Below are 56,310 nucleotides of genomic sequence, written 5' to 3'. Positions count from 1 at the left end.
CCTGGACACGCACCACGGCGAGGACGACATCGCGCTGCTGATGGCACGTGTCCAGGGCCTGCCCACCGAGTCGGTCGGCGACTGGACCCTGCCGCGCGAACCGCGCAGCGTGGGCCGGGCCCGGGAGTACGCGCGCGCCCAGCTGCTCAGCTGGGACATGGAGCCCCTCGTCGACACCACGGAGCTGCTCGTCAGCGAACTGGTCACGAACGCCCTGCGCTACGGCGAGGGCGAGATCCGGCTCCGCCTGCTGCTGGACCGCACCCTGGTCTGCGAGGTGTGGGACTCCGGCCTGGTCCAGCCGCGCCGCCGCCGGGCCCGCGACACGGACGAGGGCGGACGCGGCCTCCAGCTCGTCGGCCTCCTCAGCGCCGCCTGGGGCTCACGCCGTACACCCCGCGGCAAGACCGTCTGGTTCGAACTCCCGCTCCCGGACGGCGGGAACGGCCTGCCGGATCCGGCGGAGGCGCTGCTGAGCCTGTTCTGACCGCGATCGGGCACCCCCGGGCCGGCACACCCGCCGCGGAGGACACCTCACGGGACGCTCCCGCCTCCGAGGACACCCCTGGGGGCGCTCCCGACCTCCGGCAGCGGCCCGGGAAGACGGCACCCGCACACCGTCCGGGGCCTGCTCGCTGAGGACCGGGTCAGGCGGTGATCAGCCCGCCGACGAGCGTCGCCTGATCTTCGAGCCCAGCCAGACCAGGGGGTCGTACTTGCGGTCGACCGCCCGTTCCTTCAGCGGGATCAGGGCGTTGTCCGTGATCTTGATGCCCTCGGGGCAGACCTCCGTGCAGCACTTGGTGATGTTGCAGTAGCCCAGGCCGTGTTCGTCCTGGGCGGTGGACTTGCGGTCCAGGCCCGCCTCTTCCGCCGCGTCCAGCGGATGCATGTCCAGCTCCGCGACCCGCATGAGGAAGCGGGGGCCGGCGAACGCCTGCTTGTTCTCCTCGTGGTCGCGGACCACATGGCAGGTGTCCTGGCACAGGAAGCACTCGATGCACTTGCGGAACTCCTGTGGCCGGTCCACGTCCTCCTGCATCATGCGGTACTCGCCCGGGGCGAGCCCGGCCGGCGGCACGAAGGCCGGGACCTCCCGTGCCTTGCGGTAGTTGAAGCCGACGTCCGTGACGAGGTCCCGGATCACCGGGAAGGCGCGCAGCGGCGTGACCGTGATCGTGTCCTGTCGGCCGAACACCGACATGCGCGTCATGCACATCAGCCGCGGCCGGCCGTTGATCTCCGCCGAGCACGAACCGCACTTGCCGGCCTTGCAGTTCCAGCGCACGGCGAGATCGGGCGCCTGGGTGGCCTGGAGCCGGTGGATGATGTCGAGCACCACCTCGCCCTCGTTGACCTCGACCTCGAAGTCCTCCAGGCCGCCGCCGCTCACGTCCCCGCGCCACACCTTGAAGTGGGCCGCATAGCCGCTCATTCGTACAGCTCCTCTTCGGCGAGGTACTTGACCAGCTCCTCCTTGTCGAACAAGGCGAGCAGGTCGGCACGGACGGGTTCGGTGGTCTCGCGGGTGAGCGTGATCCGGCCGCGGGCCGGGTCCGTCGCCGCGGGTTCGCCCGCCGGGTCGGCGAGCGCGCACAGCAGGTTGATCCGCCGCCACTTGCGGTCCATCGACGGGTGGTCCTCGCGCGTGTGCCCGCCGCGCGACTCGGTGCGCTCCAGCGCGGCCCGCGCCACACACTCGCTGACCAGCAGCATGTTCCGCAGGTCCAGGGCGAGGTGCCAGCCCGGATTGAACTGCCGGTGCCCCTCGACCCCGGCCCGCCGCGCCCGCACCCGCAGCTCGGCCAGCTTCTCCAGGGCCTGCTTCATCTCCGTCTCGCGGCGGATGATGCCCACCAGGTCGTTCATGGTCTGCTGCAACTCCTGGTGCAGCGTGTACGGGTTCTCCGGCGGGCCCCCGGCCGGCTCGCCCGTCTCCGCCTCCGCCGAGAAGGGCCGCAGCGCCTCGGCCGCGGCGGCGTCGACCTGCTCGTCGTCGACGGCCGGGCGCGCCCCGGCCTGTCCCGCCGCGTACTCGGCCGCGTGCCAGCCCGCCCGGCGCCCGAACACCAGCAGGTCGGACAGCGAGTTGCCGCCGAGCCGGTTGGAGCCGTGCATGCCGCCGGCGACCTCACCGGCCGCGTACAGCCCGGGCACCCCGCGTGCCGCCGCCGTGTCGGACTCGACCGCGATCCCGCCCATCACGTAGTGGCAGGTGGGCCCGACCTCCATCGCCTCCGCCGTGATGTCGACGTCCGCCAGCTCCTTGAACTGGTGGTACATCGACGGCAGCCGCCGCTTGATCACCTCGGCGGGCATCCGCGTCGACACGTCGAGGAACACGCCCCCGTGCGGGGAGCCGCGCCCCTCCTTGACCTCGGAGTTGATCGCCCGGGCGACCTCGTCGCGGGGGAGCAGCTCGGGGGGACGCCGGTTGTGGTCCGGGTCGTCGTACCAGCGGTCGGCCTCCTCCTCCGACTCGGCGTACTTGTCCTTGAAGACGTCCGGGACGTAGTCGAACATGAACCGCTTGCCGTCGGAGTTGCGCAGCACCCCGCCGTCGCCGCGCACCGACTCGGTGACGAGGATGCCCTTCACCGACGGCGGCCAGACCATGCCGGTCGGGTGGAACTGCACGAACTCCATGTTGAGCAGCGGGGCGCCCGCGAGCAGGGCCAGCGCGTGGCCGTCGCCGGTGTACTCCCAGGAGTTCGACGTCACCTTGAAGGACTTGCCGATGCCGCCGGTCGCGATCACCACGGCCGGCGCCTCCAGCACGAAGAAGCGCCCCGACTCGCGCTCGTAGCCGAAGACACCGCCGACGCGTCCGTCCGCCTTCAGCACCCGTGTGACCGTGCACTCCTGGAAGACCTTCAGCCGGGACTCGTAGTCGCCGGTCTCCCGGAAGTCCTCCTGCTGGAGGGAGACGATCTTCTGCTGGAGGGTGCGGATCAGCTCCAGGCCCGTGCGGTCGCCGACGTGGGCCAGCCGCGGGTACTCGTGGCCGCCGAAGTTGCGCTGGGAGATCCGGCCGTCCTCGGTGCGGTCGAACAGCGCCCCCCAGGTCTCCAGCTCCCACACCCGCTGCGGCGCCTCCTGCGCGTGCAGCTCGGCCATCCGCCACTGGTTGAGGAACTTGCCGCCGCGCAGGGTGTCGCGGAAGTGGACCCGCCAGTTGTCGTTCTCGTTCGCGTTGGCCATCGCCGCCGCGATGCCGCCCTCGGCCATCACCGTGTGCGCCTTGCCGAACAGCGACTTGCAGATCACGGCCGTACGGGCGCCCCGCTCACGGGCCTCGATGGCGGCGCGCAGCCCGGCACCGCCCGCGCCCACCACGACGACGTCCCACTCCTGCCGGTCGACCACGGACATCAGAACGCCTCACTCATCAGAAGAATCGCGGATCGTCGAAGGCACCGGACGCGAGCAGGTAGACGTAGAGGTCGGCGAGCGCCACGCTCACCAGGGACGCCCAGGCGAGCTGCATGTGCCGGGCGTTGAGCTTCCCCGCCCACTGCCACATCCGGTAGCGCACGGGATGCCGGGAGAAGTGCTTGAGCTTGCCGCCGACGATGTGCCGGCAGGAGTGGCAGGAGAGGGTGTACGCCCAGATCAGCACGATGTTGACCAGGAACACCAGGGTGCCGAGGCCCATGTGGCCCCACGCGTAGTGCTCGTCGCGGAAGGCGAGCACGGTGTCGTAGGTGAGGATCCCCGCGACGGGGATCGCCGCGTAGAAGAAGTACCGGTGGACGTTCTGCAGGATCAGCGGGAAGCGGGTCTCGCCGGTGTACTTCTTGTGCGGCTCGGCCACCGCGCAGGCCGGCGGGGACGCCCAGAAGCCCTGGTAGTACGCCTTGCGGTAGTAGTAGCAGGTGAGCCGGAAGCCCAGCGGGAAGATCAGGATGATGATCGCGGGCGAGATGCCCCACCAGCTGCCGAACAGGTCCCCGTTGGGGCCGGCCCGCATCGGCTCGCAGTTCTCCGCCAGGCACGGGGAGTAGAAGGGCGAGACGTACGGCGCCGCGTAGTAGTCGGCGTTCGCGAAGGCCCGCCAGGTCGAGTAGACGATGAAGGCCAGCAGGCCGGCGGCCGTGCCGGCCGGGGCCAGCCACCAGCGGTCGGTGCGCAGGTGCGGGGCGGCGATCGCGGCGCGCGTACCCGCCCGTACGCCGCCGCTGCCGGGAAGGGGTTCGGTGGCGGGGGGTTCCGTACCAGTGGCCACGTGACGACTCCGGTCGGTTGCGGGGGAGGTGCCGGTCGCTCCACGCCCTCCCGGTCAGGGAGCGCGCCGGTCCCGGGCGCCTAGCCCCTCGTCGTCGGAGTCGATCCACAGGGACGGGTCGTACGGCGCGTCCGAGATGGTGACGAGCTCGGGGCGCTTCGGCGCGGCCTGGGAGGCGGCTGCCTCACGCAGCAGGGCGAGGCTCTCACGCAGGTGGTTGGCGTCGGCCCGGACGCGGCGTACCTCCAGGCCGCCGGTGCCGAGCTGCTTCTCCAGGCGCCCCAGCGACCGCAGCAGGTCGTCGAGGCAGCGCTGGACCGAGGTCAGTTCGTCGTGAACGGACATGACTTGCCCTCACTTCCACGGGTCCTTCGAGGCCCAAGGCGGCAGCGTTCATGCGCCTGCGAGTGTTGCGCGTCACACCTTGCGCTGTGAAGGGATGTGCATCGATTGGCCGAGGTGTGTGGGTGCACCGGGCGGTGCGTTGGGCCGCATGGGTGGCTTCCCGTCCGTGACCGCCGTGTCGCCCTGTGTTGCCGAACCCTTTCCTCTTCAGTGGCCGCGTACATCAGATGAACTCCAAATACCGCCAAATGTGATCGTAACGCCCGCGGCTCCCCGGAGGTAGCACAGATGTCCCAGCACGGTGTCGGCCCGCGTGCGGTCACGCGCTCGGTCGCCTTCCTCACCGCGGGCGTGCTCGCGGTGCCCGCGCTCGCCGGGTGCGGTTCCGAGGACCCGGCCGGCAAGCCGCTCGCCGCTCCGGACATCGGGCCCGCCGCCCGCGACAAGATCGCCGACGGGGGCACCCTGCGCTGGGCCGTCGACTCCGTGCCCGACACGCTGAACACCTTCCAGTCGGACGCCGACGCCACCACCACCCGCGTCGCCCAGGCCGTCCTGCCGTCGATGTTCCGGATGGACGACTCCGGCCGGCCCGAACGCAACCCGGACTACCTGGAATCAGCGAAGGTCGTCGAGACCGAGCCCAAGCAGGTCGTGCTGTACAAGCTCAACCAGCAGGCCGTCTGGAGCGACGGCCGGGAGATCGGCGCCGCCGACTTCGCCGCCCAGTGGCGCGCCCTGTCCGGCAAGGACACCGCCTACTGGACCGCCCGCAACGCCGGCTACGACCGCATCCAGAAGATCGAGCGCGGCGACAGCGCCCTGGAGGTCCGGGTCACCTTCAGCCGCCCCTACGCCGACTGGCGCTCGCTGTTCTCCCCGCTGTACCCGAAGGACGTCATGGGCACCCCGGACTCCTTCAACGACGGCGCCCGCACGAAGCTCAAGGTCACCGCCGGCCCCTTCACGGTGAAGAAGGTCGACGCCGAGGACGACAGGATCACGCTGGCCCGCAACCCGCGCTGGTGGGGTGAGCCGGCCAAGCTCTCCACGATCGAGCTGCGCACCGTCCCGCGCGACAAGCGGGCCGCCGAGCTGGCCGCCGGCACCCTCGACCTGGCCGAGATCGACCCCACCGCGGCCCGCCGCATCACCGTCGCCGCCCGCCCGCCCAGCTCCAGCAGCCCCCTGATGGGTCCGGGCGCCGACCGCTCCGCCGCCGACGCCCTGCGCTCGTGGGCGGTCGCCAACGGCAGTGACGAGGACGCGGCCGACGAGGAGACCGCCGCCCGCAGGAAACTGCGCAAGGCGGCCGCCAAGTACGCCCGGCAGCAGCAGGCCCTGCGCGGCTTCGAGGTGCGCAAGTCCCTGGAGCCGGCCTTCACCCAGCTCGCCCTGAACGGCGCCGAGGGCCCCCTGGCCGATGAACGGGTCCGCCGGGCCGTCGCCCGCGCCCTGGACCGCAAGGAACTCGCCGAGGCCGTCCTCAAGCCCCTCGGCCTGCCCGCCGTCCCGGTCGGCAGCCACCTGGCCCTGTCCGGCCAGGCCGCCTACGCCGACAACAGCGGCGCCCTCGGCGACCAGGACACCGAGGAGGCCCAGGCCCTGCTCGCGGACGCCGGCTGGGTGCGCGGCGGCCCGGTCGGGGAACAGAAGAAGGAGAAAGGGAAGGAGAAGGAGGAGAAGGCGGCCGGCTCCGAGGGCGAACAGGCCGACGGCTCCTCCGGCGCCGCCGAGGACGGCAAGGCACCCGGCCAGGACGGCAAGCAGTACAAGCACCCGCACCCCGGCGGCGCCCCCGGCGCGTACGCCCCGCGCGGCACCGCCGCCCCGGCGAACCGGGAGGCCGCCCCGTTCGCCAAGAACGGCAAGGCCCTCACGCTCCGCTTCGTGCTCCCCTCCGGGCCCGGCTCCCGGACGCTGCGCACGGTCGCCGACCGCATCACGCGCATGCTGCAGCGCGTCGGCATCGGCACGGAGATCTCCAAGGTCTCGGACGAGTCCTACTTCAAGGACCACATCGCCTCCGGCCAGTACGACCTCGCCCTGTACTCCTGGCCCGCCACGGCCTACCCCGCCACCGACGCCCGGCCCGTCTACGCCAAGCCCGTCCCGGCCGCCGACGGCTCGCTGAGCGTCGAGCAGAACTACACGCGCGTCGGCACCGACCAGGTCGACCAGCTCTTCGACGAGGCCGTGGCCACGCTCGACGAGGGCAAGTCCCGCTCCCTCATCCGCAAGGCCGACTCCCGCATCTGGGCGGCGGCCGGATCCATCCCCCTCTTCCAGCGCCCCCAGCTCCTCGCGGCCCGCACGAACCTGGCCAACGCGGGCGCCTTCGGCCTCGGCACGCCGGTTTACGAGGACATGGGCTTCCTGAAGAAGGGCGCCAAGCCCGCCCCGGGCCCCTCCGTGACCGGCTCGACCGCCCGGTAGCTCCGGAAACGCTCAAATGCCTTGCCGCCGCCCGCCCGGCGTCCCCACCATGAGGCCGGCAGTGATCATGGGGCGGACGCCGGGTGTCCGCGTACGGGGGACGGGGGCCGGCACATGGACGGCACGGTACGGCGGGCCTGCGCGGCCGGCCTGGCCATCGGGGCGCTGATCGCGGCGCTGACGGCGTGCACCGGGGAACCGGGGGCCCGGAGCGCCCCGGGCGAGAGCGGCACGCCCCGGGCGCGGGCCTGCGCGAAGGGCACCTTCACCTGGTCCCCGGTCACCACACGCGACCGGCTGACCGGCGTCTCGCGTCCGGAGCGGCTGGACGAGGGCGGCGGCGCGCTGCGCAACCCGGTACGGCGCGTCCACACGCCCGTCCCCTCGGTACGCGCCGACGGGCCGGCACCGCTCGCCGCCGAGGTCCTGTTCTCCCTCGGCAAGGAGACCGGGGAGATCGACTCCGACGCACCCACCCTGGCGCAGGCGGGCGGGGACACCTGGGCGTTCACCGACCCCGGGCAGCGGGCCCCGGCGCTCGGCGAGGGCCGCGTCACCCCGCGCACGCCGGGCGCGTACTACCAGTACGCCGGTGTCCGGGAGGTCTCCGCGGACTTCCGCCACACCTGCCCGGACGGCAGGACCGTCTCCGGCCGGGCCCGCACCTGGACGGTCGACATCGCCGGCGCGAGCGGCTGCGGCGAGCGCCCGGACACCGCTCTGGCCCGGGAGGCCGCCCGGCACGCCTGCGGACCGGCCGGAAGCCGTGCGACAAGGCCCTGACCTGCGCCGAAGCATCCCGGCTCACCTCAGCGGTGACAGACCCGTACCATGGGGTGAGGCCGTGGCATGTTGAGCCCGGCAGGGCCCGCGTAACACAGACGTACGCGACAGCCCCTTCCTCACACTCCGGGAGATCGCCGCTTTATGGCCACGCGCCACGACATCCGCAACGTCGCCATCGTCGCCCACGTCGACCACGGCAAGACCACCATCGTCGACGGCATGCTGAAGCAGGCCGGTGCCTTCGCCGCCCACCAGCTCGACTCGGTCGACGACCGCATGATGGACTCGAACGACCTGGAGCGTGAGAAGGGCATCACGATCCTCGCCAAGAACACGGCGGTGAAGTACCACCCCAAGGACGGCGGGGAGCCCATCACCATCAACATCATCGACACCCCCGGCCACGCCGACTTCGGCGGCGAGGTCGAGCGCGGTCTGTCGATGGTCGACGGCGTCGTCCTGCTCGTGGACGCCTCCGAGGGCCCGCTGCCGCAGACCCGCTTCGTGCTGCGCAAGGCGCTCCAGCAGCGGCTGCCCGTCATCCTGTGCATCAACAAGACGGACCGCCCCGACTCCCGGATCGACGAGGTCGTCAACGAGACGTACGACCTGTTCCTCGACCTGGACGCCGACGAGGACCAGATCGAGTTCCCGATCGTCTACGCCTGCGGCCGCGACGGCATCGCCTCCCTCACCAAGCCGGACGACGGCACCGTCCCGGGCGACTCCACCAGCCTGGAGCCGTTCTTCTCGACGATCCTGGAGCACATCCCGGCCCCGACCTACGACGAGTCGGCCCCGCTCCAGGCGCACGTGACCAACCTGGACGCCGACAACTTCCTCGGCCGTATCGCGCTGCTGCGCGTGCAGCAGGGCGAGCTGAAGAAGGGCCAGACGGTCGCGTGGATGAAGCGCGACGGGTCCGTCCAGAACGTGCGCATCTCCGAGCTGATGATGACCGAGGCGCTCACCCGCAAGCCCGCCGAGAAGGCCGGCCCCGGTGACATCTGCGCGGTCGCCGGTATCCCGGACATCATGATCGGCGAGACGCTGGCCGACCCGGAGAACCCGGTCGCGCTGCCGCTGATCACCGTCGACGAGCCGGCGATCTCCATGGTCATCGGCACCAACACCTCCCCGCTGGTCGGCCGCGGCGCCACCGGCAAGGGCGCCGACAACAAGGCGGCCGTCAAGGACCGCAAGGTCACCGCCCGCCAGGTCAAGGACCGCCTGGACCGCGAGCTGATCGGCAACGTCTCGCTCCGGGTCCTGGAGACCGAGCGCCCGGACGCCTGGGAGGTGCAGGGCCGCGGCGAGCTGGCGCTGGCCATCCTCGTCGAGACCATGCGCCGCGAGGGCTACGAGCTGACCGTCGGCAAGCCGCAGGTGGTCACCCGGGAGATCGACGGCAAGACGTACGAGCCCGTCGAGCGCATGACCGTGGACGTGCCCGAGGAGCACATGGGCGCCGTCACCCAGCTCATGGGCGTCCGCAAGGGCCGCATGGACAACATGTCGAACCACGGCTCCGGCTGGGTCCGCATGGAGTTCGTCGTGCCCTCCCGCGGCCTGATCGGCTTCCGGACCGAGTTCCTGACGCAGACCCGCGGCACGGGCATCGCCCACTCCATCCACGAGGGCTTCGAGCCCTGGTTCGGCACGCTCCAGACCCGTAACAACGGCTCCCTGGTCGCCGACCGCTCCGGCGCGGTCACCGCCTTCGCGATGACCAACCTCCAGGAGCGCGGCGTGCTCTTCGTCGAGCCGGGCACCGAGGTGTACGAGGGCATGATCGTCGGCGAGAACTCCCGCGCCGACGACATGGACGTCAACATCACCAAGGAGAAGAAGCTCACGAACATGCGGTCCTCGACGGCCGATGTGACCGAGTCGATCGTCCCGCCCCGCAAGCTGTCGCTGGAGCAGTCCCTGGAGTTCTGCCGCGACGACGAGTGCGTCGAGGTCACCCCGGAGGCCGTGCGCATCCGCAAGGTGAACCTGGACGCCCGCGAGCGCGCCCGCGCCGCCAGCCGCGCCAAGCACGGCTGACGCACCACGGCACGACGGCACCGGGCACCCCGTACGGACGGGGTGCCCGGTGCCGTGCGTCAGGGAGCCGTGCACCGTAGGCCTCCGGGAAGGCCAACCCGCGCACGCGATCCACGAGTTCGCCGAGTCGCACCGCGCCGCACGCGCCGGCCGTCCACTGGGTGGGGCGATGCGCGGCCGCTCGGGGGAGAGCGGTCGCGCGGGAGAAACGGGGAGTCACTGCGGCCCAGCGTCTGATGTCGAGGGCGACCTCCACAACCGATGCGGCCTCCGTCCTGCTGGCGCCGGTCGCATGTATAGAGGGTTTTCCCTACCGCTGCGCGGCTGCCGTCGGCTGGGGCGCGCCCGGGTGGCTCGCCTGGCTAAAGTTGCTCAGTCCACCGGGGCACCTCATGTGCTGCCGGCCCGCGGCGGCGTGATGCATCTTCCGCCGCTGAGCGCAACTGGATTTTGATCACTCGCGTCCGCTATTCGGGCACTCGTTGTCGATACTCGTGTAACAAGTCCGTTTCGCAGGGATCTTTCACCCAACCCTTTGTCCGGATTTTGGAAGATGTAGGCGCGAGCTGTGATCGAACCGAGACCTCGAGAGTGTGGTTCGCTCCTGGCGTTTGGCAGATAGTTAGGCGCGTAGAGCTCGGATGAACGGGTCACTCGCTGGAGGCGGCGCCGACTCACGAGCGCGGGGGCACCTGACGATTTCCGGCACCGGCGACGGGCGGTGGCGGCAGTCTGTCTGTGCTCCCTTTGCGGTGAACCAATGACTTCATAGGAGGAACCCATGCGCGGTGCCAAGAGCGCCAAGTGGGTCGCGGGGGCGATAGTCGTCGCCCTGGCCGCCACCGCCTGCGGCGGCGGCGATGACAGTGCCGGCGACGACATGAACAAGGGGAAGGCCGACCCGAACGGCATCGTCACTGCGCAGCTGAGCGAGCCTCAGAACCCGCTCCAGCCGGCCAACGCCAAGGAGAGCCAGGGCAGCCGTGTCCTGCGCACGATCTTCGCCGGCCTGGTCGACTACGAGCCCGGCACCGGCAAGCTGGAGTACGTCAACGCCGAGTCGGTCACCCCGAACGACGACTCGTCCGAGTGGACCGTCAAGCTCAAGCCGGGCTGGAAGTTCCACGACGGCACGCCGGTCACCGCGAAGTCCTACGTGGACTCCTGGAACTGGTCGGCCAACATCAAGAACAACCAGACCAACTCCAGCTGGTTCTCCGACATCGTCGGCTTCGAGGACGTGCACCCGGAGAAGGGTGACCCGAAGACCGACAAGATGTCCGGTCTGAAGATCGTCGACGACAACACCTTCACGATCAAGCTGACGCAGCCGGTCTCGTACTTCGCGTACAAGCTGGGCTACGACGTGTGGGCGCCGCTGCCCGAGGCCTTCTTCAAGGACCCGAAGGCCTACGGCGAGAAGCCGGTCGGCAACGGCCCGTACAAGTTCGTCTCCTGGGAGCACAACAAGCTCATCAAGGTCCGCAAGTTCGCGGACTACCAGGGCCCGAACAAGGCCAAGAACGGCGGCATCGACTTCAAGAACTACACGACCGCCGACGCCGCCTACTCGGACCTGCGCTCCAACAACGTGGACTGGATCGAGCAGGTCCCGACCACCGCGCTGACCAGCTACAAGACGGACCTCGGCGACCGCGCCATCGACCAGCCGTACTCGGCCGTCCAGTCGATCGTGCCGGCGTTCTACACCAAGCAGTTCAAGGACATCGACCCCAAGGTCATCCAGGGTCTGTCCATGGCGATCGACCGCCAGACGATCACCAAGACCGTCCTGCAGGGCACGCGTACCCCGGCCGACTCCTACGTCGCCCCCGGCGTCCTCGGCTACAAGAAGGGCGCGCTCGGCGACATCGTCAAGTTCGACCCGGCCCAGGCCAAGAAGCTCATCCAGGAGGGTGGCGGCGTCCCGGGCAACAAGATCCAGATCCAGTACAACGCCGACCAGGACCACAAGCCCTGGGTCGACGCGGTCTGCAACTCGATCCGCAAGTCCACCGGTGTGGAGTGCACCGGCGACCCGAAGCCGACCTTCCAGGCCGACCTCGACGCCCGTGACAACGAGCAGGTCAAGTCCATGTACCGCGGTGGCTGGGTGCTCGACTACCCGGTCAACTCGAACTTCATGCGCGACCTGTACGGCAGCACCGCGGCGGGCAACACCAGCGGTTACTCCAACAAGGAGTTCGACAAGCTGAGCTCCGAGGCGGACAAGGCCAGCTCGATCGACGAGACCGTGGCCAAGTACCAGGAGGCGGAGCAGCTCCTCGCCAAGGACATGCCGGCGATCCCGCTCTGGTTCTACAAGGTCAACAGCGGTCAGTCGACCAACATCCTCGGCAAGATCGAGTACGGCCAGGACGGTGACCCGATCTTCGACACCATCCAGGTCAAGCAGAAGTAACAAGACGACCGCAGACCGGTGCCGCCCCTCCCTCCAGGGGAGCGGCGGCACCGGTCCGTAGGCACAGGCCTCCACCTCACCCCCCGACCTGCGGTAGAGATGAGTGCGCAGGCCTCGCCGACCCCTCACGGCATGGAGGCGCAAGATGGGGCGCTACGCCGCCAGGCGACTGCTCCAGATGATCCCGATCTTCATCGGGACAACTCTGTTGATCTTCTTGATGGTCCACATCCTGCCGGGCGACCCGGTCCGGGCCATCTACGGGGACAAGGCACCCGATCCCGCACAGATCGCGCAGATCAAGCGCGAGTACGGCTTCGACAAGCCCGTCCTCGAACAGTACGTCCACTACATGTGGAATCTCCTCCAGGGAGACTTCGGCAAGAACCTCGCGGGCCGTCCGGTCACCGAGCTCATGGGCGAGGCCTTCCCGGTGACTCTGCGGCTGACGCTGCTGGCCATCACCATCGAGATCATCATCGGTGTGGGCCTGGGCGCGTGGGCCGGTCTGAAGGCCGGCAAGGCCGCCGACACCGGCGTTCTGGTCTTCACGCTGACGGTGATCTCCATCCCGGTGTTCGTCCTGGGCTTCATCGCCCGGTTCATCTTCGCCGACGAACTCGGATGGCTCCCGCCCAACGTCCAGGACTCCACGGACTTCTCGCAGTTGTTCCTGCCCGCCTTCGTCCTCGCCATGCTCTCCATGGCCTACGTGGCACGGCTGACCAGGACGACCTTCGCCGAGAACCTGCGGGCCGACTACATGCGCACCGCCCTGGCCAAGGGCCTGCCCCGGCGCCGCATCATCGGTGTCCACCTGCTGCGCAACTCGCTGATCCCGGTCGTCACCTTCGTCGGCACGGACGTCGGCGGCTTCATCGGCGGCGCGGTCATCACGGAGGGCATCTTCAACATCCAGGGGGTCGGCAACCTCCTGTACCGGGCGATCCAGACGAGCGAGGGCTCGACGGTCACGGGTGTGGTGACGGTGCTCGTCCTCGTCATCCTCCTGATCAACCTGCTCATCGACCTGCTGTACGCGGTCCTGGACCCGAGGATCCGGTATGCCTGACGTGACCAAGGCCCAGACCACCGACGCCGCGGCCGTGGACGCCGTGGCCCCGCCGGCGGTCGACCTGACCGCCCCGGGCAGTGGCCAGAAGAGCGAGAAGCCTCGTTCCCTGTGGGGAGACGCCTGGTACGACCTGCGGCACCGACCCATGTTCTGGGTGTCCTCGGTGCTGCTGGTCCTGCTGCTCGTGATCGCCGCCTTCCCGGGCTGGTTCACCAGCGTCGACCCGCGCGACGGCGACCTGGTCAACCACTACCTGGGCAAGCCGGAGCTGGGGCACTTCTTCCAGCCCGACTGGTTCGGTTACGACCAGCAGGGCCGTTCCATCTACTCCCGGGTCATCCACGGCACCCGCGCCTCCATCCTGGTCGGCGTCGGCGTGACCGCGCTGGTCACCCTGCTCGGCGGACTGCTCGGCATGCTCGCCGGCTACTTCGGCGGCTGGATCGACTCGTTGATCTCCCGGATCGTCGACATCTTCTTCGGCCTGCCGTTCCTGCTCGGCACGATGGTCGTCCTGAACGCCTTCACCGAGCGCAAGGTGTACGTGGTCATCCTGGCCCTCGCCTGTCTGGGCTGGACCTCGATCGCGCGGGTCACCCGCAGCTCGGTGATCACGGCCAAGCAGGCCGACTACGTGACGGCGGCCCGGGCGCTCGGCGCCGGCACCACGCGGATCCTGTTCCGCCATGTGATGCCGAACGCCATCGCGCCGACCATCGTCGTGGCCACGATCGCCCTCGGCGGTTACATCTCGGCCGAGGCGACCCTGTCGTTCCTCGGCCTCGGCCTCAGCGACCCGACGATCTCGTGGGGCATCGACATCTCCGAGGGCAGCAAGGTGATCCGGGACAACCCGCACACGCTGCTGTTCCCGGCGGGCATGCTCAGCCTCACCGTCTTCGCGTTCATCATGCTCGGCGACGCGGTGCGCGACGCCCTTGACCCGAAGCTGCGCTGAGGAGGGCGTACGTGACCACCATCGAAGAGACCCGGAACGTCCCCGAGCCGCGCGGTGCGGCCGAGGGTGACGTCCCCCTGCTCGAAGTGCGCGACCTGCACGTCGAGTTCCACACCCGCGACGGCGTGGCCAAGGCCGTCAACGGCGTCAACTACACCGTCCGCTCCGGCGAGACCCTCGCCGTGCTCGGCGAGTCCGGCTCCGGCAAGTCCGTGACCGCGCAGGCGATCATGGGCATCCTCGACATGCCGCCCGGGCGGATCCCCCAGGGGCAGATCCTGTACCGGGGCGAGGACATGCTCAGCATGTCCAACGACGCCCGGCGCAAGATCCGCGGCAGGAAGATCGCCATGATCTTCCAGGACGCGCTGTCCGCGCTGAACCCGGTGCTGTCCGTCGGCTACCAGCTCGGCGAGATGTTCCGCGTCCACCAGGGCCTGAGCAAGAAGGACGCCAAGGCCAAGGCGATCGAGCTGATGGACCGCGTGAAGATCCCGGCCGCCAAGGAGCGCGTCGGGGACTACCCGCACCAGTTCTCCGGCGGCATGCGCCAGCGCATCATGATCGCGATGGCACTCGCCCTTGAGCCGGACCTGATCATCGCCGACGAGCCGACCACGGCCCTCGACGTGACGGTCCAGGCGCAGGTCATGGACCTGCTCGCGGACCTGCAGCGCGAGTACAACATGGGACTGATCCTGATCACCCACGACCTCGGCGTGGTCGCCGACGTCGCGGACAAGATCGCCGTGATGTACGCGGGCCGGATCGTGGAAACCGCACCCGTGCACGAGCTGTACAAGCGGCCCGCGCACCCCTACACCAAGGGTCTGCTCGAGTCGATCCCGCGCCTCGACCAGAAGGGCCAGGACCTGTACGCGATCAAGGGCCTGCCGCCCAACCTGACGCGTATCCCGTCCGGCTGCGCCTTCAACCCGCGGTGCCCCATGGCGCAGGACATCTGCCGTACGGACATCCCGCCGCTGCACCCCGTCACCGAGCGGGACGGCGTCGAGCTGGTCGGCCGCGGCAGCGCGTGCCATTTCTGGAAGGAGACGATCCATGGCTGAGCTGGACAAGACGGACGAGTCCATGGACGCCACCCCCAACGTCACCGAGGTGGAGACGGTCGACGCCGCCACCGACGAGGAGGCCGTGGCCGCCATCGAGGCGCCGGTCGAGCGCGGTGAGCCGATCCTGCAGGTGCGCAACCTGGTCAAGCACTTCCCGCTGACCCAGGGCATCCTGTTCAAGCGTCAGATCGGCGCGGTCAAGGCCGTGGACGGGGTCTCCTTCGACCTCTACCAGGGCGAGACGCTCGGCATCGTCGGCGAGTCCGGCTGTGGCAAGTCCACGGTCGCCAAGCTGCTGATGATGCTGGAGAAGGCGACCGCGGGCGAGATCTTCTACAAGGGCCAGGACATCACCAAGCTGTCCGGGCGCGCGCTGAAGGCCGTACGCCGCAACATCCAGATGGTCTTCCAGGACCCGTACACCTCGCTCAACCCGCGTATGACGGTGGGTGACATCATCGGGGAGACCTTCGAGATCCACCCCGAGGTGGCGCCGAAGGGCGACCGCCGGCGCAAGGTCCAGGACCTCCTGGACGTCGTGGGCCTCAACCCCGAGTACATCAACCGCTATCCGCACCAGTTCTCGGGCGGTCAGCGCCAGCGCATCGGCATCGCCCGGGGCCTCGCGCTCAACCCCGAGATCATCATCTGCGACGAGCCGGTCTCGGCCCTGGACGTGTCCGTCCAGGCGCAGGTCATCAACCTGATGGAGAAGCTGCAGGACGAGTTCAACCTCTCGTACCTCTTCATCGCGCACGACCTGTCGATCGTCCGGCACATCTCGGACCGGGTCGGCGTGATGTACCTGGGCAAGATGGCGGAGATCGGCACGGACACGGAGATCTACGACCACCCGACGCACCCCTACACCCAGGCGTTGCTGTCGGCGGTCCCGGTCCCCGACCCGGAGTCCCGGGAAGGGCGCGAGCGGATCATCCTGACCGGCGACGTCCCGTCCCCGGCCAACCCGCCCTCCGGCTGCCGTTTCCGCACCCGCTGCTGGAAGGCCCAGGACAAGTGCGCCCAGGAGGTCCCCCTCCTGGCCATCCCGGAGCGCTTCCAGGGCGAGGACACCCCGGCGGCCCACGAGTCGGCGTGCCACTTCGCGGAGGAGAAGGACGTGGTCCACGCGGCCTGATCCACCCCGCGTCCGTCCCGGTTCCCGGCATCCCCCAGGGGTGCCGGGAACCGTCGTACCCGGGGACCCCGGCGCATAGCGCCGCAAACCCCCGCAACTGCGTTAACACGCAGGCAACTTCGCCGACCCGGTCCCGATATACGGACGCGTCAGGCTGTTCAGCGTACGGCCGTGCGGGTGCCGTAGACGGGCCGGGGCGCGCCATGTCGCCCCGGCCCGTCGCCGTGCGCTCAGGGGGCCGCGATGCCGAGCGCGCGCTTGAGGAAGTCCACCTGGAGCAGCAGCAGGTTCTCCGCGACCTGTTCCTGCGGGGTCATGTGCGTGACGCCCGACAGGGGCAGCACCTCGTGGGGGCGGCCGGCGGCGAGCAGGGCCGAGGACAGGCGCAGGGCGTGCGCGACCACGACGTTGTCGTCGGCGAGGCCGTGCACGACCATCAGGGGGCGGTGGGGCTCGGCGGGGGAGGACAGGCCGTCCTCCGTGACCAGGGAGCTCTTGGCGTAGGCGGCCGGCTGCTCCTGCGGGGTGCCGAGGTAGCGCTCGGTGTAGTGGGTGTCGTACAGGCGCCAGTCCGTCACCGGCGCGCCCGCGATGCCCGCGTGGAAGACGTCAGGGCGGCGCAGCACCGCCAGGCCCGCCAGCCAGCCGCCGTAGGACCAGCCGCGGATCGCCACCCGGGACAGGTCCAGCGGGAACCGCTGCGCGAGGTCATCGAGCGCCTCCACCTGGTCGTCCAGCGAGACGGTGAAGTCGTGGTGGACGGCCTTCTCCCAGGCGGGGGAGCGGCCCGGCGTGCCGCGGCCGTCCGCGACCACCACCGCGAAACCCTGGTCGGCGAACCACTGCGAGGTGAGGTGCGCGTTGTGGGCCGCGACCACCCGCTGTCCGTGCGGGCCACCGTACGGGTCCATGAGGACCGGCAGGGGGGTGTCACCGGCGTAGTCCCGAGGCATAAGCACGGCGCACGGGATGCGGCGTGCGCCCCCCTCGGTGAGCGTCACGCGGGGGGACATACCGGGGTCTTCCGCATGGGAACGGACCGTGAAGGTCGGTTTTCCGTCGCACAGCACCTGGGCCCGCGCCCCCGCCCGGTCGAGCACCGCCGACACCAGCACGGTCACGCCCCCGGCGCGCACCGCCGCGTGCACGCCCGGCTCCTGCGACACCCGCTCCACGCCGAGTTCGTTCACCCGGTACACGTGCACCTGGCCCGTCTCCGGCTCCGCCGCCTCCTCGCCGGCCGACGCCGAGACCAGCACGTCGTCGTCCGAGACGTCCAGCACCGCCCTGACGTGCAACTGCGCTCCCGTCAGCGGCCGCTCACCGACCGCCAGCACCCGGACGCCGCCCTCGTCCGCAATCCGGACCAGTTGCCCGGACGGGCTCCAGCACGGCACCCCGGGGAAAAGATCAAGCCATGTTCGATCTTCGTCGGCGTGCACCATCCGGGTCGCCCCGGAGTCCGGGTCCAGGGCCAGGATCAGCTGGCTGCGCTGGTCGCGGGCCTGGACGAGGAGCAGCGGGGCACCCGCCGCTGACCAGTGCACATGCGCCAGATACGGGTAGCGGGCCCGGTCCCAGGAGACCTCCGTGCGCGCCCCGTCCAGACCGATCACGAACAGCCGCACGTCCGCGTTGCCGGTGCCGGCCGCCGGGTACGGCACCCGCTGCGGCTCCCGGTCCGGATGCGCCGGGTCGGAGATCCACCACCGAGCCACCGGCGTGTCGTCCACGCGCGCCACGAGCAGCCGGTCCGACTCCGGAGCCCACCAGAAACCACGCGAGCGCCCCATCTCCTCGGCCGCGACGAACTCGGCCAGCCCGAACGAGACATTCTCCGACTCCGGCTCGGCGAGCGCCCGGTCGCCCTCGCCCTCGGCGCCCACCACCCGCAGCGCGCCCCGGGCGACATAGGCGAGATGCCGTCCGTCGGGCGACGGGCGCGGGTCGATCACCGGCCCGGGGACCGCCAGTTCGCGCGCCGTCCCGGCCCGCAGCTCCGCCGTGAACAGCCGCCCTGACAAGGCGAAAGAGGCCAACTCGACGGCCGCGTCGGTGGCGTACCCGACGACGCCGGCACCGCCCTCACGGCTGCGCTCGCGCCGCGCCCGCTCCTCCGCCGAGAGGTCCTCCGAGGCACCGCCCAGCAGGGCGCGCGGGTCGGCCGCCACGCGTTCCCCGCCCTCCTCCGGGTCGAGGACCCACAGTGAACTCGCCCGGTCCGTACCGGAACCGGAGCGCAGGAACACGACACGGGAACCGTCGGGCGCCACAGTGAACGAACGCGGCGCGCCGAGCGTGAAGCGCTGGGTGCGGGCGTGCCGGCGGGGGAAGGAGTCAAGCTCGGTCGTCATGCCCTGACCATATTGGCCATGCGCCCCCTTGTGCGGCCGTGCGCCGATCGATGCGCACGGACGGATAGTTATGATCAATGACGCATAGTGGGTATGAACCTGCTGGCTGCTGTACGGATTTGATGCCCCCATAGTCCGACCCCCCCCCGCGCCCTCGTGGATCTTTGGAGGTGAGCCGCCGTGGCACTCTCGATTTCGGCGGTGGTGCTGCTGGCGATCATCGTCTTCCTGCTCGTGAAGAAGTCAGGGCTGAAGACGGGGCATGCGATCGTCTGCATGCTGCTGGGTTTCTACCTGGCCTCCTCGACCGTCGCTCCCACGATCAACGAGCTGACGACGAACATCGCGGGCATGATCGGCAGCATCAAGTTCTGACCGTCACCGGACCTCGTAGGCTGGGGTCCATGACGGAACAGCCCGGCCGTCGTCTGCTGCTGGTGCACGCGCACCCGGACGACGAGTCGATCAACAACGGCGCGACCATGGCCAGGTACGCGGCCGAGGGTGCCCACGTCACCCTGGTCACGTGCACCCTCGGCGAACGCGGCGAGGTCATCCCGCCGGAACTCGCGCACCTGGGCGGCGCCGCCCTGGGCCAGCACCGCCGCGGCGAACTGGCCGCCGCCACGGCCGCGCTGGGCGTCCGTGACGTCCGCCTGCTCGGCGGCGCCGGCCGCTACAGCGACTCCGGGATGATGGGCCTGCCCGACAACGACGACCCCGCCTGCTTCTGGCAGGCCGACGTCGACGAGGCCGCCGCCCACCTCGTCGAGGTGATCCACGAGGTACGCCCCCAGGTCCTCGTCACATACGACGAGAACGGCGGCTACGGCCACCCCGACCACATCCAGGCCCACCGCGTCGCCATGCGCGCCGCCGAACTGGCCGCCGAGACCGGCTGGCGCATCCCCAAGGTCTACTGGAACCGGGTCCCCCGGCCTGAGCTGGAGGAGGCCTTCGCCCGGCTCCGGGAGGACCTGCCCGGGACCCCCTTCGCCAAGGCGGCCGCCGTCGACGACGTCCCGGGCGTGGTGCCCGAGGAACGGATCACCACCGTGATCGACGGCACCGCCCACGCCGCCGCCAAGGCCGCCGCGATGCGCGCCCACGCCACCCAGATCACCGTGGCCGGGCCCTACTTCGTCCTGTCCAACGAACTCGCCCAGCCGATCCTCACGACCGAGTGGTACGAGCTGGTGCGCGGTGAACGGGGCGCCGGCGAACGGGAGACGGACCTCTTCGCCGGGATCGAGGAGGCGTCGTGAGCGACCGCGGCCCGCTGCTCGCCCAGCCGATGCGGCCCCCGTCCGCCGGACGTGCCGCCGCCCTCCTCGGCCTGTTCGCGCTCGGAGCCCTCGTGGGCACGGCCGGGGCGCTGGTGCAGCCCGGGTGGTTCCCGGGCGGCCTGCTTCTGGCGCTCGCCGGGGACGCCGGGCTCGTGCTGGGCGCCGCGCGCCTGACGCGCAGCCGCTCCGGGGGCGTCGCGGCCGCCGCCGGCTGGATGCTCTCCGTCGTCCTGCTCACCGCCAGCCGCCCCGAGGGGGACTTCCTCTTCGCCGCGGGAGACGGCTCCTACCTCTTCCTCCTCGGCGGCATCCTCGTCGCTGTGATCTGCGCCACCCTCGCCCCCGGGCGGCAACCGGACGGCGGTCCCGTCCGACTTGGCAAGTGACGTACCACTTCGCCGGGACGCGCCCGTGGGGGTCCGGTGTGAGTTTCCCCAGCGGTCCTGAGATACGGGTGAGAAGTGGCCAGTATGGTGGTGCGCGCCGCCGAGCTGCCCGCGTGAGGTTGTGTCGGGCGGCGGAGCCAACCGGGAGAACCTGCCTTGAGTCGTGAAACTGACACTCCGTCCTCCGGGCCCAACGGGCGCGGCGGAGCCGCCTACCCGTCGGGCACGCCGCCCTACGGCACCCCGACGGTCTCCAGTGACGGCACGGACGCGGGCCGCTCGGCCGCGCGGCCGGAGGAACGCAAGACTGAGACCACGCTGACGACCCGGATCCGGATCAACATCCCCGGATCGCGGCCCATTCCGCCGGTCGTCGTGCGCAAGCCCGTCGCGGAGGCGGAGAGCCGGGGCGACACCGACACGCACGGTGAGCCCCCGGCCGCGCCGAACGGCGCGGCCCCGCAGGCCGCGGGCACGGGTACGCCCTCGGGTCCGGGCGAGCCGCCCGCCGAGGACAAGCCGACCAGCGACTGGTTCGCCCCCCGCAAGTCCGGCTCGGGACCGGGCGGTCAGGGCGGCGGCGCCGCCAACGGCGCCGGTCCGCAGAGCGGTTCCGTACCGGGCACCGCGGGTTCCGGTCCGGGCGGCCCCGGTTCGGGCGGCCCCGGAGCGACCGGGCCGGGTGCGGCCGGTGGAGCGCGGCCGGGCGGCGGACGCCCCGGCGGCGTGGTCGGCTCCATGAGCGCGCCGGGCGGCTCCCGGCCCGGCGGCACGAACGGCGGCGCCGGGCTTCCGGCGGGCGCGACCGGCGGCCCCGTCGCGCCCGGACACGGCGGCGGCACCGGCTCCTTCGACGTCACCGAGGCGCTCACCGCGGGCCCGCTGGGCAACGGCTCGCGCCCCGGCCAGGGCGACGGCGGCGAACCGCGCCGCGAGGACCTGCCGTACTTCCCGGACAACGGCGGCGGCCAGAACACCGCCGACGGCTTCCGCGCGACCGGTGCTCCCGGCGGTCCCGGAGGTCCCGGTGCGCAGGGCCCGGCCGGTCCGACGGGCGGGCCGGTGACCGGGGACGGGCCGATGGTCCCGCCGGCGGGCGGCCCCGCCGGACCGGGCGCCTTCGACGCGCCCGGTGGCGCCGGCGGCCCCGGTGGCCCGGGCGTTCCCGGTGGATTCGGCGGCGAGCAGGGCGGACCGGGTGGCCAGGGCGGACCCGGTGCGTTCCATGAGCCCGGCGGCCACGGCGGCCCGGGCGGTCCCGGCGGCTTCCACGCGTCCGGTGGTGCCGGCGCCCCAGGCGGTACGGGCGGCTTCCACGCACCCGGTGGTCCCGGTGGTCCCGGCGGCCCCGGCTCTCCCGACGACTTCGGCGCCCCGGGCGGGCCCGGCGCCCCCGAGGCGTTCGACGCCCCTGGCCTCCCCGGCGCCCCCGAGGCGTTCGACGGCCCCGGCCGTCCCGGCGGTCCCGGTGCCCCGGGCGCCTTCCACGACTCCGGCCGCCCCGGCGCACCCGGAGCCCCGTCCGGCCCCGGCGCGGGCGCCATAGGCGGCGGCCCCGGTGCCCCCGGACGCCCCGCCGGCCCCGGAGCCCCGGGCGGCACCGCCGCTCCCCACGGCCCGGGCGCCGCGGGCCCGGGCGGTGGCATGAGCGACGACACGGCCGTCCTCACCCCCCAGAAGCCGGCCCCCGAGCCGCCGGACGGCCAGGGCTACACCCCCCGGCACGACAACGTCTCCGGACACACCGTCACCAGCGGCATGCCCGTCGTCCAGCCCGGCGCGGGCTCGCCGTTCGGCCCGGGCACTCCCGGCGACGGGCCGGTGCCGCACACGGCCCCGAAGCTGCCCGAGCCGGTCTCGCCGCCTCCCGCGAGTTCCTCCAAGGCGCCCCGGAAGAAGGGCCGCAACAAGCTCGTGCTGCTCGCCGCGGGCCTGGTCGTGGCGGTCGGCGGCCTCTACGGCGCGGGCCTGCTGATGAACCGCACCGACGTGCCCAAGGGCACGACCGTCCTCGGCGTCGACATCGGCGGCACCACCCGTGACGGCGCGGTCAAGAAGCTCGACGAGGCCTTCGACGACCGCGTCGGCAAGGAGCTGAAGCTGTCGGTGGGCGGCAAGACGGTCGCCCTGGACCCGGACAACGCCGGCCTGCAGTTCGACATGGACGCCACGGCCGACGCGGCGGCGAAGAGCGACTACAACCCGGTCTCCGTGATCGGCTCGCTGTTCGGCAACCACCGGGTCGTCGCCCCGGCCATGCCCGTCGACGAGGAGAAGCTGCACGCCGCCCTGCAGACCGCGGCCGGCGCCTCCGGCTCGGTCACCGAGGGCACCATCAGGTTCCAGAACGGCAAGGCCGTACCCGTCTACGGCAAGGCGGGCCAGGGCATCGACCTCGCCAGGTCCACCGCCGCGGTGGAGCGGGCGTACCGCACCCAGGTGGAGACCGGCACCGCCGGCACGGTCTCCGTCCCCACCACCACACGGCAGCCGACCGTGTCGAACGCCGAGGTCGACCGGGTGCTGAAGGACTTCGCGCAGCCCGCCATGTCGGCCAAGGCCATCGTGCAGACCGACGCGGCGCACAGCATCCCGTTCGGCGCGCTGTCGCTGCCGAAGATCCTCGGGTTCAAGGCCGTCGACGGCAAGCTCGTGGAGACGTACGACCTGAAGGCACTCAAGGAGGCCTACGGCACGACCTTCGACGGCGTGCAGATCGAGACCGCCACCGGCAAGCGCGAGGTCCTGCCGCAGGACGTCGTCTCCGCCCTGCGCAAGGCCCTGCGCGGCAAGACGGCGGCCGAGCGGACCGTGGTCATCGACACGACCCCGAACTGACCCGCCTCGGCGAGGGAGCCCCTGTCCGCACCGGGCAGGGGCTCCACGACGACCCGCAGCGCCCGGCGCGGCGGTCCCGACGGCGGCAGAAACTCAGTTGAGCATCGCCCGGGCCGCCGAGGCCTCCCCGCGCAGCCGTCCGGCCGCGGCCTCGTCCACGGCCTCCACCACCTCCGCGTAGGCCTCCAGCTCCGCGGCCCCGCCCAGGAAGTCCCCGCGCCGCACCAGCAACTGCGCCCGCTCGTGGCGCAGCCGGGCCGGATGCGACGGCAGCAGCAGCGACAACTCCACCGCCCACAACGCCACGTCCGACCGCTCCGGCCGGGCCGCTGCCCACGCCCGCACGTTGTTCAGGATCCGCAGCACCACCTCCAGCGGATCGGCCGGCCGCAACATCGCCGCGTCCAGCCGCGCCCCCGTCGCCCCGGCCACCAGCACCTCGGCGTCCGACCCGGTCAGCACCCGCCCGCCGTCGAACGGGTCCGCCAGCACCTGGTCCTCCTCGGGCCCGAACCCGACGACGAAGTGCCCGGGCAGCGCCACCCCGTACACCGGCGCCCCGGCCCGCCGCGCCACCTCCATCCACACCACGGACAGCAGGATCGGCAGGCCCCTGCGCCGCCGGAGCACCTCGTGCAGCAGCGAGGACTCCAGGCGCTGGTAGTCCGCCGGAGAGCCGCGGAACCCCAGCCGCTCACCGAGCAGCTCCCGCAGGGCCACCGCCCACGCCCGCGCCCCACCGGGCCGGAACGGCAGCAGTCCGGCCAGCCGGTCCAGCTCGACCTGCGCGGCGTCCAGGCCCGCCTCGTCCAGCTCCCGGTCCGCCTCCGCGCCCACCAGCAGGCACAGCGTCGACAGATCGGGCCGCTCGGACCGGGCCTCTGCGGCGAACCGCCGCCGCAGTTCGGCGGAACGCTCCGGGGACGGGGGATGCGGGGGACGCATGGCTCGTTCGTGCCCTCTCACGACGATCGGTCGCCGGCCGGTGCACCGGCGGCGTCCGGCGCCCGGTAGTGGTGGTAGGCGTGGTGCGCGGCGAACCCCATCCCGGCGTACAGCGCCCGCGCCGCCGTGTTGTCGGCCTCGACCTGGAGCCAGGCGGCCGACGCGCCCTCGTCGAGCGCCTGCCGGGCCAGCGCGGCCATCACGGCCGTACCGAGCCCCTGGCGCCGCAGCGCGGGGTCGACCTCGACGGCGGCGAACCCGGCCCACCGCCCGTCGACCACACACCGCCCGATGGCGGCCGGCTCCGCCGCCCCCGGCACGGTCGCGAACCACACCGACGGCCCGCTCCCCAGCACCCGCAGCGCCACCTCGCTCACCCCCTTGCGCTGATAGCGGGCCAGCCACGCCTCGTCGGCCTCCCGGGACAGCCCGACGCCCGCCGGGTCGCCCAGGTCGGCGACCGGCGCCAGCGGGCCCACCCACAGCTCGGCGGTCACCTCCCGCACCCAGCCCCGCGCCTCCAGTTCGGCACACAGCAGCTCCTGCGCGCCCTCGGCGCCGGTCGCGGTCTGGACGTAGGCGGGCAGCCCGCGCTCGCCGTACCAGCGTCGTACGGCGGTGAGCGCCTCGTCGAGCGGTACACCCGGATCGCCGAGCGGCAGCACCGAATTGGCGCGCCGCGTGAACCCGGCGGCGGCCCGCAGCTCCCAGTCCCCGAGCCGCTCGCTCTCCACGGGCCGCCAGGCCCGCGCCGCGACCCGGGCCAGCTCCTCGTAGGAGGCGGCCGGACCCCGGCGACGCGCCGGGGCTGCGGGCACGACCTTGCCCGCGACCAGCGCGGATTCCGCGATGCGGACGCTTTCGCCACTCCTGCGTGTGATCAGCAGCACACCGTTGTCCCATGATGTGAGAACACCGACCGTATCGGTGAACTTCTCACCCGGGGCAGCATGTTCGGTCAAGCTCCGGACGGAGACCCGTTTGCCCACGTCAGCAGCGGTGATACGGACCTCGAGTCGCCCGGCGGCAGAGATTTCCACAGGTCAGTTCACCCCTCCTGTTCGGATCATGCCCAGGAACGGAGATACTAGGGGCGGGCATCGACGACGCCGCGCTCCCGCGCGCCAGGCGGCGGAGCCTGAGGAGGCCCGCCAGCGCCCTATCGAGGAGGAACGACAGCGTGACCTACGTCATCGCGCAGCCTTGTGTCGACGTCAAGGACAAGGCGTGCATCGAGGAGTGCCCGGTCGACTGCATCTACGAGGGCCAGCGGTCCTTGTACATCCACCCGGACGAATGCGTCGACTGCGGGGCCTGCGAGCCGGTCTGCCCGGTCGAGGCCATCTTCTACGAGGACGACACTCCCGAGGAGTGGAAGGACTACTACAAGGCGAACGTCGAGTTCTTCGACGAGCTCGGTTCCCCGGGCGGCGCCAGCAAGCTGGGTCTGATCGAGCGCGACCACCCGTTCATCGCCGCGCTGCCGCCGCAGGCCGAGTGATCCCGTAGCGGCCCGCACCCCGTGCCGCCTCGGTCCCGCACGGCCCGATCACGCCCGATCGCCGTGCGGGGCCGAGGCGTTTGCCGTCCCGACCCGGCTCGTACGCACCAGAAAGTGAGCCAGAACCCGTGTCCGCAGTCTCCGACCGCCTGCCCACCTTCCCCTGGGACAAGCTGACCCCGTACAAGGCCACGGCCGCCGCCCACCCGGACGGCATCGTGGACCTGTCCGTCGGCACCCCGGTCGACCCGGTCCCCGAGCTGGTCCAGAAAGCGCTGGTCGCGGCGGCGGACTCGCCGGGCTATCCGACCGTCTGGGGCACGCCCGAGCTGCGCGACGCGATCACCGGCTGGGTCGAGCGCCGCCTCGGCGCCCGGGACGTCACCCACCGCCACGTCCTGCCGATCGTCGGTTCCAAGGAGCTCGTCGCCTGGCTCCCGACCCAGCTGGGCCTCGGCCCCGGCGACCGGGTGGCCTTCCCGCGTCTGGCCTACCCGACGTACGAGGTGGGCGCCCGCCTGGCCCGCGCCGCGTACGAGGCCTACGACGACCCGACCGAGCTCGACCCCGAGGGCCTGAGGCTCCTCTGGCTGAACTCGCCGTCCAACCCGACGGGCAAGGTCCTGGCCAAGGAGGAGCTGACCCGGATCGTCGCGTGGGCCCGTGCGCACGGCATCCTGGTCTTCTCCGACGAGTGCTACCTGGAACTGGGCTGGGAGGCCGACCCGGTCTCGGTGCTGCACCCGGACGTCAACGGCGGCTCCTACGACGGCATCGTCTCCGTCCACAGCCTGTCCAAGCGCTCCAACCTCGCCGGCTACCGCGCGGCCTTCCTGGCCGGTGACCCGGCGGTGCTCGGCCCGCTGCTGGAGATCCGCAAGCACGGCGGCATGATGACGTCCGCGCCGACCCAGGCCGCGGTCGTGGCGGCCCTCGGCGACGACGAGCACGTCCGCGTCCAGCGCGAGCGGTACGCCGCCCGCCGCACCCTGCTGCGCGAGGCCCTGCTCGGCCACGGCTTCCGCATCGAGCACAGCGAGGCGAGCCTGTACCTGTGGGCGACGCGCGGCGAGTCCTGCTGGGACACGGTGGCCCACCTCGCCGAGCGGGGCATCCTCGTCGCCCCGGGCGACTTCTACGGCCCCGCGGGCGCGCAGTTCGTCCGCGTGGCCCTGACGGCGACGGACGAGCGGGTGGCGGCGGCCGTACGGCGTCTGTGACCACTGCCCCGGTGCATGCGGAAGGGGTCCGGGGAAAGCTCCCCGGACCCCTTCGGCGTTCCCGGCGCGCGTCAGCCGACCGGCAGGCCCTTCACCGGCAGCGAGTCCGCGGACGGCACGCCGCCCTTGGTGAGGGAGTCCGTCGGCAGACCGCCCTTCGCCGAACCGGCGGCCTCGCCGACGAGCTGCCCGGCGGAGCCGGCCGCGTCGCCCGCCGCCTTCTGCGCCACCGGCGTGGCCTTCTTGACCGCCTTGCCGCCGGTCTTGCCCGCGGCCGGGACCGCCTTCTTCACCGTCTTGCCGCCGGCCTCACCCGCGGTCTCGGTGACGTTCTGCGCCGCGCCGTCGACGGTGTTGCCGACGTTGGCCCCGTCCAGGGCGGTCAGCCCACCGAGGTTCGGGGTGGCCGGCAGATCGGGCGCCGCGCTGGCGGAGCCGGCCGCACCGACCCCGGCAGCCGCTCCCGCAGCGACGATCAGCGCGGCACGGGCGATCCGGCGGGTCAGGGGGAGGGACATGGTGCTCCTTCGACGGAGGAAACAGTGAGCTACGTGAAGTGTCCGACCCGGTCGGGGAGTTGATCGACTGGCTGTTGATCGCCCCGGCTCGGACGCAGTGACTACCGCTCGAAGCCCGCGAAGGTTGCGGCACCGCAACGTAAAGAGTTGGCAATGCGTCGCATTATCGGCTGCGGATCAACCCGGGCAAAACGCCTCCCGCGCAATACGCCGCGAACACCTTCCAGCCCTGTGTTCCCAACGGTTTCCGCCGTTCGGCGGGGGAGGGCGCGCACACCCGCGCGGTCCGTCGCCGCGCGGGGCGCGGGTGACCCGTGCGGGTGAGGTCCCGTACCCCTGCGCGATCTAGCGCATCGTGACGATCCGGACCGCGTCCGCGGTCCGCTCCGCCCCTGCCGTGCCCTTGGCCGCGACGGACCGCCACTGGCTCGCGGTGTTCCCGGCGACCCACTCGCGGCCCGCGTACGTCACCCGCGCGATGTGCAGCTCGGCGGCGTTCGCCACGGCCCAGTGCGCCAGCTGCCAGCCCCGCTGCCGCGCGCCCCGTCCGGCCGCGTCATCGGTGCCGGGGTCCACCGGCAGCGTCACCGTCCGCCCGCCGGATCCACCGGTGGCGCTCGCGGAGGGCGTGGGCGCCACCGCCGCGGAGCCGTCCACCTGCGCTCCCGCCGGCTCCAGGGCGTCGCGCCCGAAGTCGCGCACCAGGGCCGCCCGCACCCCGTCCGGGCCCGAGGCCCGGGTCGCGGCCGGCCGGCCCTCGCAGGTCAGCGTGGCCGCGGACTGCCCGGTCAGGGCCGCGGCGAGCAGCGCGGCGTCGGGCTCGTGCTTGGCGTACGCCTGCGGGAAGCCGCTGCGCTGCACGCGCTGCGCGGCGTCGGTCAGCGGCAGCCGCGTGTACCCGGGCACCTTGACCAGGTGGTCGTAGAACTCGCCCGCCGAGTACGTCGGGTCCATGATCTCCTTCGGCGTGCCCCAGCCCTGCGAGGGCCGCTGCTGGAACAGGCCGAGCGAGTCACGGTCGCCGTGGTCGATGTTGCGCAGGGCCGACTCCTGCAGCGCGGTCGCCAGGGCGATGGTCACGGCCCGCTCGGGCAGGCCGCGCGCGGTCCCGACGGCGGTGATCGTCGCCGCGTTCACCGCCTGCTCGGGGGTGAACTCGTACGACGCCCCGTCACCCTTGCCGGAGACGACTTTGCAGCCCGGACCACTGGCGCCCCCGGTGATGTACTGCACGACGAGGTAACCGGCGACCGCCAGCAGGGCCACGAAGGCGGACCCGCATCGGAAGAGGCGGCCACGACGTTTGGGAGAGGACGGCTCTGGCACGCCGTACAAGGTACTGGAGAGTACGGAGTGGCATGAGCCCGGTGGGAAGACTGTGTGCGGGGCAACGCGCGTTAGGGTCGACGGCATGGCCGACACCTCGCTTGACCTCACGCTGGACGCCGCGGAGCTCACCGCCCGGCTCGTCGACTTCCGCTCCGAGAGCGGCACCGAGAAGCCGCTGGCGGACGCCATCGAGACCGCGCTGCGCGCGCTGCCCCATCTGACGGTCGACCGGTACGGCAACAACGTCGTCGCCCGCACCGGCCTGGGCCGCGCGGAGCGGGTCGTCCTGGCCGGCCACATCGACACCGTCCCGATCGCGGACAACGTCCCCTCCCGGCTCGACGAGGACGGCGTGCTGTGGGGCTGCGGCACCTGCGACATGAAGTCGGGCGTCGCGGTGCAGCTGCGCATCGCGGCCACCGTCCCGGCCCCCAACCGCGACCTGACCTTCGTCTTCTACGACAACGAGGAGGTTGCGGCGGAGCTCAACGGCCTCAAGCACGTCGCCGAGGCGCACCCCGAGTGGCTGGCGGGCGACTTCGCGGTCCTGCTGGAACCCTCCGACGGCCAGGTCGAGGGCGGCTGCCAGGGCACACTGCGGGTGCTGCTGAGGACCACGGGCGAACGGGCCCACTCGGCACGCGGCTGGATGGGCTCCAACGCGATCCACGCCGCCGCCCCGATCCTCGCCCGCCTCGCCTCCTACGAGCCGCGGTGGCCGGTCATCGACGGCCTGGAGTACCGCGAGGGCCTGAACGCGGTCGGCATCACCGGGGGAGTGGCCGGCAACGTCATCCCCGACGAGTGCGTCGTCACCGTCAACTTCCGCTACGCCCCCGACCGCACCCCGGAGGAGGCCGTGGCGCACGTCCGGGAGGTCTTCGCGGACTGCGGCGTGGCGGAGTTCGAGGTCGTCGACCACAGCCCCGCCGCCATGCCCGGGCTGTCCCACCCGGCCGCGAAGGCGTTCATCGAGGCGGTCGGCGGCACCCCGATGCCGAAGTACGGCTGGACGGACGTCTCCCGCTTCTCGGCCCTGGGCGTCCCGGCGGTCAACTACGGCCCCGGCAACCCCCACCTGGCGCACAAGCGGGACGAGCGCGTTGAGGTCGCGAAGATCCTCGCGGGCGAGGAGCGCCTGCGGAACTGGCTGACCGCCTGATTCCACCCGGGCCGTTCGTGTTTACGGCGCTCCATCGCGGACATGCTCACGTCCCTCGTTCGTAACCCGCGTAGATCTACGCTGAGGTGGAAAGACAGGCACGACGGAGGGAGCGCACATGGCGACCGGCAACCCCGAGGGGAAGAAGCAGCCGCCGGAGGAGAAGCGCCTGGGCCCGGTCCTCCAGCGACGGGACCAGGTGCAGGCCAGCACGACCGACCAGCGGCTGCTGGACGAGCGGGCCCCCTCCGACTGGGTGCACACCGACCCCTGGCGCGTGCTGCGCATCCAGTCGGAGTTCATCGAGGGCTTCGGCACCCTCGCCGAACTCCCGCCCGCGATCAGCGTGTTCGGCTCGGCCCGGACCCCCGCGGACTCGCCCGAGTACGAGGCGGGCGTCCGGCTGGGCCGCGGCCTGGTCGAGGCGGGCTTCGCGGTCATCACGGGCGGCGGCCCGGGCGCGATGGAGGCGGCCAACAAGGGCGCCCTGGAGGCCAGGGGCATCTCGGTCGGCCTCGGCATCGAGCTGCCGTTCGAGCAGGGCCTCAACCCGTACGTCGACATCGGCCTGAACTTCCGCTACTTCTTCGTGCGGAAGATGATGTTCGTCAAGTACGCGCAGGGTTTCGTCGTCCTGCCCGGCGGCCTCGGCACCCTCGACGAGCTCTTCGAGGCCCTCACCCTCGTCCAGACCCAGAAGGTGACCCGCTTCCCGATCGTCCTGTTCGGCACCGAGTACTGGGGCGGCCTGGTCACCTGGCTGCGCGAGACGGTGATCGCGCAGGGGAAGGCGGCGGAGAAGGACCTGCTGCTGTTCCACGTGACGGACGACGTGGACGAGGCGGTGGCGCTGGTGTCGAAGGAGGCGGGCCGGTAGGAGCCGCCGAGGACCCCGGGGCCCTCGGCTACGCCAGTCCGCGCCGGGCGACCGCCGGCACCCGGTGCCCCGCGATCGCCGCGACCATGTCCAGCACCTGCCGTGTCTCGGAGACCTCGTGCACCCGGTACACCTGCGCCCCGAGCCACGCGGACACGGCCGTGGTCGCCAGCGTGCCGACCAGCCGCTCCTTCACGGGCCGGTCCAGGGTCTCCCCGACGAAGTCCTTGTTGGACAGGGACACCAGCACCGGCCACCCGGTGGCGACCATCTCGTCCAGCCGCCGCGTCGCCTCCAGGCTGTGCCGGGTGTTCTTCCCGAAGTCGTGCCCGGGGTCGATCATGATCGACTCCCGCGGCACGCCCAGCGCCAGCGCCCGCTCGGCCAGCCCGGCCGTCACCTCGACGATGTCGGCCATGACGTCGTCGTACTCGACCCGGTGCGGGCGGGTCCGCGGCTCGGCGCCCCCGGCGTGCGTGCACACGAGCCCCACCCGGTAGCGCGCCGCGACCTCCGCGAGCCCCGGGTCGACCCCGCCCCACGCGTCGTTCAGCAGGTCCGCCCCGGCCTCGCACACGGCCTCGCCGACCTCGGCCCGCCAGGTGTCCACGCTGATGATCACGTCCGGGAACCGCCGCCGCACCTCCCGGACGAACCCGACCGTCCGCCGGGCCTCCTCCTCGGCCGTGACCTCCTCGCCCGGCCCGGCCTTGACCCCGCCGATGTCGATGATCGCCGCCCCTTCGGCCACGGCCCGCTCCACGCGCGCGAGGGCCGGCTCGTCGCGGAACGTGGCGCCCTGGTCGTAGAAGGAGTCGGGGGTCCGGTTCACGATCGCCATGATCACCGGCTCGTGCGGTCCGAATTCCCGCCTGCCCAGCCTGAGCATCCCCTGTGACCTTCCCTGGTACGTCCCGTCTTCCGCCGCCTGCGACCCTAACGGTCGCGGGCTCATGGCACGATCGGAGCCTGACAGCATCCGACTCGGAGGACTACGCGACTCCGATCCGTCCGACCGTGGGGGCCCCGCGATGGTTATGTTCCTGTTCCTGGTCGTCGCGCTCGCCGTCGTGGTCGGCGCGGTGACCCTCGCGGTGGTCGGCGGCGGGGAGAACGGCCCGCTGCCCGAGGCCGCCCCGGAGCGGCTGCGCGACCCCCTCCCCCCGGACCGCCCGGTCAGCCGCGCCGACGTGGAGGACCTCCGCTTCCCGCTCGCCGCCCGCGGCTACCGCATGGCCGACGTCGACGACGCCCTGAGCCGCCTGGGCGCCGAGCTCGCCGAACGCGACGCCCGGATCGCCGACCTGGAGTCGGCCCTGGCGGGCGCGCGAGCGGCCTCCTCCCACGGGCCGCTGCACCCGTCCGGCGAGCACCGCGTGTCCATGGACAAGCCCGCCCCGGGGCCGGAGGACCGGCCGTGAGCGACGGTGCCGCCCTGGCGGGCCCGGACGGCCGGCTGCGCTGCCCCTGGGCCCTGTCCGCCCCGGAGTACGTGGCGTACCACGACGAGGAGTGGGGCCGCGCGGTCCACGGCGACGACGCGCTGTTCGAGCGGCTCAGCCTGGAGGCCTTCCAGTCCGGGCTGTCCTGGATCACGATCCTGCGCCGCCGCCCGGGCTTCCGCGCTGCCTTCGCCGACTTCGAGATCGACGCGGTGGCCGCCTTCACCGACGAGGACCGGGAGCGGCTCCTGGCCGACACCGGCATCATCCGCAACCGCGCCAAGATCGACGCGACCCTCGCCAACGCCCGCGTCCTCGCCGAGTGGTCCCCGGGCGACCTGGACGCGCTGATCTGGTCCCACGCCCCGGACCCGGCCGCCCGCCCGGCCCCCAGGACCCTCGCGGACGTCCCGCCCGTCACCCCGGAGTCGACGGCCCTGTCCAAGGCCCTGAAGAAGCGCGGCCTGCGGTTCGTGGGCCCGACGACGGCGTACGCCCTGATGCAGGCGTGCGGCCTGGTCGACGATCACCTGGCGACGTGCGTGGCGAGGAGCGCCCCGGCGGGGACGCGGGGAGCTGCGCGAGCAACCACGTAGCACCCGCAGCCCGACGGCGCGGACCGCCCCGGACTCACCGGCCCAGGTACTTCGGCTTCTCCTTGTCGACGAAGGCCCGCACCGCGATCGCGTGGTCCTCGGAGGAGCCGGCCCGCGTCTGCAGCTCGTCCTCCTTCTCCAGCGTCTCCTCCAAGGAGTGCGTCAGCCCGTAGGACACCGACTCCTTCAGCGCCGCGTACGCCACCGTCGGCCCGCCGGCCAGTGCCCGCGCCACCTTCTCGGCCTCGGCCCGCAGCTCCCCGGCCGGCACCAGCCGGTTGGCGATCCCGAGTTCGCAGGCCTCCTGCGCGCTGATGTTCCGCGGGAAGAGCAGCAGGTCGGTGGCGCGCCCCGGGCCGACGACCCGCGGCAGCGTCCAGGAGATCCCCGAGTCCGCGGTCAGCGCGACGCCCGCGAACGAGGTGTTGAACGCCGCCGTGTCCGCCACGATCCGGTAGTCCGCCGCGAGCGCGAACCCGAAGCCCGCCCCGGCCGCCACCCCGTTCACCGCGGCGACGACCGGCTTCGCCGCCCCGGCCAGCGCCCGGACGATCGGGTTGTAGTGCTCGCGCACCGTGCTCATGGTCTGCCCGGAGCCGGTCTCCCGGTCCCGCACGAGCAGCCCGATGTGCTCCTTGAGGTCCTGCCCCACGCAGAACGCCCGGTCACCGGCCGCGGTCAGCAGCACCGCGCGTACCGCGGCGTCGCCCGCCGCGGACTCGACCGCCTCCCGCAGGGCGACCTTGGCCGCCACGTTCAGCGCGTTCATCGCCTCCGGGCGGTTCAGCGTGATCGTCGCGAGTCCGTCGCTCACCTCGTAGAGCACGGTGTCGGCCATGGCGTATCCCCTCCGCGTCGCGGCTCGGGGACGTACCGGCTGGTACGTCCCGCTCTGCAGGACAGCATGACGGAGATCGCAGGCGGGGGACCGGAGCGTCCGTGTGACCTGCGTCAAAGAATTTCCGACCGGTTCCGTTCGGCGGACGTGTGTGCGGGGGCGGAGTATCGCAGCCTCATCGCCGAATTGAGTGGTTTTGCTCGCGTGCGTTGCCCAAGCGATGCCGACTGATGTTGGTCATCGGGTCCTGGGATGCGGGATAATGGCTGGGAAGCAATGTGTTCGATGCCGGTGTCGCGTGTCCTGCCACTAGGAACCGCACGTGTGCCCTTCTCAGGGCCGTCGGCTTTGACTGAGCTGGGTTTCAGGAAGGGGTACGAGCATGGCGGCCATGAAGCCGCGGACGGGTGATGGCCCGCTCGAGGTGACCAAGGAGGGGCGGGGCATCGTCATGCGCGTTCCGCTCGAAGGCGGCGGTCGGCTCGTCGTCGAGCTGACCCCGGACGAGGCCGACGCCCTGGGCGACGCCCTCAAGAAGGTCGTCGGCTGACGCGCAAGCGCGACCATACCCTTCCAGCTGCCCCGGCATCACGTGAGGTGCCGGGGCGGCTGTTTTCCCATGGAAGCGTTCCGCCTGCCCCGGCTCGCGCCCCGCCGGCACGGCTACCGTTTCACCGCGCACAGCAGACCGTCGCCCACCGGCAGCAGCGACGTCACCAGTTCCGGGCTCTCGCGCACCGCGCGCAGCAGCTCGCGCAGCCGCAGGACCTCGGTCGGCTGCGGACCGGAGTCGACGGTCCGGCCGTTGGCGAAGGCGCCCTCGAAGACCACCAGCCCGCCGGGGCGCAGCAGACGCAACGATTCAGCGAGGTAGTCCATGACCTCCAGCCGGTCGCCGTCGCAGAAGACCAGGTCGTAGCCGGCGTCGGCGAGGCGGGGCAGCACGTCCAGGGCGCGGCCCGGGATGAAGCGCGCCCGGTTGCTGGCGAAGCCCGAGGCGCGGAAGGCCTGGCGGGCGAACTGCTGGTGCTCCGGCTCCGGATCGACGGTCGTCAGCACGCCGTCGGGGCGCATACCGTGCAGCAGGTGGATGCCGGAGACGCCGCAGCCGGTGCCGATCTCCGCGACGGCCTTCGCGTCGACGGAGGCGGCCAGCAACCGCAGCGCGGCGCCCGTGCCGGGCGACACCGAGCGCAGCCCTGCCTCGCGGGCCCGGTCACGGGCCCAGTGCAGTGCTTCGTCCTCGGCGACATAGGCGTCGGCGAACGCCCAGCTCGTCTGCCGGTTGCCGGTAATGACCCTCTCCTGTCCCCGTGGATGCCTGGGCGTGACTGTATCCGTTGGGCTCGGGAACCCGCAGATGGGACCGGTCGTTTGAAGGGACGAGCGAGCGGCGCGGGCCGGGACGGGGGGCGAGCGGTGGACCAGGACGCCGGGCAAGGGGCGACGCAGCAGTACGAGGCGTATCAGCCCAGATCAAATTCTCGTAAAACCGCTTATCCGGTCCTAACGGGCGAGGTGGCTATGGTAGGGGCTCCACTGGACACCACCAGAGCTGACAGGGGAGGTGCGGCTGCGCCTGTGGATCGCGGAGGAGTGTTCCGGCGCTTCCTCGGATCGGCGGGCAGGCCGACATCCGTGAACGACACCGCTGACCACAGCCACGCCGCTGGCTCCGCCCAGACCGCGACCTTCACCACCGACGCGGACGGGCAGGCGTGGACTCCGCCCACGTGGGAGGAGATCGTCAGCACGCACAGCGGGCGGGTCTACCGGCTCGCCTACCGCCTCACGGGCAACCAGCACGACGCGGAGGACCTCACGCAGGAGGTCTTCGTCCGCGTCTTCCGCTCCCTGTCGACGTACACGCCGGGCACCTTCGAGGGCTGGCTGCACCGCATCACCACGAACCTGTTCCTGGACATGGTGCGCCGCAAGCAGCGCATCCGCTTCGACGCCCTCGGCGAGGACGCGGCCGAGCGGCTGCCCAGCAAGGAGCCCACGCCCCAGCAGGTCTTCAACGACGCGCACTTCGACGCGGACGTCCAGCAGGCGCTCGACACCCTCGCCCCCGAGTTCCGCGCCGCGGTCGTCCTGTGCGACATCGAAGGACTGTCGTACGAGGAGATCGCCGCCACCCTCGGCGTCAAGCTCGGCACGGTCCGCTCGCGCATCCACCGCGGCCGGTCCCAGCTGCGCAAGGCCCTCGCGCACCGCTCCCCGGAGGCGCGCGCCGAGCGCCGCTCCTTCGTGCCGCGTGTTCCCGCACTGGGAGGAGGGGGCGCGAGCGCGTGAGCGGATCACGACCGAAGGCTTCCGAGGGACACCTCGCAGAGCAGCACCTGGGAGACCGACTCTCCGCCCTGGTCGACGGAGAGCTCGGTCATGACGCGCGCGAGCGCGTACTGGCGCACGTGGCCACCTGCCCGAAGTGCAAGGCGGAGGTGGACGCCCAGCGCCGGCTGAAGAACGTCTTCGCGGAGGCGGCCCCGCCGCCCCCCTCCGAGAGCTTCCTGGCCCGCCTGCAGGGACTACCCGCGGGCGGCGGCCCGGACGGTGACCTGCCGCCGGGCGGGTCCGGGCTGCCCGGCGGGCGGTTCGGCGCGTCCGGGGCCTTCGCGGCCAAGCGCGGAGAGCGGTTCGAGTTCGAGTACGCCCCGTCCCGGCCGCACCTCACGGCCCTGCCCCCCTCCGCTGGCCGGGCCCTCGCGGCCGGTGACCGCGGTCTGCCGCCCGACCAGGGCGGTCTCCCCACGGGCGGCCGGGGCTTCCGCATCCACGACGTCGGCCGGCACGACCCGGACCGGTCCTCCTCGCGCCTGCGGTTCGCGTTCGTGGCCGCCGGAGCGGTGTCCCTGGCCGCGATCGCGCTGGGCGGTGTCACCGTGGGCACCCCGGCCGACACGGACGCCCGCGGCGGCTCGGGCACGGGAAGCAACGTCACGCCGCTGCGCACGCAGGGCACGGGCGCCGCGACGGCCCCCGAGTCCCAGCGCCGCCGCGGCGCGGCACCGCTGCTCGGGCAGCTGCACGGCCAGCACCTGCTCGGCCGGACGCCCGCCGCCCCGACCGAGGTGTCAGCGCCGCTGCTCCCCGGTGTGCCGCCGCCCTCCGCCCGGCACGGCGCCGTGCACGCGCTGACCGCACCGGTGGTGGCCGGTGCCGCCGTCATGTCCCCGCTGATACGTCCGCTGCAGGCGGCCCCGCCGGCCGCACTGACGTCCTGGTCGCCGCTGCCCGAGATCACGGCACCCCTGCTCGCCGTTCCGCTGCCGGACACCACCTCGTCCGCCTCACCCTCCGCTTCCTCGCGCACGGCCCGCTGACCGGCCTCTGCGCACCGGCCCGCGAACCTGATTGAATCCGGGGGTGACGCCTGGCCGGCGTGTGTCCGGGCGCCGATCCGACGAACTGCGGCCACCGCCGACGAGCCGTGCCGCGGCTGTGCTGTGGGGAGAGCATGAACGAGGGGAAGCCCACGAAGGCGAAGTGGTGGAGTCGTCCACGGCCGCAGGATCCTGCCGGGGCGGAGCCGGAAGCGGAGGAGGGCCGGGGCCCGGCGACGGTCCCGGGCGACTCGGGTGACACCGGGGGAGACTTCGAACTGGCCCGGCCCGAGACCCGGCGGGACGAGGACTCGGGCGACTACGAGCTGCGGCGCCCTGAGGACGTGGTGACGTCAGCGGACGGGCCCGTCGCACCGGCTGCCGGACACGTGGCCGACCCGGCCGAGGCTCCGGGCCCGGGCCCGCAGGCCGGGCGCGCCGATTCCGGCCCCGCCGCGGTGCGAGATGCCCAGGGCCCCGCTGCCGACGTGCCCGTCGTACCGGCCCAGCTCGCCGCCCCCAAGCCACTGCACGACCCCGACCCCTACAGCACCCCGCCCTACGGCGAACCGGGCCCCTGGGCGCCGGCGCCGCCCGTCCAGCACCCGGCGGCGACCCCGGCGCACAGCGTGACGACCCCGGCGGCCCCCGCCCCGGCGCCACCCACCCTGGCGGGCGCACCCACCCTGGCGGGTGAACCCACCCCGGCAGGCACGCCGGTCCCGTCCGGCACAGTTTCCGCCCCCGGGGCACCGACCGCCCCGGGGGCACCGACAGCCCCGGCCGGACACGCGCCGGTCCCACCCGGCGCCGTCCCCGCACCGGCGCCCGTGCCCGGCCCCTGGCAGCGCTACGACCCCTGGGCCGCCCCCGGGACCCTCCAGCAGACCGGGGCGCCGGTGCTGAGCGCCGAGCAGCGACGCGCGCGGGGCAGGAAGGCGCTCGTGGCCGGGGCCGTGGTGCTCGCGTTGGTGTCCGGGGGCATCGGCGGGCTCGTGGGCACCTACCTGGAGCGCAACGGCGGCGTGGGCACGGTCGAGCTGCCGCAGGCCGGGAAGGAGGCCGCAGGACGGGACGCGGACAGTGTCGCCGGGATCGCCGGACGCGCCCTGCCCAGCGTGGTCACGCTGCACGTGAGCGGCTCGGGCGAGCAGGGCACGGGCACCGGATTCGTGCTGGACACGCGCGGTCACATCCTCACCAACAACCACGTCGTGCGGCCCGCCGGAAGCAGCGGCGAGATCACCGTCACCTTCAACGGCGGTGAGACCGCACGGGCCGAGCTCGTCGGCCGGGACAGCGGCTACGACCTCGCGGTGGTGAAGGTGAAGGGCGTCAGCGGCCTCACCCCGCTGCCCCTCGGCAACTCGGACAACGTGCAGGTCGGCGACCCGGTCGTGGCCATCGGCGCGCCCTTCGACCTGGCCGGCACCGTCACCTCCGGCATCATCAGCGCCAAGCAGCGGCCCATCACGGCCGGAGGCGAGAAGGGCGACGGCAGCGACGTGTCGTATGTGGACGCGCTGCAGACCGACGCGCCCATCAACCCCGGCAACTCGGGCGGGCCCCTGCTCGACTCCCAGGGGCGGGTCGTCGGCATCAACTCGGCCATCCGCTCGGCGGGCAGCGGCTCCGAGCTGGACGGCGGCCAGTCGGGCTCGATAGGCCTCGGCTTCGCGATACCCATCAACCAGGGCAAGCGCGTCGCCGAGGAGCTGATCAACACCGGCAAGGCCACCCACCCGGTCATCGGCATCACGCTCGACACGGACTACACGGGCGACGGCGCCCGGGTCGACACCGAGGGCAGCGAGGGCGGTCCGCCGGTCAGCGCGGGCGGCCCGGCGGCCCGGGCCGGCATCAAGGCGGGCGACGTCATCACCGAGGTCGACGGCCGGCCGGTCCACTCGGGCGAGGAACTGATCGTCAAGATCCGGGCGCACCGCCCGGGCGACCGGCTGGAGCTGACCGTCGCGCGGGGCGGGAAGGAGCGGACGGTCTCGCTCGTCCTCGGATCGTCCGGCGGCTGAGTCATGGGGCCGGCGGTCGCGGAGACGTCACACAGATGCCCGGAAGGGACCAAACGGGCAAACAGTCGGGAAAGCGCTCCCTCACCACCTACTCAGAGGTCTCGGGACGGTACCGGTCGGACAGGATCGCCGGGTACCGTGGAGCCGGCCCGGACCACGGCAAGACCCGCACCGACCACCGAGGGCCGAGGACCGAGGACATCGCAAGGAGCTTCAGGTGTTCAATGACATAGGACCGCTCGAGCTGGTGACGCTCATCGTCCTCGCCGTGCTCGTCTTCGGTCCGGACAAGCTCCCCAAGGTCATCCAGGACGTGACACGCACGATCCGGAAGATCCGCGAGTTCTCGGAGAGCGCCAAGAACGACATCCGTGAGGAACTGGGCCCGGAGTTCAAGGACTTCGAGTTCGAGGACCTGAACCCCAAGACGTTCATCCGCAAGCAGCTGGACAACGAGGACCTGGGGCTCAAGGAGATCCGCAACGGCTTCGACCTGAAGAAGGAGATGGCCGAGGTCACCGACGCCGTCAACGGCCGCGAGTCCGACGCGTCCGCCGCTTCTTCCTCCTCGTCCTCCGGCGGCCGCATCGACATGACGAAGAAGCCCGAGACGCCGGGCCGGGACGACCGTCCGCCCTTCGACGCGGACGCCACCTGAGCGACCACGCCGGGGGGCACGCCCCGGTGTGCGTGACGCGTCTCATACTCCGGTCGGGCTGTGTACGGCCTGATCGAGGCGCCCGTGCGGCCCACGCGCCGGGCGCTTTCCCTGCTGCTCGCGGCGGTGTGGCTATGCTGCCGAGTTGTTGTGCGGACCGGCCGAGTACGCCCGAAGGGGGGCGGGCCGCCCGGTTCGACGAGAGCGAGGAGGGCTCGGGCACATGGAGACGACGAGTGGGTCAGTCGCGCAGGCGCCGGCCGCGGAGGGCGGACAGCAGGTCCCCTCCGCCCGGCGCACGGTCGACGGCTACCTGCGCGCGCCCTTCCCGTGGTACGGCCTCGACGAGGCCTTCACGGGGCCGCGCTGGCTGATGCAGGTCGGCACCACGGCCGACGGGGCCGTGGAACACGGGTCGATCGGGCACGGCGACGAGCCCACGGTGCGCAACGAGTTTGCCGCCGGGGGCGACCAGGAGTCCAAGGAGAAGTTCGCGGTCGTGGTGACCGTGGCGGCGAACCCCTCCCGGCGCAGCGCCGACGGCACGGGGCTGCTGGAGGCCACGTCCGTGTCGTCCGCGGCGTGGCTCGCGGGGGTGGGGCTGCTGTCCTTCACCTGGCCCGGGCAGATGGACCACGCGCTGCGCGACGACTGGCTGGAGCAGCAGACCGAGACGGCGTGGGTGCTGGCCGACGACCTCGACGGCGCCGACTGGTCGACGCTGTCGCTGCCGGTGGACGGCGTGCCGACGGCGTTCCACTACCGGGAGTCCGAGTTCGGCTGGGTGCTGGCCGGGTCGACCGCGGCCGGGGTGCATCTCGGGGCGTACGGCAGGGGCATGAGCGCGTACGGGCTCGGCTTCGCCGTGGTGAAGGACATCGCCGCGTACGCGTGAGTTTCCTGGGGCGCCGGGTTCTCGGTTCGGCGCCCCTTCGCCGTGGGGCTTCTCCGCGCGGGCGGCCGCGGGTGCGATGTGGTTGCTCGCGCAGTTCCCCGCGCCCCTGAGGGGGCTGCCCCCAGGGGCGTTCGGACTAGAACTTGTTCCGCGGGGTGATCCCCAGCGACAGGCCCGACAGGCCCCGCTGGCGGCCGCCCAGCTTGCCCGCGATGGCGCGCAGGGCCGAGCCCGCCGGGGAGTCCGGGTCGGTCAGGACGACCGGCTTGCCCTCGTCGCCGCCCTCGCGCAGGCGGACGTCGATGGGGATGCTGCCGAGGACCGGGACGTTCGCGCCGGTCGTGCGGGTCAGGCCGTCGGCGACGACCTGGCCGCCGCCGGTGCCGAAGACGTCGACCATCTCGCCGCAGTGCGGGCAGGGCAGGCCGGACATGTTCTCGACCACGCCGACGATCTTCTGGTGGGTCTGGACGGCGATGGAGCCCGCCCGCTCGGCGACCTCGGCCGCCGCCTGCTGGGGGGTCGTCACGACCAGGATCTCGGCGTTCGGGACGAGCTGAGCGACGGAGATCGCGATGTCGCCGGTGCCGGGCGGCAGGTCCAGCAGCAGCACGTCCAGGTCGCCCCAGTACACGTCCGCCAGGAACTGCTGCAGGGCGCGGTGGAGCATCGGGCCGCGCCAGACGACCGGGGCGTTGCCCGGCGTGAACATGCCGATGGAGATGACCTTCACGCCGTTCGCCGACGGCGGCATGATCATGTTCTCGACCTGGGTGGGACGGCCGTCGGCGCCGAGCATGCGCGGCACGGAGTGGCCGTAGATGTCGGCGTCCACGACACCGACCTTGAGGCCGTCGGCCGCCATCGCCGCGGCCAGGTTGACCGTCACCGAGGACTTGCCGACGCCGCCCTTGCCGGAGGCGACCGCGTAGACGCGGGTCAGGCTGCCCGGCTTGGCGAAGGGCACCTCGCGCTCGGTCTGGCCGCCGCGCAGCGCGCTCGCCAGCTCCTTGCGCTGCTCGTCGCTCATGACGTCGAGCGTCACGTCGACGCGGGTGACGCCCTCGACCCGCGAGACGGCGTCGGTCACGCGCTGCGTGATCGTGTCGCGCATGGGGCAGCCGGAGACCGTCAGGTACACGGTGACCGCGACCGCCCCGTCCGCGCCGATCTCCACCGACTTGACCATCCCGAGCTCCGTGATGGGCCGGTTGATCTCGGGGTCGTTCACCGTCGCCAGTGCCTCGCGCACCGCGTCTTCCGTAGCCATAAGGACGATGGTACGGCGCCGTACCGGCCCGTAGGAAAGGCCGTCAGCGGTCGTCTGCGTCACGTCCCGCCGGCCGTTCCGCCGGGAATACGACGGTGTCGTGACGGTGGCCGTTCTGCCGTTCCTCCAGTTCCTTGATCATGTCCTGGAGTTCGGAGCGGATCCAGTCGCGGGTGGCGACCTCGCCCAGGCCGATGCGCAGGGCGGCGACCTCGCGGGTCAGGTACTCGGTGTCGGCGATCGACCGCTCGTTCTGCTTGCGGTCCTGCTCCAGGTTGACCCGGTCGCGGTCGTCCTGCCGGTTCTGCGCGAGCAGGATCAGCGGGGCGGCGTAGGAGGCCTGCAGCGACAGCATCAGGGTCAGGAAGATGAACGGGTACTCGTCGAAGCGCAGGTCGCGCGGGGCGAGGGTGTTCCACGCCACCCACAGGATGATGGCGGCCGTCATCCAGACCAGGAAGCGCCCGGTGCCGAGGAAGCGCGCGATGCGTTCCGACAGCCGCCCGAAGGCGTCCGGGTCGTACTCGGGCAGGAACCGGCGCCGGGGCACGCCCGGCTGGTCGAGCCGGGCGGTGCGCGGCCGGGAGGCGGCCGTGGCGCCGGCCGGCGTGCGCTCGCGGGTGCTCTCGCGCTCAGGAACCATCGGTGGCCACCTCCTCCTCGTCCAGGTGGAACTCGGTCTCCCGCCAGTCGTCCGGGAGCATGTGGTCGAGGACGTCGTCCACGGTCACCGCGCCCAGCAGCGACCCGGCCTCGTCCACGACCGGCGCCGCGACCATGTCGTACGTGGCGAAGAAACCGGCGATGGCCGGCAGGTCGGCCTCCGGGTCCAGCGGCTGCAGATCGCTGTCCACGATCGAGCTGACCAGCGAGGGCGGTGGCTCGCGCAGCAGGCGCTGGAAGTGGACCGTGCCGAGGTACTTGCCGGTCGGGGTCTCGTCGGGCGGCCGGCAGACGTAGATCTGCGCGGCCAGGGCGGGGGAGAGGTCGGGGTTGCGCACGCGCGCGAGGGCGTCGGCGACCGTGGCGTCGGGGCGCAGCACGATCGGCTCGGTGGTCATCAGACCGCCCGCCGTGCGCTCCTCGTACGACATCAGGCGCCGCATGTCGGCCGCGTCACCCGGCTGCATCAGGCTCAGCAGCCGCTCCTGCTCCTCCGTCGGCAGCTCGCCCAGCAGGTCGGCCGCGTCGTCCGGGTCCATGGCCTCCAGGACATCGGCGGCACGCTCCTCCTTCAGCTTGCCGAGGATCTCGATCTGGTCGTCCTCCGGCAGCTCCTCCAGGACGTCGGCCAGCCGGTCGTCGTCCAGGGCGGCGGCGACCTCGGCGCGCCGCTTGGGGGAGAGGTGGTGCAGGACGTTCGCCAGGTCGGCCGGGCGCAGCTGTTCGAACGTGGCGAGCAGGTTCTCGGCGCCCTGCCCCTGCTCCTCCAGGGAGAAACCGGTGACGGCGGTCCACTCGACGGTCAGCGCCTCGCCCTTGGCCCGCCGGAACGCGCCGCCCTTCCTGCCCTTGCGGACGAAGACCCGGTCGATCTCCCACTCCCGCCGGGCCGGCAGCTGATGCACCGACAGGTCCAGGACGGTGACCTCCTCACCGGTCTCGGTGAGCGTCACGCGCCGGTCCAGCAGTTCCCCGAAGACCAGCCGCTCGGTGGGCCGCTGCTCGAAGCGCCGGACATTCAGCACGCCGGTGGTGATGACCTGGCCCGACTGGATGGCCGTGACCCGGGTCATGGGCAGGAAGATGCGGCGGCGGGTGGCGAGTTCGACGACGAGACCGAGCAGCCTCGGCGGCCGCTGCCCCACCCGCAGCATGACGACGAGATCGCGGACACGGCCCACCTGATCGCCGGCGGGGTCGAAGACGGCGATGCCGGAGAGGTGCGAGACGAAGATCCGGGGGGCGCCCGCTGCCATGGCCGCGGCTCCTTTGCGTACGGGGTGGTTCGTGATGCCTGTGGGACTGCCTGACGTCGTGCCTGTCTTTGTAGCTGTCTCTTCCGAATTGCCCGCTCGGATGGGCTTCAGGCTAGCCCGTCCCGATCGGGGCCGCGTCGGCGGGCGGTCCGGACGGACCGGCTCCGACCTGCCCGCACGTCCCCGGTACCCTGCGGTACGCCGTTCAGGTCTTTCGTCAGAGAGGCAGCCCCACCTGTGACTCCGATTCGCCAGAGCCGAAGCCGCGGTGCCGCACTCGCCCTCGCGACGTGCGCGCTGCTCGTGACGGGAACGGTGCTCACGGGCTGCGCGGAGGAAGATCCCAACGAGGGCACCAACGGGGTGGGCCGACTGCCCGCCGCCAAGATCCAGAGCAAGACCCGCGCCGCCGCCGGAGCGGCCGGGGCGGTCCGGGTGCACGGCAGCGTCGTCAGCGGCGGGCGGACCTACGCGCTCGACATGCGGCTGAAGGACGACGGCGGCGACGGCTCGGTCACCACCAAGGGCACGACCTTCAAGCTGCTGCGGGTCGGCGAGGAGCTCTTCGTCAAGGCGGACGCGGAGTTCTGGAGTCACGGCGGCGGCGAGGGCGAGGGTGAGGGCACGGCGGACGCGGCGGCGGCCTCCAAGCTGGGCGGCAAGTTCGTCAAGGTGCCGCAGGGCGACCCCTCGTACAAGAAGTTCAGCGGTTTCACGGACAAGGCTCTCCTCCTCGACGGTCTGCTGACCCTGCACGGCACCCTCGCCACGGACGGGCACGACGAGCAGGCGGGCGTGCGCACCATCCGCATCACCGGCGACAAGGGCTCCGGCGGCACCCTGGAGGTCTCCCTGGAGGGCAAGCCGTATCCGCTGCGCCTGGAGCGGGCGGGCGGCGCGGGCACGCTCACGTTCTCCGCCTGGGGCGAGGACTTCTCCCTGCGCGAGCCGGAGAAGAACGAGACCGTGGACTACGGCCGGCAGCTGCCGGCGTCCTAGGCGTGCCGCCGGGCCCTCAGGCCCGTTTGCGCTTCTTCTTCAGCAGCAGGCGGGGCAGGCCCGCCGGGACCGGGTGGCGGGTGGTCGCCGGAGTGGGCAGCGGCGCCTCGGCCAGGGAGCCGTCGGGCAGGGGTGCCGTCGTCCCGGTCGGTTCCAGACGCAGCACCCGGCACTCGCGGGCCCAGCGGCCGGTGATGGCCTCACCGTCGGGTGCGTTCAGCCGCTTGCCCTTCAGCTCGCCGGCCGCCGCCTCCCAGGCCCCGGAACCGGGGGCGAGCTGCACGACCCGCGCCGACCAGGAGACCAGCCGGCCTCCCTTGTCCTTGCTGCGGACCGTCACCCGCGCCTCGGCCCCGTCGGTCAGCCCCGGCAGCGGCTGCTCGCCGGGCCCGTCGCCGACCAGGCACGCCGCACCCTCGTGCCACACGTGCCAGAGCGCGCGCGCCGGGCCCTCGGGGCCCTGGACCCAGATGAGACCGGACTTCTTCGTGGCCTCCTCGACGAGGGCCTGATCGAGCAGCTCGCGTGTCATGGGCGCCAGCCTATCCACGCCGCTCACAGCCAGCCGTTCCGCTTCAGCGTGCGGTGGATGCCCAGGCAGATGACCACCGTGACGCCCATGATCGCCGGGTAGCCGTACCGCCAGTGCAGCTCCGGCATGTGGTCGAAGTTCATGCCGTAGACCCCGCAGACCATCGTCGGCACGGCGATGATCGCGGCCCACGAGGTGATCTTCCGCATGTCCTCGTTCTGCGCCACGGACGCCTGCGCGAGATTGGCCTGGAGGATGGAGTTGAGCAGCTCGTCGAAGCCGAGCACCTGCTCCTGGACCCGGGCGAGGTGGTCGGCGACGTCGCGGAAGTACTTCTGGATGTCCGGGTCGATCAGCCGCATCGGCCGCTCGCTCAGCAGCTGCATGGGCCGCAGCAGCGGCGACACGGCCCGCTTGAACTCCAGAACCTCGCGCTTGAGTTGGTAGATCCGGCCGGCGTCCGAACCGCGCGGCGAGCCCTTGCGGCCGGGCGAGAAGACGTCCGTCTCCACCTCGTCGATGTCGTCCTGCACCGCGTCGGCGACCGCGATGTAGCCGTCCACGACGTGGTCGGCGATGGCGTGCAGCACGGCCGACGGGCCCTTGGCCAGCAGCTCGGGGTCGTCCTGCAGCCGGTGCCGCAGGGTCCGCAGCGATCCCTTGCCGCCGTGCCGGACGGTGATGAAGAAGTCCCGGCCGGTGAAGCACATGACCTCACCGGACTCGACGACCTCGCTGTTGGCGTCGAGCCGGTCGTGCTCCACGTAGTGGATGGTCTTGAAGACGGTGAAGAGCGAGTCGTCGTAGCGCTCCAGCTTGGGCCGCTGGTGGGCCTGGACGGCGTCCTCCACGGCCAGCGGGTGCAGCCCGAACTCGCTGGCGATACCGGCGAATTCGGCCTCGGTCGGCTCGTGCAGGCCGATCCACACGAAGCCCCCGTCGCGGCGTGCGACGCGGACCGCCTCGTGCGGGGTCAGCGGGGTGTCGGTCTCGACGCGGCGGCCGTCGCGGTAGACGGCGCAGTCGACGACGGCGGAGGTCGTCGCGGGGCTGCGGGTGGTGTCGTACGGGCCGCTGTCCTTGCGCAGCGACACGCGGGACGGGCGGACGACGGCACGCAGGTCGCGGATCATCGACATGGCGGGCTCCTTCGCGACAGGCAACGAGCAGGCGCCGGACCCGACAGGTGGAACTACCCGGAATGAGGACGTCGGTGCTGAGGATGTTTGGCACGTCCACAAAGCGGGGAGCACCGCACCGTCGCGGTGGCGAGTCTCGTCACTGATTCAGCTACTGAGGCAGATCAGGCACAGCGAAACGAAGCGCTCTTCCGCGTGAAGCGAGTGCGAGAGGTGGCGACCAGCCAGGGCCAGAACAGCTACGTCAGCGGCGGGAAGAGCGTGGTGCTACTGCACGGTCGACTTCGATCCATTGCAGTCCCACCTCCTCCGGCCGGTCCCTCGTAAGGGAGTTCCTTCGGCGTCGGGGCTTGATCGCGACGCTTCTGCGTGCTGCCCCGAACCACCGAGCCAGAGTATCAGCCGCCCGACGTGTCAAGGCGCTTGTCTGCCCGCTACCGACGAGTTCTATGCTCGCCGCATGGCAGATGTTCTCCCTCTGGTCGAAGCCCGGTTGCGTACGGCGCTGGGCGAACCGGACGCGCGCGCGGCCGTCACCTTCCTGGGCACGGACCGTATCGAGGTGCTCCGCTTCCAGGAGGGCGACATCGTCCGCTACGCCACGCTCGGCATGTCCGCGCACCCCATGACGGACCCGACGGCGGTGGTCGCCGACCCCGTGAAGGGCCCGCGCGCGGAGCTGGTCCTCTCGGTCCGCGCCGGCCGCGCCGACACCGACAAGGTGCTCAGGCCGCTCGCCGTGCTGGCCGCGTCGCCGCAGGTGGAGGGGCTGGTCGTGGCGCCCGGTGCGTCCCTGGACGTCGGCGAGCCGCTGTGGCCCGGCGCCGCCTTCACCTCGGTCCTGGTCGCGGAGCCGGGCGGTCTGGTGGAGGACCTGGAACTCGACGCGCCGCTCGACCCGGTGCGGTTCCTGCCGCTGCTGCCGATGACGCCGAACGAGGCCGCCTGGAAGCGTGTGCACGGCGCCCAGGCGCTGCAGGAGCGGTGGCTGACCCAGGGGACGGACCTGCGGGACCCGTCCCGCAGGTCCGTCCCGCTGGAGTGAGCAAGCTCACCAAATCCGGGACACCGGGCGTCAGTTGGCGAAGACGGTGACGCCGTCCTCGGTCGCGTGCCGTGTCTCCTGCCGCTCCGCCTCGGTGGTGAGGGCCTTGCGCCGCACGACGACCACGAGCGCGCCCACGACCGCCGTGACTGCCGCGACCACGAACGGCAGGTGGACGTCGGTCCACTCCTCGATCTTCGGCGCGAAGTACGGGGCGGCCGCCGCGGCGAACCAGCGGACGAAGTTGTACCCGGCGCTCGCCACCGGACGGGGCGCGTCGGACACGCCGAGGGCCAGCTCCGTGTAGACGGTGTTGTTCACGCCGATGAAGGCGCCGGACAGGATCGTGCAGACGACGGCCGTGGTGTGGGAGCCGTAACCGAGCACCAGCACGTCGGCCGCGAGCAGCACGAGCGAGCCGCCGAGCACCTTCAGCGAGCCGAACCGCCTCTGCAGGCGGGGTGCGACGATCACCGAGAAGACGGCGAGCAGCACGCCCCAGGCGAAGAACACCGCACCCGAGCGGTACGGGCTCATGTCCAGCACGAACGGCGTGAAGGCCAGCACGGTGAAGAACGTGTAGTTGTAGAAGAACGCCGAGGCCGCCGCGGAGGCGAGGCCGCCGTGGCCGAGGGCCTTCAACGGGTCCAGCGGCGAGGTCCTGCGGGCCGGCTTCGGCTGCTCCTTCAGGAACACCGCGATGCACAGGAAGCCGACGGCCATCAGGAACGCCGTGCCGAAGAACGGGTAGCGCCAGCTCGCGTCGCCGAGCAGGGCGCCCAGCAGCGGGCCGCAGGCCATGCCGAGGCCGAGGGCCGACTCGTAGAGCAGGATCGCCGCGGCGCTGCCGCCGGCCGCCGCGCCGACGATGACGGCGAGGGAGGTGGAGACGAACAGCGCGTTCCCCAGGCCCCAGCCCGCCCGGAACCCGACCAGCTCGCCGACGGACCCGGAGGTGCCGGCGAGTCCGGCGAAGACCACCACGAACGCCAGGCCGAGCAGCAGGGTCCTGCGGCCGCCGATGCGGCTGGAGACGAAGCCGGTCACCAGCATCGCGACGGCGGTGATCAGGAAGTACGAGGTGAAGAGCAGGGAGACCTGGCCGGCCGTGGCGTCGAGGCCCTGGGCGATGGACGGCAGGATCGGGTCGACCAGCCCGATGCCCATGAAGGCGACGACCGAGGCCCCGGCGGTCGCCCACACGGACGTGGGCTGCTTCAGGAGGCCGCCCGCTCCGGCGTCGAAGGGGTCCATGCGTGCTCCCTTTCCCGAGACAGAGATAGTTGGTATATACACACACTAAGTTAGCAAGGCTAAATAATGCAAACCCATCTTTCGTGGGCGGTGAAGGGTTCCGTCCGGATGGGTGATCGTCCTTGACGCGGCGGGGCGGGGGTAGGACCGTGGGGCCCTATGAGGGGCGAACCCAGTTGCCCGAAGTGCGGTGGCCGGGTCAGGGCTCCCGGCCTCTTCTCCGACTCGTGGCAGTGCGACGTGCACGGCACCGTTCATCCGGTGCAGCCCGTGATACCGCCGAGCGTCGACGCCCTCAACGTCGTGGTGCACCGCACCCGGGTGCCGGTGTGGATGCCGTGGCCGCTGCCGGTCGGATGGCTGTTCACGGGCGTGGCCTGCGCGGGGGACGACCGCACCGGTGGCCGTGCGACGGCCGTGGCGTGCACCGGCCCTGGACCGCTCGGCGGGATGGGCGAGCTGATCCTGGTCGCCGAGGAACTGGGCGTGGGCCTGGGGGCACGGTACGCGGGCATCGACGGACCCGACCCCGGGCCGTACATGGACGTCGGGAAGCCGGCTCAGGCGAAGGTGCTCGCCGCGGGGCGTCCGACACCTCTCTGGCACGTCTCCGGGGCGCCCGACGACCGGGCCGTGTTCGCCGGCGAGGCGCTCGGGATGTGGCTGTGGGCCGTGGTGTGGCCGGAGCAGTCCGGGCTGCTGATGTACGACGAACTGGTGCTGGCGGACCTGCGGGAGGCCGGTGCCGAGGTCGAGTTGGTGCCGTGCGGCGCCCTGTCCCCACGGCTGCTGGCGCCGTAGGGCGCCCCGTGTAGGGGGTGCTCGGCCAGTTCGGGTGTGACAGCGGGCGTCGAAGATGCGGTTATCCTTGAGCAGCCCTGTCCGTGTCGTCCGTGTCTGGAGTTCGTGTCGTGCGTATCGACCTGCACACCCACTCCACGGCCTCCGACGGTACGGACACCCCCGCCGAGCTGGTGCGCAAGGCCGCGGCGGCCGGGCTGGACGTCGTCGCGCTGACCGATCACGACACCACGCGGGGGCACGCCGAGGCGATCGCCGCGCTGCCGCCCGGGCTGACGCTGGTCACCGGGGCCGAGCTGTCCTGCCGGATCGACGGCATCAGCATGCACATGCTCGCCTACCTCTTCGACCCGGAGGAGCCGGCACTGCTCGCCGAGCGCGAGCTGGTGCGGGACGACCGGGTGCCGCGGGCGCAGGGCATGATCGCCAAGCTCCGGGAGCTGGGCGTCCCGGTGACCTGGGAGCAGGTGGCCCGGATCGCCGGGGACGGCTCCGTCGGGCGGCCGCACGTGGCGAGCGCGCTCGTGGAGCTGGGTGTCGTGCCGACCGTCGACGACGCCTTCACCAAGGACTGGCTGGCCGACGGCGGCCGGGTCTTCGTGGAGAAGCACGAGACCGACCCGTTCGAGGCCATCCAGCTGATCAAGGGCGCGGGCGGGGTCGCCGTGTTCGCGCACCCCGGGGCCAGCAAGCGGGGGCGTACCGTGCCGGAGGCCGCGATCGCCGAGATGGCGGCGGCCGGTCTGGACGGCATCGAGGTCGACCACATGGACCACGACGCGGACACGCGGGCGCGGCTGCGGGGGCTGGCGAAGGAGCTCGGGCTGCTGGTGACGGGGTCCTCGGACTACCACGGCAGCCGCAAGAGCTGCGTGCTCGGCGAGTACGCCACCGATCCCGAGGTGTACGGGGAGATCACGCGGCGGGCGTTCGGGGCCTTCCCCGTGCCGGGGGCCGGCGGAACCGCCTGAGGCTCCCTCCCTTCGTCACTCCTTCATTCCTTCTCCGGCACCCGGCGCTGTCCGCCGTGCCGTGATCCGCCGCTCCACCACACCGCAAGGCCATCACGCTCATGTTCGACCTCGCCGTCTTCGGCTCCCTCTTCCTCACCCTCTTCGTCATCATGGATCCCCCGGGGATCACGCCGATCTTCCTCGCCCTCACCGCCGGGCGGCCCGGGAAGGTGCAGAAGCGGATGGCCTTCCAGGCCGTCTGCGTCGCCGGCGGTGTGATCGCCGTGTTCGGCCTGCTCGGGCACCAGATCCTGAACTACCTGCACGTCTCGGTGCCCGCGCTGATGATCGCGGGCGGCCTGCTGCTCCTGCTGATCGCGCTGGACCTGCTCACCGGCAAGACCGACGAGCCGAAGCAGACCAAGGACGTCAACGTCGCGCTGGTGCCGCTGGGCATGCCGCTGCTGGCCGGGCCCGGAGCCATCGTCTCGGTCATCCTCGCCGTGCAGAAGGCCCACACCGTCACCGCGCAGGTGTCCGTGTGGACGGCGATCCTCGCCATCCACGTCGTGCTGTGGCTGGTCATGCGCTACTCGCTGGTGATCATCCGGATCATCAAGGACGGCGGTGTGGTCCTGGTGACCCGGCTCGCGGGCATGATGCTCTCCGCGATCGCGGTGCAGCAGATCATCAACGGGGTCACGCAGGTCGTCCAGGGGAGCTGAGCTCAGCCGCGGCCGGTGAGGACCGAGCCGATCGGGCCCGCCGTGACCGCGTGGGCGAGGTACTCCTCGATCTTGTGCGCGCGGTCGCGGCCGTTGGGGACGGCCACCTGGGTGAGCTTGCCCCAGCGCTCGTCCTCCAGGGGACAGCCGATGGCCACCGCGTCGGTGGGGGACCAGACGTTGACCCAGTCGTGGACCCGGGGCGGGCGGTGCGGGCCGCGGGCCAGGAGCCGTTCGTTGACGCCGTCCAGGCCGAGCGGGCTGCCCGCGGTGACCAGCAGCACCGGTTCGAGTCCCTCGGGCAGCCGGGTCAGCAGGTCCATGCCGACGACCGTGCCCAGGCTGTGCGTGACCAGCACCAGTTCGCCGGTCGTGGGCATCGTCTCCAGGACGCTGTCCAGTACGGCCTGCCGGACGGCGGCGTCGCCGAGGTACAGGTCGACGTCCCGCAGGAACGTGGCGATGGTCCACTCGTCCAGGTCCGACCGGGCGGCGAGCCAGCTCAGCGGCCGGTGCAGGGCGCCGGGCAGGCCCGCCCCGAAGCCCTCGGTGGTCGCCGGCCCGTCCTGCGGCATGCCCGTCCGGGCGGCCGCCTCGTGGATCAGCCGCTCGTAGGAGCCGGTGGGGGACTCGGCGGCGAAGACCTCGGCCGCAGCGGCGGCGCTGAACCGGTCGAGGCCGATGGACTCGGCCGCGCTCTCCCGGCCGCTCACCAGGTGGTGCAGACGCGTGCCGTAGAACGGGAACCACGCGTCCTGCGGGTCGAGCGGGGGCAGTGAGGCGAGGGTCAGGCCGCGGTTGAGGCCGGCCGTCCAGTTCAGGCGGAGGTCCAGGGGCTCCCTTTCGTGCTGGTCCCTGCCGTGCAGGAAGACCAGGTGCTTGCGGCCGCCGAAGGCGGTGCTCCGGGCGCGCAGTCCGGTCGCCGTGTCCCGGACGCCCGCTCCGTTCTCCCGCCCGGCCGTCCCGGGAGTCTCGGTGCCCGTCGCCGGAGGCGTCGTGTGCTGCGCGCCGAGGACCGGGGCGGCGGACGGTACGGCGGCCGCACTCTGGTCCAGTCCGGAGTCCGGGCCCATCTCGGCCAGCAGGGCCCGGCGCCCGGGGTCGAGGTCCAGCCCGGCCAGGTGCTTGAGGATCGAACTGATCCGCACGCCCTCGTTGGCGACCCAGTCGATCGCGTCGTCGCCGTCGCCGTGCTGCCAGGGCCGGCCGTCCCTGCGCAGGACGCGCCCCTGGGCGTCCTGCTTCGGCACCCCGCTGTGGTGCAGGGCCACGACCTCCCACTGGTCGTTGAAGACGGGGGAGCCCGAGTTCCCGGGCCGGGTGTCGGTGCGGTAGTGGACGAAGTCGTCGAGCCGCACGAGCACGGCGTTGTCGCGCAGCACGATCTCCTTCAGCCGTCCGTCCGGGTGGCCGATGATGTTGACCCGCTCGCCGAGGACCAGTTTGCCGATCTGCACGCTCAGCCGGTTCCAGCCGAAGATCTCACCCGCTGGACGTCCGTCCTGGGCGGGTGCGACCGCCACGAGGGCGAAGTCGAGCCGCCGGTCCGCCGCGAAGAACGTCCGGGGGTCGAACTCCATGCGCACGACGGTGTCGGGCTGGTTGTCGACCGTGACCTGGGCGTTGAACTCCGCGAAGCACCGGCGCGGGAAGTCCTCGTCGGGCAGCACGTGGTGGTTGGTCATCATCAGCCGCGGCGACACCATGAAACCCGTGCCGTGCGGAAGCTCCCGGCCGTCGCGGCGCAGGGTGATCCGGGCGACCGTGGCCCCGGCCCTGACCCCGCGCGGCAGGAAGCTCCAGGCCTGCAGCTCGTTGGACAGGTCGATGATGCGCTCGTTGGCGTCCGGCAGGTCCATGGCCTCGCGGTGGATGTCCGCCACCACCGCCGAGGGCGACAGACCGCCCCGGTCGAGGATCCGGTCCGCGCGCACGGCGAGCGCGTCCGGGGCGTCCGGGAAGCGCACCCCGGCCGCCATCCGGCTCTCCACCCGCTCGCGCTCCGGGGAGGACTCCTCGTACCGCCGCGCGGCCTCGGCCACCGCCTGGTCGTGCAGCTCCTCGTTCGACCGGCCCGTCACCGCCATGCGGCCCACCGTCCTGTTCCGGCTCTCGACGTGCCCCTCAGCCAGTACGCCCCCGGTCGGGGCGGCCCGCAACAGCACAGCCCCCGCTCGGCCGATGCCGGGCGGGGGCTGCGACGTGGGGGAGAGCCGCGCGCGTTATGAGGCCGTGGTCTCGGCCGGGCGGATCCACAGGCGCTGCCCGATGGCGGCGGCCTGCTGCACGATGCGATTGACGGAGGCGGCGTCCACGACGGTCGTGTCCACAGGCGTGCCGTCCACGTCGTCGAGTCGCATGATTTCGAAGCGCAAGGGCTTCTCCCTTCGTCTGGTCATCCTCCTGAGGAGAACTACTTGGTGTGGCGGCCCACCGGCTGCGGTGCGCGGTGTTCCGTATGGGTCAACAGAGATGCACCCGTCAAACATTCCCTACGCTAAGGAAATTTTTCGAACGGCTAATTACTGAGTCGTAAGAGTGTCGTTACAGGACCGACCGGGACCAGTTGTGTTCGCAGCGTGACCGCCGGGAGAATGGAGGTGATGAACGACGACCTCGCGGACCTCAGTGCCCGCATCGACCGCACCAACGAGCTGCTCCAGCGCATGCTCGCCGAGGTGGCGAAGACGCCCTCGACCCACGCGATCTTCGTCGACGCGGGGTACCTGTACGCGGCCGCGGGGCGCCTGGTGGCGGGGACGGAGGACCGCCGCGCCTTCGACCTGGACGCCGAGGGCCTGATCGACGCCCTCATCGACCGGGCCCGCACGATCTTCGCCGACAGCCGGCTGCTGCGCGTCTACTGGTACGACGGCGCCCGGCGCCGGATCCACACGGCGGAGCAGCAGTCCATCGCGGAGCTGCCCGACGTGAAGGTGCGCCTCGGCAACCTCAACGCCAACAACCAGCAGAAGGGCGTCGACTCCCTCATCCGCTCGGACCTGGAGTCCCTCGCCCGCCACCGCGCCATCAGCGACGCGGCCCTGCTCGGCGGCGACGAGGACCTGGTGTCGGCGGTGGAGGCGGCCCAGGGCTATGGCGCCCGCGTCCACCTCTGGGGCATCGAGGCACCGGAGGGCCGCAACCAGGCCGAGCCGCTCCTGTGGGAGGTCGACAGCCAGCGCACGCTCGACCTCGACTTCTTCAAGCCGTACGTCTCCCGCCGCACCGCCCCGGTCCAGGACACGGCCACGGGCCGTCCCACCCGGGAGGACGTGCGGTTCGTGGGCGCGCAGATCTCGGCGAAGTGGCTGGCGGCACGCGGCCGGGACTCCCTGGTGGAACTGCTGCCCGGACACCCCTACCTGCCCGGCTCGGTCGACCAGGACCTGCTCGTGGAGGCGGAGGGCCTGCTCCAGTACTCGCTGCGCGGCCAGGCGGATCTGCGGCGCGCCCTGCGGGACGGCTTCTGGGACCACCTGCAGACGCAGTACTAGGCGCCGCCGGCCGCGCCGTCCCAGAAGTCGGCGAGGGCCCGGGCCGTCGGCAGGGGCCGGTCGGCGTTGGGCGAGTGCTCCGCCCCCGCGACGACTGTGCGGTGCGCGTCCAGCCGTACGGCCATGTCGTCCAGGACGGGCACCGGCCAGGTGTCGTCGCGCTCACCCGACAGGACGTGGAACGGCAGCGGCACCGCGGCCAGTTCCTCGACGCGGTCCGGCTCCGTGCACAACTGCCTTCCGGTGGCCAGCAGTTGGGCAGGGCTGTTGCCCAGCCAGCGGCGGCGCATCTGCTCCGGATCGCCGAGGCCCCGGGCCGGCCCGCCGACCTCCTCCGGTGGCCCCATCGCGCGGATGGCGTTCCAGACCTCCTCCATCGACAGCACGGCGAGCGCGTCGCTGAGCAGCTTCACGCGCTGCTGCTGGGAGACGGAGATCTCCGCCGGCCCGGAGGACATCAGGGTGAGGGACAGGAACGGGGAGTGGTCGAGCAGCACGGCCGCCCGGGCGATCTGCCCGCCCAGCGAGTGCCCGACGAGGTGCACGGGCACACCGAGCGCCCCGGCCTGCGCGAGCACGTCCCGGGCCAGCTCCGGCTGTGCGTAGGCGGACTCGTCGTCCACAGGGCCGCCCGACTCGTGCTGGCCCCGCCCGTCGACGGCGACGAGCCGGTAGCCCCGCGCCGCGAGCGGCTCGTGCAGCAGCCGGAAGTCCTCCTTGCTGCCGGTGAACCCGGGCAGCATCAGGACGACGCCCCTGGCCTCCGTCCCCGGCTGCGGTGACGAGTCGACGACGGCGAACTCGCCCCGGGCCGTGCGCAGGGGGTACGCGCGGGCGCCCGGGGGCGGGGGGAAGACGGGGTGGCTGGTCACGGGGGTGAGGGTAGCGGGTGGGCAACCGGCACCGGCTGAGAGCCCGGGGGAACGCCGACGGCCCGGCCCCCTGCGCGGGGACCGGGCCGTCGAACGAGGGTGTGTCAGCCCTCCGCGGACTCCGCGGCGGCCGTGACCTTGCGGGTACGACGGACCTTGGGCTTGGCCTCGGTGGCCTCCGCCGTGTCGACGGCGGCGTCGGCCTTCGTCGCGGCGGTCTTGCGGGTGCGGCGCGGCTTGGGCTCGGTGGCGTCGGGCTCCTGAGCCGTCTGGGCCGGGATGTCGGCCTGGGCGGGCTCGGTGGGCTCGGCGGCCTTGCGGGTGCGGCGGCGCGGCTTGGTCTCCGTGCCCTCGGCGGTGTCGACGGCGGCTTCGGCCTTCGTCGCGGCCGTCTTGCGGGTGCGGCGCGGCTTGGCCTCGGTGGCCTCCGTGTCCGTCTCCGGGGCGGCGGCCTTGCGCGTCCGTCGCGGCTTGGCCTCGGTGGCCTCCGCCGTGTCGAGAGCGGCGTCGGCCTTCGTCGCGGCGGTCTTGCGGGTGCGGCGCGGCTTGGGCTCGGTGGCGTCGGGCTCCTGAGCCGTCTGGGCCGGGATGTCGGC

General features: G+C 72.1%; 53 protein-coding genes and 1 pseudogene (1 of these 54 running past the window's edge). 31 read left to right on the top strand and 23 right to left on the bottom strand.

Annotation, left to right across the window (positions count from 1 at the left end):
* A protein-coding gene (locus ACF07N_RS08400) for a SpoIIE family protein phosphatase (protein ID WP_383324246.1) crosses the window boundary here: on the top strand, positions 1 to 487 show its 3' portion. It extends 2,150 nt beyond the left edge of the window; the window shows 487 of its 2,637 coding nt (coding positions 2,151-2,637); the start codon falls outside the window, past its left edge; its stop codon occupies positions 485 to 487.
* 171 nt (positions 488 to 658) lie between these two features.
* Here ACF07N_RS08400 and ACF07N_RS08395 read toward each other — a convergent pair whose 3' ends face one another.
* Genes ACF07N_RS08395 through ACF07N_RS08380 form a run of 4 tightly spaced genes read right to left on the bottom strand, consistent with a single transcriptional unit; the run spans position 659 to position 4,570 of the window.
* Positions 659 to 1,435 carry a succinate dehydrogenase/fumarate reductase iron-sulfur subunit gene (locus ACF07N_RS08395; protein WP_392109850.1) on the bottom strand — a complete coding sequence of 259 codons (777 nt, stop codon included), beginning with the start codon at positions 1,433 to 1,435 and terminating at the stop codon, positions 659 to 661.
* Complete coding sequence (locus ACF07N_RS08390; protein WP_392109847.1) at positions 1,432 to 3,372, bottom strand: fumarate reductase/succinate dehydrogenase flavoprotein subunit; 1,941 nt, start codon at positions 3,370 to 3,372, stop codon at positions 1,432 to 1,434. The genes ACF07N_RS08395 and ACF07N_RS08390 overlap by 4 nt, the downstream gene beginning before the upstream one ends.
* Positions 3,373 to 3,388: 16 nt before the next feature.
* Positions 3,389 to 4,225, bottom strand: coding sequence for a hypothetical protein (locus tag ACF07N_RS08385; RefSeq protein WP_392109844.1), 837 nt, complete (start codon positions 4,223 to 4,225; stop codon positions 3,389 to 3,391).
* Between the two features lie 54 nt (positions 4,226 to 4,279).
* On the bottom strand, positions 4,280 to 4,570 hold the full coding sequence (locus ACF07N_RS08380) for a hypothetical protein (RefSeq protein WP_383324232.1): 291 nt from the start codon (positions 4,568 to 4,570) through the stop codon (positions 4,280 to 4,282).
* A gap of 288 nt (positions 4,571 to 4,858) precedes the next feature.
* On the opposite strand from ACF07N_RS08380, the gene ACF07N_RS08375 reads away from it, so the two are divergent.
* From ACF07N_RS08375 to ACF07N_RS08340, 8 genes are all read left to right on the top strand, one after another.
* Positions 4,859 to 7,006: an ABC transporter family substrate-binding protein gene (locus ACF07N_RS08375; protein ID WP_392109841.1), complete on the top strand. Its 2,148-nt coding sequence runs from the start codon at positions 4,859 to 4,861 to the stop codon at positions 7,004 to 7,006.
* Positions 7,007 to 7,120: 114 nt separating this feature from the next.
* Complete coding sequence (locus ACF07N_RS08370) at positions 7,121 to 7,789, top strand: hypothetical protein (protein WP_392109838.1); 669 nt, start codon at positions 7,121 to 7,123, stop codon at positions 7,787 to 7,789.
* A gap of 144 nt (positions 7,790 to 7,933) precedes the next feature.
* Complete coding sequence (typA, locus tag ACF07N_RS08365; RefSeq protein ID WP_383324223.1) at positions 7,934 to 9,841, top strand: translational GTPase TypA; 1,908 nt, start codon at positions 7,934 to 7,936, stop codon at positions 9,839 to 9,841.
* Positions 9,842 to 10,622: 781 nt separating this feature from the next.
* Positions 10,623 to 12,263 (top strand): ABC transporter substrate-binding protein, encoded by a 1,641-nt coding sequence (locus tag ACF07N_RS08360; protein WP_383324217.1) that lies wholly within the window; start codon positions 10,623 to 10,625, stop codon positions 12,261 to 12,263.
* Positions 12,264 to 12,408: 145 nt separating this feature from the next.
* Positions 12,409 to 13,335 carry an ABC transporter permease gene (locus ACF07N_RS08355; RefSeq protein ID WP_392109833.1) on the top strand — a complete coding sequence of 309 codons (927 nt, stop codon included), beginning with the start codon at positions 12,409 to 12,411 and terminating at the stop codon, positions 13,333 to 13,335.
* Positions 13,328 to 14,296, top strand: a complete 969-nt coding sequence (locus ACF07N_RS08350; RefSeq protein ID WP_383324211.1) for an ABC transporter permease — start codon at positions 13,328 to 13,330, stop codon at positions 14,294 to 14,296. Before ACF07N_RS08355 ends, ACF07N_RS08350 begins: the two co-directional genes overlap by 8 nt.
* 11 nt (positions 14,297 to 14,307) lie before the next feature.
* Positions 14,308 to 15,366: an ABC transporter ATP-binding protein gene (locus ACF07N_RS08345; protein WP_383324208.1), complete on the top strand. Its 1,059-nt coding sequence runs from the start codon at positions 14,308 to 14,310 to the stop codon at positions 15,364 to 15,366.
* Positions 15,359 to 16,507 carry an ABC transporter ATP-binding protein gene (locus ACF07N_RS08340; protein ID WP_383324205.1) on the top strand — a complete coding sequence of 383 codons (1,149 nt, stop codon included), beginning with the start codon at positions 15,359 to 15,361 and terminating at the stop codon, positions 16,505 to 16,507. Before ACF07N_RS08345 ends, ACF07N_RS08340 begins: the two co-directional genes overlap by 8 nt.
* Positions 16,508 to 16,737: 230 nt before the next feature.
* On the opposite strand, the gene ACF07N_RS08335 is transcribed toward ACF07N_RS08340, so the two are convergent.
* Positions 16,738 to 18,861, bottom strand: coding sequence for a prolyl oligopeptidase family serine peptidase (locus tag ACF07N_RS08335; RefSeq protein ID WP_392109829.1), 2,124 nt, complete (start codon positions 18,859 to 18,861; stop codon positions 16,738 to 16,740).
* 180 nt (positions 18,862 to 19,041) lie between these two features.
* Between ACF07N_RS08335 and ACF07N_RS08330 the strand changes: the two genes are divergently transcribed.
* The 4 genes from ACF07N_RS08330 (at position 19,042) to ACF07N_RS08315 (ending at position 23,371) form a co-directional block, all read left to right on the top strand.
* The gene (locus ACF07N_RS08330) at positions 19,042 to 19,236 is read left to right on the top strand and encodes a hypothetical protein (RefSeq protein ID WP_383324200.1); all 195 of its coding nucleotides are present in this window, start codon (positions 19,042 to 19,044) and stop codon (positions 19,234 to 19,236) included.
* Positions 19,237 to 19,265: 29 nt separating this feature from the next.
* Positions 19,266 to 20,126: an N-acetyl-1-D-myo-inositol-2-amino-2-deoxy-alpha-D-glucopyranoside deacetylase gene (mshB, locus tag ACF07N_RS08325; protein WP_392109826.1), complete on the top strand. Its 861-nt coding sequence runs from the start codon at positions 19,266 to 19,268 to the stop codon at positions 20,124 to 20,126.
* Positions 20,123 to 20,533, top strand: coding sequence for a DUF6113 family protein (locus tag ACF07N_RS08320; protein WP_392109822.1), 411 nt, complete (start codon positions 20,123 to 20,125; stop codon positions 20,531 to 20,533). The genes mshB and ACF07N_RS08320 overlap by 4 nt, the downstream gene beginning before the upstream one ends.
* A gap of 156 nt (positions 20,534 to 20,689) precedes the next feature.
* On the top strand, positions 20,690 to 23,371 hold the full coding sequence (locus ACF07N_RS08315) for a hypothetical protein (protein WP_392109819.1): 2,682 nt from the start codon (positions 20,690 to 20,692) through the stop codon (positions 23,369 to 23,371).
* Positions 23,372 to 23,464: 93 nt separating this feature from the next.
* Here the strand turns inward: ACF07N_RS08315 and ACF07N_RS08310 are convergent, their stop codons facing one another.
* Together ACF07N_RS08310 and ACF07N_RS08305 are read right to left on the bottom strand one after the other, a co-directional pair.
* On the bottom strand, positions 23,465 to 24,316 hold the full coding sequence (locus tag ACF07N_RS08310; protein ID WP_392109816.1) for a tetratricopeptide repeat protein: 852 nt from the start codon (positions 24,314 to 24,316) through the stop codon (positions 23,465 to 23,467).
* A 17-nt stretch (positions 24,317 to 24,333) separates the two neighbouring features.
* On the bottom strand, positions 24,334 to 25,356 hold the full coding sequence (locus ACF07N_RS08305) for a GNAT family N-acetyltransferase (RefSeq protein WP_392109813.1): 1,023 nt from the start codon (positions 25,354 to 25,356) through the stop codon (positions 24,334 to 24,336).
* A 140-nt stretch (positions 25,357 to 25,496) separates the two neighbouring features.
* Here ACF07N_RS08305 and fdxA point away from each other — a divergent pair, with 140 nt between their 5' ends.
* Positions 25,497 to 25,817 (top strand): ferredoxin, encoded by a 321-nt coding sequence (gene fdxA, locus ACF07N_RS08300; protein ID WP_030929316.1) that lies wholly within the window; start codon positions 25,497 to 25,499, stop codon positions 25,815 to 25,817.
* A 128-nt stretch (positions 25,818 to 25,945) separates the two neighbouring features.
* Entirely contained in the window at positions 25,946 to 27,037 is a 1,092-nt protein-coding gene (locus tag ACF07N_RS08295; protein WP_383324182.1) for a bifunctional succinyldiaminopimelate transaminase/glutamate-prephenate aminotransferase, read from the top strand.
* Positions 27,038 to 27,108: 71 nt separating this feature from the next.
* On the opposite strand, the gene ACF07N_RS08290 is transcribed toward ACF07N_RS08295, so the two are convergent.
* Positions 27,109 to 27,555: an ATP-binding protein gene (locus ACF07N_RS08290; protein ID WP_392109808.1), complete on the bottom strand. Its 447-nt coding sequence runs from the start codon at positions 27,553 to 27,555 to the stop codon at positions 27,109 to 27,111.
* 345 nt (positions 27,556 to 27,900) lie between these two features.
* A complete protein-coding gene (locus ACF07N_RS08285) occupies positions 27,901 to 28,881 on the bottom strand; it encodes a heavy metal transporter (protein WP_392109805.1) in 981 nt (326 codons plus the stop codon).
* Positions 28,882 to 28,966: 85 nt separating this feature from the next.
* On the opposite strand from ACF07N_RS08285, the gene dapE reads away from it, so the two are divergent.
* Both dapE and ACF07N_RS08275 read left to right on the top strand, forming a co-directional pair.
* Positions 28,967 to 30,046 carry a succinyl-diaminopimelate desuccinylase gene (dapE, locus tag ACF07N_RS08280; RefSeq protein WP_392109802.1) on the top strand — a complete coding sequence of 360 codons (1,080 nt, stop codon included), beginning with the start codon at positions 28,967 to 28,969 and terminating at the stop codon, positions 30,044 to 30,046.
* Between the two features lie 118 nt (positions 30,047 to 30,164).
* Positions 30,165 to 30,923: a TIGR00730 family Rossman fold protein gene (locus ACF07N_RS08275; protein WP_383324170.1), complete on the top strand. Its 759-nt coding sequence runs from the start codon at positions 30,165 to 30,167 to the stop codon at positions 30,921 to 30,923.
* 28 nt (positions 30,924 to 30,951) lie between these two features.
* Here the strand turns inward: ACF07N_RS08275 and folP are convergent, their stop codons facing one another.
* Positions 30,952 to 31,812 (bottom strand): dihydropteroate synthase, encoded by an 861-nt coding sequence (folP, locus tag ACF07N_RS08270; protein WP_392109799.1) that lies wholly within the window; start codon positions 31,810 to 31,812, stop codon positions 30,952 to 30,954.
* 142 nt (positions 31,813 to 31,954) lie between these two features.
* On the opposite strand from folP, the gene ACF07N_RS08265 reads away from it, so the two are divergent.
* Positions 31,955 to 32,344 carry a DivIVA domain-containing protein gene (locus ACF07N_RS08265; RefSeq protein ID WP_392109796.1) on the top strand — a complete coding sequence of 130 codons (390 nt, stop codon included), beginning with the start codon at positions 31,955 to 31,957 and terminating at the stop codon, positions 32,342 to 32,344.
* A complete protein-coding gene (locus ACF07N_RS08260; RefSeq protein WP_392109793.1) occupies positions 32,341 to 32,961 on the top strand; it encodes a DNA-3-methyladenine glycosylase I in 621 nt (206 codons plus the stop codon). Before ACF07N_RS08265 ends, ACF07N_RS08260 begins: the two co-directional genes overlap by 4 nt.
* 34 nt (positions 32,962 to 32,995) lie before the next feature.
* Here the strand turns inward: ACF07N_RS08260 and ACF07N_RS08255 are convergent, their stop codons facing one another.
* Positions 32,996 to 33,799, bottom strand: coding sequence for an enoyl-CoA hydratase/isomerase family protein (locus ACF07N_RS08255; RefSeq protein ID WP_392109790.1), 804 nt, complete (start codon positions 33,797 to 33,799; stop codon positions 32,996 to 32,998).
* Positions 33,800 to 34,181: 382 nt separating this feature from the next.
* Here ACF07N_RS08255 and ACF07N_RS08250 point away from each other — a divergent pair, with 382 nt between their 5' ends.
* Positions 34,182 to 34,349, top strand: a complete 168-nt coding sequence (locus ACF07N_RS08250) for a DUF3117 domain-containing protein (protein WP_003966491.1) — start codon at positions 34,182 to 34,184, stop codon at positions 34,347 to 34,349.
* 113 nt (positions 34,350 to 34,462) lie between these two features.
* Here ACF07N_RS08250 and ACF07N_RS08245 read toward each other — a convergent pair whose 3' ends face one another.
* Positions 34,463 to 35,161, bottom strand: coding sequence for an O-methyltransferase (locus ACF07N_RS08245; RefSeq protein ID WP_383337893.1), 699 nt, complete (start codon positions 35,159 to 35,161; stop codon positions 34,463 to 34,465).
* Positions 35,162 to 35,395: 234 nt separating this feature from the next.
* On the opposite strand from ACF07N_RS08245, the gene sigE reads away from it, so the two are divergent.
* Both sigE and ACF07N_RS08235 read left to right on the top strand, forming a co-directional pair.
* Positions 35,396 to 36,094, top strand: coding sequence for an RNA polymerase sigma factor SigE (gene sigE, locus ACF07N_RS08240; protein WP_383325012.1), 699 nt, complete (start codon positions 35,396 to 35,398; stop codon positions 36,092 to 36,094).
* Entirely contained in the window at positions 36,091 to 37,125 is a 1,035-nt protein-coding gene (locus ACF07N_RS08235; protein WP_392109787.1) for a zf-HC2 domain-containing protein, read from the top strand. The genes sigE and ACF07N_RS08235 overlap by 4 nt, the downstream gene beginning before the upstream one ends.
* 353 nt (positions 37,126 to 37,478) lie before the next feature.
* Here the strand turns inward: ACF07N_RS08235 and ACF07N_RS08230 are convergent, their stop codons facing one another.
* Positions 37,479 to 37,658 carry a hypothetical protein gene (locus tag ACF07N_RS08230; RefSeq protein WP_392111145.1) on the bottom strand — a complete coding sequence of 60 codons (180 nt, stop codon included), beginning with the start codon at positions 37,656 to 37,658 and terminating at the stop codon, positions 37,479 to 37,481.
* On the opposite strand from ACF07N_RS08230, the gene ACF07N_RS08225 reads away from it, so the two are divergent.
* The 3 genes from ACF07N_RS08225 (at position 37,584) to ACF07N_RS08215 (ending at position 40,708) form a co-directional block, all read left to right on the top strand.
* Positions 37,584 to 39,155, top strand: coding sequence for a trypsin-like peptidase domain-containing protein (locus ACF07N_RS08225; RefSeq protein ID WP_392111081.1), 1,572 nt, complete (start codon positions 37,584 to 37,586; stop codon positions 39,153 to 39,155). The genes ACF07N_RS08230 and ACF07N_RS08225 overlap by 75 nt on opposite strands.
* 217 nt (positions 39,156 to 39,372) lie before the next feature.
* Positions 39,373 to 39,813 (top strand): sec-independent translocase, encoded by a 441-nt coding sequence (locus ACF07N_RS08220; protein ID WP_392109784.1) that lies wholly within the window; start codon positions 39,373 to 39,375, stop codon positions 39,811 to 39,813.
* A 223-nt stretch (positions 39,814 to 40,036) separates the two neighbouring features.
* Positions 40,037 to 40,708, top strand: coding sequence for a hypothetical protein (locus ACF07N_RS08215; protein WP_383337370.1), 672 nt, complete (start codon positions 40,037 to 40,039; stop codon positions 40,706 to 40,708).
* A 136-nt stretch (positions 40,709 to 40,844) separates the two neighbouring features.
* Here the strand turns inward: ACF07N_RS08215 and ACF07N_RS08210 are convergent, their stop codons facing one another.
* From ACF07N_RS08210 to ACF07N_RS08200, 3 genes are read right to left on the bottom strand one after another with little or no spacing between them, the layout of a single operon-like run.
* Positions 40,845 to 41,978, bottom strand: a complete 1,134-nt coding sequence (locus ACF07N_RS08210; RefSeq protein ID WP_392109781.1) for an Mrp/NBP35 family ATP-binding protein — start codon at positions 41,976 to 41,978, stop codon at positions 40,845 to 40,847.
* A 43-nt stretch (positions 41,979 to 42,021) separates the two neighbouring features.
* Positions 42,022 to 42,621: a DUF1003 domain-containing protein gene (locus ACF07N_RS08205; RefSeq protein ID WP_383324143.1), complete on the bottom strand. Its 600-nt coding sequence runs from the start codon at positions 42,619 to 42,621 to the stop codon at positions 42,022 to 42,024.
* Positions 42,611 to 43,897, bottom strand: coding sequence for a magnesium transporter MgtE N-terminal domain-containing protein (locus ACF07N_RS08200; protein ID WP_383337372.1), 1,287 nt, complete (start codon positions 43,895 to 43,897; stop codon positions 42,611 to 42,613). Before ACF07N_RS08200 ends, ACF07N_RS08205 begins: the two co-directional genes overlap by 11 nt.
* A 237-nt stretch (positions 43,898 to 44,134) precedes the next feature.
* On the opposite strand from ACF07N_RS08200, the gene ACF07N_RS08195 reads away from it, so the two are divergent.
* The gene (locus ACF07N_RS08195) at positions 44,135 to 44,896 is read left to right on the top strand and encodes a hypothetical protein (protein ID WP_392109778.1); all 762 of its coding nucleotides are present in this window, start codon (positions 44,135 to 44,137) and stop codon (positions 44,894 to 44,896) included.
* A gap of 16 nt (positions 44,897 to 44,912) precedes the next feature.
* Here ACF07N_RS08195 and ACF07N_RS08190 read toward each other — a convergent pair whose 3' ends face one another.
* Both ACF07N_RS08190 and ACF07N_RS08185 read right to left on the bottom strand, forming a co-directional pair.
* Positions 44,913 to 45,428, bottom strand: a complete 516-nt coding sequence (locus tag ACF07N_RS08190) for a hypothetical protein (RefSeq protein ID WP_392109776.1) — start codon at positions 45,426 to 45,428, stop codon at positions 44,913 to 44,915.
* 23 nt (positions 45,429 to 45,451) lie between these two features.
* The gene (locus ACF07N_RS08185) at positions 45,452 to 46,567 is read right to left on the bottom strand and encodes a magnesium and cobalt transport protein CorA (protein ID WP_392109773.1); all 1,116 of its coding nucleotides are present in this window, start codon (positions 46,565 to 46,567) and stop codon (positions 45,452 to 45,454) included.
* Positions 46,568 to 47,027: 460 nt separating this feature from the next.
* Between ACF07N_RS08185 and ACF07N_RS08180 the strand changes: the two genes are divergently transcribed.
* Positions 47,028 to 47,612, top strand: a complete 585-nt coding sequence (locus tag ACF07N_RS08180) for a suppressor of fused domain protein (RefSeq protein ID WP_383324129.1) — start codon at positions 47,028 to 47,030, stop codon at positions 47,610 to 47,612.
* 30 nt (positions 47,613 to 47,642) lie between these two features.
* On the opposite strand, the gene ACF07N_RS08175 is transcribed toward ACF07N_RS08180, so the two are convergent.
* A complete protein-coding gene (locus ACF07N_RS08175) occupies positions 47,643 to 48,866 on the bottom strand; it encodes an MFS transporter (protein ID WP_392109770.1) in 1,224 nt (407 codons plus the stop codon).
* A 159-nt stretch (positions 48,867 to 49,025) separates the two neighbouring features.
* Here ACF07N_RS08175 and ACF07N_RS08170 point away from each other — a divergent pair, with 159 nt between their 5' ends.
* The 3 genes from ACF07N_RS08170 (at position 49,026) to ACF07N_RS08160 (ending at position 51,345) form a co-directional block, all read left to right on the top strand.
* Complete coding sequence (locus ACF07N_RS08170) at positions 49,026 to 49,667, top strand: DUF6758 family protein (protein ID WP_383324123.1); 642 nt, start codon at positions 49,026 to 49,028, stop codon at positions 49,665 to 49,667.
* A gap of 110 nt (positions 49,668 to 49,777) precedes the next feature.
* Complete coding sequence (locus tag ACF07N_RS08165) at positions 49,778 to 50,638, top strand: PHP domain-containing protein (RefSeq protein ID WP_392109767.1); 861 nt, start codon at positions 49,778 to 49,780, stop codon at positions 50,636 to 50,638.
* Between the two features lie 101 nt (positions 50,639 to 50,739).
* Entirely contained in the window at positions 50,740 to 51,345 is a 606-nt protein-coding gene (locus tag ACF07N_RS08160) for a MarC family protein (RefSeq protein ID WP_383324117.1), read from the top strand.
* A gap of 2 nt (positions 51,346 to 51,347) precedes the next feature.
* On the opposite strand, the gene ACF07N_RS08155 is transcribed toward ACF07N_RS08160, so the two are convergent.
* A complete protein-coding gene (locus ACF07N_RS08155; RefSeq protein ID WP_392109764.1) occupies positions 51,348 to 53,432 on the bottom strand; it encodes a trypsin-like serine peptidase in 2,085 nt (694 codons plus the stop codon).
* Between the two features lie 135 nt (positions 53,433 to 53,567).
* Positions 53,568 to 53,720, bottom strand: a complete 153-nt coding sequence (locus tag ACF07N_RS08150; protein WP_094057445.1) for a hypothetical protein — start codon at positions 53,718 to 53,720, stop codon at positions 53,568 to 53,570.
* Positions 53,721 to 53,948: 228 nt separating this feature from the next.
* Here ACF07N_RS08150 and ACF07N_RS08145 point away from each other — a divergent pair, with 228 nt between their 5' ends.
* Positions 53,949 to 54,842: an NYN domain-containing protein gene (locus ACF07N_RS08145; protein ID WP_383324111.1), complete on the top strand. Its 894-nt coding sequence runs from the start codon at positions 53,949 to 53,951 to the stop codon at positions 54,840 to 54,842.
* Here ACF07N_RS08145 and ACF07N_RS08140 read toward each other — a convergent pair.
* Entirely contained in the window at positions 54,839 to 55,714 is an 876-nt protein-coding gene (locus ACF07N_RS08140) for an alpha/beta fold hydrolase (protein ID WP_392109760.1), read from the bottom strand. The genes ACF07N_RS08145 and ACF07N_RS08140 overlap by 4 nt on opposite strands.
* A 104-nt stretch (positions 55,715 to 55,818) precedes the next feature.
* Positions 55,819 to 56,310, bottom strand: a pseudogene (locus tag ACF07N_RS08135) (DEAD/DEAH box helicase); the annotation flags it as partial.

It is taken from the genome of Streptomyces sp. NPDC015242 (assembly GCF_043079125.1).
Taxonomy (GTDB): Bacteria; Actinomycetota; Actinomycetes; order Streptomycetales; family Streptomycetaceae; genus Streptomyces.
Note: the sequence above shows the minus strand (reverse complement) of the source record. Positions and strands in the feature narration are given on the sequence as shown.

Coding starts and splice junctions, on each gene's coding strand:
- folP (WP_392109799.1), bottom strand. CDS start 31,812: ATGCTCAGGCTGGGCAGGCGGGAATTCGGACCGCACGAGCCGGTGATC.
- ACF07N_RS08390 (WP_392109847.1), bottom strand. CDS start 3,372: ATGTCCGTGGTCGACCGGCAGGAGTGGGACGTCGTCGTGGTGGGCGCG.
- ACF07N_RS08370 (WP_392109838.1), top strand. CDS start 7,121: ATGGACGGCACGGTACGGCGGGCCTGCGCGGCCGGCCTGGCCATCGGG.
- ACF07N_RS08185 (WP_392109773.1), bottom strand. CDS start 46,567: ATGTCGATGATCCGCGACCTGCGTGCCGTCGTCCGCCCGTCCCGCGTG.
- ACF07N_RS08395 (WP_392109850.1), bottom strand. CDS start 1,435: ATGAGCGGCTATGCGGCCCACTTCAAGGTGTGGCGCGGGGACGTGAGC.
- typA (WP_383324223.1), top strand. CDS start 7,934: ATGGCCACGCGCCACGACATCCGCAACGTCGCCATCGTCGCCCACGTC.
- ACF07N_RS08250 (WP_003966491.1), top strand. CDS start 34,182: ATGGCGGCCATGAAGCCGCGGACGGGTGATGGCCCGCTCGAGGTGACC.
- ACF07N_RS08210 (WP_392109781.1), bottom strand. CDS start 41,978: ATGGCTACGGAAGACGCGGTGCGCGAGGCACTGGCGACGGTGAACGAC.
- ACF07N_RS08340 (WP_383324205.1), top strand. CDS start 15,359: ATGGCTGAGCTGGACAAGACGGACGAGTCCATGGACGCCACCCCCAAC.
- ACF07N_RS08180 (WP_383324129.1), top strand. CDS start 47,028: ATGGCAGATGTTCTCCCTCTGGTCGAAGCCCGGTTGCGTACGGCGCTG.
- ACF07N_RS08360 (WP_383324217.1), top strand. CDS start 10,623: ATGCGCGGTGCCAAGAGCGCCAAGTGGGTCGCGGGGGCGATAGTCGTC.
- ACF07N_RS08310 (WP_392109816.1), bottom strand. CDS start 24,316: ATGCGTCCCCCGCATCCCCCGTCCCCGGAGCGTTCCGCCGAACTGCGG.
- ACF07N_RS08200 (WP_383337372.1), bottom strand. CDS start 43,897: ATGGCAGCGGGCGCCCCCCGGATCTTCGTCTCGCACCTCTCCGGCATC.
- ACF07N_RS08255 (WP_392109790.1), bottom strand. CDS start 33,799: ATGGCCGACACCGTGCTCTACGAGGTGAGCGACGGACTCGCGACGATC.
- ACF07N_RS08350 (WP_383324211.1), top strand. CDS start 13,328: ATGCCTGACGTGACCAAGGCCCAGACCACCGACGCCGCGGCCGTGGAC.
- ACF07N_RS08155 (WP_392109764.1), bottom strand. CDS start 53,432: ATGGCGGTGACGGGCCGGTCGAACGAGGAGCTGCACGACCAGGCGGTG.
- mshB (WP_392109826.1), top strand. CDS start 19,266: ATGACGGAACAGCCCGGCCGTCGTCTGCTGCTGGTGCACGCGCACCCG.
- ACF07N_RS08380 (WP_383324232.1), bottom strand. CDS start 4,570: ATGTCCGTTCACGACGAACTGACCTCGGTCCAGCGCTGCCTCGACGAC.
- dapE (WP_392109802.1), top strand. CDS start 28,967: ATGGCCGACACCTCGCTTGACCTCACGCTGGACGCCGCGGAGCTCACC.
- ACF07N_RS08375 (WP_392109841.1), top strand. CDS start 4,859: ATGTCCCAGCACGGTGTCGGCCCGCGTGCGGTCACGCGCTCGGTCGCC.
- ACF07N_RS08275 (WP_383324170.1), top strand. CDS start 30,165: ATGGCGACCGGCAACCCCGAGGGGAAGAAGCAGCCGCCGGAGGAGAAG.
- ACF07N_RS08290 (WP_392109808.1), bottom strand. CDS start 27,555: ATGTCCCTCCCCCTGACCCGCCGGATCGCCCGTGCCGCGCTGATCGTC.
- ACF07N_RS08265 (WP_392109796.1), top strand. CDS start 31,955: ATGGTTATGTTCCTGTTCCTGGTCGTCGCGCTCGCCGTCGTGGTCGGC.
- ACF07N_RS08335 (WP_392109829.1), bottom strand. CDS start 18,861: ATGACGACCGAGCTTGACTCCTTCCCCCGCCGGCACGCCCGCACCCAG.
- ACF07N_RS08160 (WP_383324117.1), top strand. CDS start 50,740: ATGTTCGACCTCGCCGTCTTCGGCTCCCTCTTCCTCACCCTCTTCGTC.
- ACF07N_RS08205 (WP_383324143.1), bottom strand. CDS start 42,621: ATGGTTCCTGAGCGCGAGAGCACCCGCGAGCGCACGCCGGCCGGCGCC.
- ACF07N_RS08215 (WP_383337370.1), top strand. CDS start 40,037: ATGGAGACGACGAGTGGGTCAGTCGCGCAGGCGCCGGCCGCGGAGGGC.
- ACF07N_RS08355 (WP_392109833.1), top strand. CDS start 12,409: ATGGGGCGCTACGCCGCCAGGCGACTGCTCCAGATGATCCCGATCTTC.
- ACF07N_RS08170 (WP_383324123.1), top strand. CDS start 49,026: ATGAGGGGCGAACCCAGTTGCCCGAAGTGCGGTGGCCGGGTCAGGGCT.
- ACF07N_RS08175 (WP_392109770.1), bottom strand. CDS start 48,866: ATGGACCCCTTCGACGCCGGAGCGGGCGGCCTCCTGAAGCAGCCCACG.
- ACF07N_RS08145 (WP_383324111.1), top strand. CDS start 53,949: ATGAACGACGACCTCGCGGACCTCAGTGCCCGCATCGACCGCACCAAC.
- ACF07N_RS08190 (WP_392109776.1), bottom strand. CDS start 45,428: ATGACACGCGAGCTGCTCGATCAGGCCCTCGTCGAGGAGGCCACGAAG.